General features: G+C 70.6%; 50 protein-coding genes. 15 read left to right on the top strand and 35 right to left on the bottom strand.

All coding sequences use genetic code 11. From position 1 onward, the window contains the following. Positions 1–137: 137 nt before the first annotated feature. Together VGC13_RS07235 and VGC13_RS07230 are read left to right on the top strand one after the other, a co-directional pair. Complete coding sequence (locus tag VGC13_RS07235) at positions 138–623, top strand: fasciclin domain-containing protein (protein WP_331124558.1); 486 nt, start codon at positions 138–140, stop codon at positions 621–623. Continuing rightward, the gene (locus VGC13_RS07230; protein ID WP_331124557.1) at positions 620–1,291 is read left to right on the top strand and encodes a L,D-transpeptidase; all 672 of its coding nucleotides are present in this window, start codon (positions 620–622) and stop codon (positions 1,289–1,291) included. Before VGC13_RS07235 ends, VGC13_RS07230 begins: the two co-directional genes overlap by 4 nt. A 324-nt stretch (positions 1,292–1,615) precedes the next feature. Here VGC13_RS07230 and nadA read toward each other — a convergent pair whose 3' ends face one another. From nadA to VGC13_RS07160, 14 genes are all read right to left on the bottom strand, one after another. After that, positions 1,616–2,692 (bottom strand): quinolinate synthase NadA, encoded by a 1,077-nt coding sequence (gene nadA / locus VGC13_RS07225; protein ID WP_331124556.1) that lies wholly within the window; start codon positions 2,690–2,692, stop codon positions 1,616–1,618. A 544-nt stretch (positions 2,693–3,236) separates the two neighbouring features. Continuing rightward, on the bottom strand, positions 3,237–3,608 hold the full coding sequence (gene erpA, locus VGC13_RS07220) for an iron-sulfur cluster insertion protein ErpA (protein WP_331124555.1): 372 nt from the start codon (positions 3,606–3,608) through the stop codon (positions 3,237–3,239). A gap of 153 nt (positions 3,609–3,761) precedes the next feature. Next, a complete protein-coding gene (locus VGC13_RS07215; protein ID WP_331124554.1) occupies positions 3,762–4,316 on the bottom strand; it encodes an HAD family hydrolase in 555 nt (184 codons plus the stop codon). Between the two features lie 15 nt (positions 4,317–4,331). Continuing rightward, positions 4,332–4,901: an NYN domain-containing protein gene (locus VGC13_RS07210; protein ID WP_331124553.1), complete on the bottom strand. Its 570-nt coding sequence runs from the start codon at positions 4,899–4,901 to the stop codon at positions 4,332–4,334. A 176-nt stretch (positions 4,902–5,077) separates the two neighbouring features. Further along, the gene (locus tag VGC13_RS07205) at positions 5,078–5,866 is read right to left on the bottom strand and encodes an enoyl-ACP reductase (protein WP_331124552.1); all 789 of its coding nucleotides are present in this window, start codon (positions 5,864–5,866) and stop codon (positions 5,078–5,080) included. Positions 5,867–6,117: 251 nt separating this feature from the next. Then, positions 6,118–7,434 carry an Ig-like domain-containing protein gene (locus VGC13_RS07200; RefSeq protein ID WP_331124551.1) on the bottom strand — a complete coding sequence of 439 codons (1,317 nt, stop codon included), beginning with the start codon at positions 7,432–7,434 and terminating at the stop codon, positions 6,118–6,120. After that, the gene (locus tag VGC13_RS07195; protein ID WP_331124550.1) at positions 7,431–10,145 is read right to left on the bottom strand and encodes a valine--tRNA ligase; all 2,715 of its coding nucleotides are present in this window, start codon (positions 10,143–10,145) and stop codon (positions 7,431–7,433) included. The genes VGC13_RS07200 and VGC13_RS07195 overlap by 4 nt, the downstream gene beginning before the upstream one ends. Positions 10,146–10,648: 503 nt before the next feature. After that, positions 10,649–11,341 carry a hypothetical protein gene (locus tag VGC13_RS07190; RefSeq protein WP_331124549.1) on the bottom strand — a complete coding sequence of 231 codons (693 nt, stop codon included), beginning with the start codon at positions 11,339–11,341 and terminating at the stop codon, positions 10,649–10,651. A 468-nt stretch (positions 11,342–11,809) separates the two neighbouring features. Beyond that, a complete protein-coding gene (locus VGC13_RS07185) occupies positions 11,810–12,163 on the bottom strand; it encodes a DUF6665 family protein (protein ID WP_331124548.1) in 354 nt (117 codons plus the stop codon). Between the two features lie 61 nt (positions 12,164–12,224). Further along, the gene (locus tag VGC13_RS07180; RefSeq protein ID WP_331124547.1) at positions 12,225–14,348 is read right to left on the bottom strand and encodes an acylase; all 2,124 of its coding nucleotides are present in this window, start codon (positions 14,346–14,348) and stop codon (positions 12,225–12,227) included. Positions 14,349–14,995: 647 nt separating this feature from the next. Further along, positions 14,996–15,745, bottom strand: a complete 750-nt coding sequence (purN, locus tag VGC13_RS07175) for a phosphoribosylglycinamide formyltransferase (protein ID WP_331124546.1) — start codon at positions 15,743–15,745, stop codon at positions 14,996–14,998. 423 nt (positions 15,746–16,168) lie between these two features. Continuing rightward, complete coding sequence (locus VGC13_RS07170; protein ID WP_331124545.1) at positions 16,169–16,777, bottom strand: hypothetical protein; 609 nt, start codon at positions 16,775–16,777, stop codon at positions 16,169–16,171. Continuing rightward, complete coding sequence (locus tag VGC13_RS07165; protein WP_331124544.1) at positions 16,774–17,448, bottom strand: MBL fold metallo-hydrolase; 675 nt, start codon at positions 17,446–17,448, stop codon at positions 16,774–16,776. The genes VGC13_RS07170 and VGC13_RS07165 overlap by 4 nt, the downstream gene beginning before the upstream one ends. Further along, positions 17,441–17,881 carry a peroxiredoxin gene (locus tag VGC13_RS07160; RefSeq protein ID WP_331124543.1) on the bottom strand — a complete coding sequence of 147 codons (441 nt, stop codon included), beginning with the start codon at positions 17,879–17,881 and terminating at the stop codon, positions 17,441–17,443. Before VGC13_RS07160 ends, VGC13_RS07165 begins: the two co-directional genes overlap by 8 nt. Positions 17,882–18,056: 175 nt before the next feature. On the opposite strand from VGC13_RS07160, the gene VGC13_RS07155 reads away from it, so the two are divergent. From VGC13_RS07155 to VGC13_RS07140, 4 genes are all read left to right on the top strand, one after another. Then, positions 18,057–18,413: a hypothetical protein gene (locus VGC13_RS07155; RefSeq protein WP_331124542.1), complete on the top strand. Its 357-nt coding sequence runs from the start codon at positions 18,057–18,059 to the stop codon at positions 18,411–18,413. A gap of 541 nt (positions 18,414–18,954) precedes the next feature. Continuing rightward, complete coding sequence (locus VGC13_RS07150) at positions 18,955–20,010, top strand: 6-bladed beta-propeller (RefSeq protein WP_331124541.1); 1,056 nt, start codon at positions 18,955–18,957, stop codon at positions 20,008–20,010. Positions 20,011–20,060: 50 nt separating this feature from the next. Continuing rightward, positions 20,061–20,495 carry a hypothetical protein gene (locus VGC13_RS07145; RefSeq protein WP_331124540.1) on the top strand — a complete coding sequence of 145 codons (435 nt, stop codon included), beginning with the start codon at positions 20,061–20,063 and terminating at the stop codon, positions 20,493–20,495. Between the two features lie 75 nt (positions 20,496–20,570). Then, positions 20,571–20,888 (top strand): hypothetical protein, encoded by a 318-nt coding sequence (locus VGC13_RS07140; protein WP_331124539.1) that lies wholly within the window; start codon positions 20,571–20,573, stop codon positions 20,886–20,888. A 574-nt stretch (positions 20,889–21,462) separates the two neighbouring features. Here the strand turns inward: VGC13_RS07140 and VGC13_RS07135 are convergent. The 9 genes from VGC13_RS07135 to VGC13_RS07095 all read right to left on the bottom strand — a co-directional run bounded on the left by VGC13_RS07135 (position 21,463) and on the right by VGC13_RS07095 (position 31,556). Further along, on the bottom strand, positions 21,463–23,661 hold the full coding sequence (locus VGC13_RS07135; protein ID WP_331124538.1) for a glutamine synthetase III: 2,199 nt from the start codon (positions 23,659–23,661) through the stop codon (positions 21,463–21,465). A gap of 33 nt (positions 23,662–23,694) precedes the next feature. Beyond that, entirely contained in the window at positions 23,695–24,219 is a 525-nt protein-coding gene (locus VGC13_RS07130) for an Lrp/AsnC family transcriptional regulator (RefSeq protein ID WP_331124537.1), read from the bottom strand. A 619-nt stretch (positions 24,220–24,838) separates the two neighbouring features. Further along, a complete protein-coding gene (locus tag VGC13_RS07125; RefSeq protein WP_331124536.1) occupies positions 24,839–25,840 on the bottom strand; it encodes an alpha/beta hydrolase in 1,002 nt (333 codons plus the stop codon). Between the two features lie 444 nt (positions 25,841–26,284). Next, entirely contained in the window at positions 26,285–27,265 is a 981-nt protein-coding gene (locus VGC13_RS07120) for a helix-turn-helix transcriptional regulator (RefSeq protein WP_331124535.1), read from the bottom strand. A 198-nt stretch (positions 27,266–27,463) separates the two neighbouring features. Beyond that, positions 27,464–28,309, bottom strand: coding sequence for a helix-turn-helix domain-containing protein (locus tag VGC13_RS07115; RefSeq protein ID WP_331124534.1), 846 nt, complete (start codon positions 28,307–28,309; stop codon positions 27,464–27,466). Positions 28,310–28,618: 309 nt separating this feature from the next. Next, a complete protein-coding gene (locus tag VGC13_RS07110; protein ID WP_331124533.1) occupies positions 28,619–29,179 on the bottom strand; it encodes a hypothetical protein in 561 nt (186 codons plus the stop codon). Between the two features lie 202 nt (positions 29,180–29,381). Further along, entirely contained in the window at positions 29,382–30,407 is a 1,026-nt protein-coding gene (locus VGC13_RS07105; protein WP_331124532.1) for an asparaginase, read from the bottom strand. Then, positions 30,400–31,167, bottom strand: a complete 768-nt coding sequence (locus tag VGC13_RS07100) for an SDR family NAD(P)-dependent oxidoreductase (RefSeq protein ID WP_331124531.1) — start codon at positions 31,165–31,167, stop codon at positions 30,400–30,402. The genes VGC13_RS07105 and VGC13_RS07100 overlap by 8 nt, the downstream gene beginning before the upstream one ends. After that, the gene (locus VGC13_RS07095; RefSeq protein WP_331124530.1) at positions 31,152–31,556 is read right to left on the bottom strand and encodes a ferritin-like domain-containing protein; all 405 of its coding nucleotides are present in this window, start codon (positions 31,554–31,556) and stop codon (positions 31,152–31,154) included. Before VGC13_RS07095 ends, VGC13_RS07100 begins: the two co-directional genes overlap by 16 nt. A 92-nt stretch (positions 31,557–31,648) precedes the next feature. Between VGC13_RS07095 and VGC13_RS07090 the strand changes: the two genes are divergently transcribed. From VGC13_RS07090 to VGC13_RS07080, 3 genes are all read left to right on the top strand, one after another. Then, a complete protein-coding gene (locus tag VGC13_RS07090; protein WP_331124529.1) occupies positions 31,649–31,885 on the top strand; it encodes a hypothetical protein in 237 nt (78 codons plus the stop codon). A gap of 180 nt (positions 31,886–32,065) precedes the next feature. Beyond that, on the top strand, positions 32,066–32,296 hold the full coding sequence (locus tag VGC13_RS07085; RefSeq protein ID WP_331124528.1) for a hypothetical protein: 231 nt from the start codon (positions 32,066–32,068) through the stop codon (positions 32,294–32,296). Next, positions 32,293–32,535 carry a hypothetical protein gene (locus tag VGC13_RS07080; protein WP_331124527.1) on the top strand — a complete coding sequence of 81 codons (243 nt, stop codon included), beginning with the start codon at positions 32,293–32,295 and terminating at the stop codon, positions 32,533–32,535. The genes VGC13_RS07085 and VGC13_RS07080 overlap by 4 nt, the downstream gene beginning before the upstream one ends. 151 nt (positions 32,536–32,686) lie before the next feature. Here the strand turns inward: VGC13_RS07080 and VGC13_RS07075 are convergent, their stop codons facing one another. Continuing rightward, the gene (locus tag VGC13_RS07075; protein WP_331124526.1) at positions 32,687–33,316 is read right to left on the bottom strand and encodes a hypothetical protein; all 630 of its coding nucleotides are present in this window, start codon (positions 33,314–33,316) and stop codon (positions 32,687–32,689) included. A 121-nt stretch (positions 33,317–33,437) separates the two neighbouring features. Here VGC13_RS07075 and VGC13_RS07070 point away from each other — a divergent pair, with 121 nt between their 5' ends. The 3 genes from VGC13_RS07070 (at position 33,438) to VGC13_RS07060 (ending at position 37,072) form a co-directional block, all read left to right on the top strand. Then, on the top strand, positions 33,438–34,415 hold the full coding sequence (locus VGC13_RS07070; protein ID WP_331124525.1) for an alpha/beta hydrolase: 978 nt from the start codon (positions 33,438–33,440) through the stop codon (positions 34,413–34,415). Positions 34,416–34,637: 222 nt separating this feature from the next. After that, the gene (locus tag VGC13_RS07065; protein ID WP_331124524.1) at positions 34,638–34,853 is read left to right on the top strand and encodes a hypothetical protein; all 216 of its coding nucleotides are present in this window, start codon (positions 34,638–34,640) and stop codon (positions 34,851–34,853) included. A 239-nt stretch (positions 34,854–35,092) separates the two neighbouring features. Further along, complete coding sequence (locus tag VGC13_RS07060) at positions 35,093–37,072, top strand: hypothetical protein (protein WP_331124523.1); 1,980 nt, start codon at positions 35,093–35,095, stop codon at positions 37,070–37,072. 22 nt (positions 37,073–37,094) lie between these two features. Here the strand turns inward: VGC13_RS07060 and VGC13_RS07055 are convergent, their stop codons facing one another. The 3 genes from VGC13_RS07055 to alaS all read right to left on the bottom strand — a co-directional run bounded on the left by VGC13_RS07055 (position 37,095) and on the right by alaS (position 40,483). Continuing rightward, positions 37,095–37,352: a hypothetical protein gene (locus VGC13_RS07055; protein ID WP_331124522.1), complete on the bottom strand. Its 258-nt coding sequence runs from the start codon at positions 37,350–37,352 to the stop codon at positions 37,095–37,097. Positions 37,353–37,520: 168 nt separating this feature from the next. Continuing rightward, the gene (locus tag VGC13_RS07050) at positions 37,521–37,841 is read right to left on the bottom strand and encodes a hypothetical protein (protein ID WP_331124521.1); all 321 of its coding nucleotides are present in this window, start codon (positions 37,839–37,841) and stop codon (positions 37,521–37,523) included. After that, complete coding sequence (gene alaS, locus VGC13_RS07045) at positions 37,838–40,483, bottom strand: alanine--tRNA ligase (RefSeq protein WP_331124520.1); 2,646 nt, start codon at positions 40,481–40,483, stop codon at positions 37,838–37,840. The genes VGC13_RS07050 and alaS overlap by 4 nt, the downstream gene beginning before the upstream one ends. 713 nt (positions 40,484–41,196) lie before the next feature. Here alaS and VGC13_RS07040 point away from each other — a divergent pair. Both VGC13_RS07040 and VGC13_RS07035 read left to right on the top strand, forming a co-directional pair. Then, the gene (locus VGC13_RS07040) at positions 41,197–42,630 is read left to right on the top strand and encodes a dicarboxylate/amino acid:cation symporter (RefSeq protein ID WP_331124519.1); all 1,434 of its coding nucleotides are present in this window, start codon (positions 41,197–41,199) and stop codon (positions 42,628–42,630) included. Positions 42,631–43,058: 428 nt separating this feature from the next. After that, positions 43,059–45,446, top strand: a complete 2,388-nt coding sequence (locus VGC13_RS07035; protein WP_331124518.1) for a penicillin acylase family protein — start codon at positions 43,059–43,061, stop codon at positions 45,444–45,446. A gap of 514 nt (positions 45,447–45,960) precedes the next feature. On the opposite strand, the gene VGC13_RS07030 is transcribed toward VGC13_RS07035, so the two are convergent. The 8 genes from VGC13_RS07030 to dacB form a co-directional block, all read right to left on the bottom strand. Further along, the gene (locus VGC13_RS07030; protein ID WP_331124517.1) at positions 45,961–46,887 is read right to left on the bottom strand and encodes an alpha/beta hydrolase; all 927 of its coding nucleotides are present in this window, start codon (positions 46,885–46,887) and stop codon (positions 45,961–45,963) included. Positions 46,888–47,354: 467 nt separating this feature from the next. Continuing rightward, positions 47,355–48,215: a metallophosphoesterase gene (locus VGC13_RS07025; RefSeq protein ID WP_331124573.1), complete on the bottom strand. Its 861-nt coding sequence runs from the start codon at positions 48,213–48,215 to the stop codon at positions 47,355–47,357. Positions 48,216–48,291: 76 nt separating this feature from the next. Beyond that, positions 48,292–49,125, bottom strand: a complete 834-nt coding sequence (lgt, locus tag VGC13_RS07020) for a prolipoprotein diacylglyceryl transferase (protein WP_331124516.1) — start codon at positions 49,123–49,125, stop codon at positions 48,292–48,294. 633 nt (positions 49,126–49,758) lie between these two features. Next, positions 49,759–50,559, bottom strand: a complete 801-nt coding sequence (locus VGC13_RS07015; protein ID WP_331124515.1) for a carboxypeptidase regulatory-like domain-containing protein — start codon at positions 50,557–50,559, stop codon at positions 49,759–49,761. 113 nt (positions 50,560–50,672) lie between these two features. After that, the gene (locus VGC13_RS07010; RefSeq protein WP_331124514.1) at positions 50,673–50,948 is read right to left on the bottom strand and encodes an Lrp/AsnC ligand binding domain-containing protein; all 276 of its coding nucleotides are present in this window, start codon (positions 50,946–50,948) and stop codon (positions 50,673–50,675) included. Beyond that, positions 50,948–53,032 (bottom strand): ABC transporter permease subunit/CPBP intramembrane protease, encoded by a 2,085-nt coding sequence (locus VGC13_RS07005; protein ID WP_331124513.1) that lies wholly within the window; start codon positions 53,030–53,032, stop codon positions 50,948–50,950. Before VGC13_RS07005 ends, VGC13_RS07010 begins: the two co-directional genes overlap by 1 nt. After that, positions 53,032–53,754 (bottom strand): ABC transporter ATP-binding protein, encoded by a 723-nt coding sequence (locus VGC13_RS07000; RefSeq protein ID WP_331124512.1) that lies wholly within the window; start codon positions 53,752–53,754, stop codon positions 53,032–53,034. The genes VGC13_RS07005 and VGC13_RS07000 overlap by 1 nt, the downstream gene beginning before the upstream one ends. Before the next feature lie 536 nt (positions 53,755–54,290). After that, positions 54,291–55,820 carry a D-alanyl-D-alanine carboxypeptidase/D-alanyl-D-alanine endopeptidase gene (dacB, locus tag VGC13_RS06995; RefSeq protein ID WP_331124511.1) on the bottom strand — a complete coding sequence of 510 codons (1,530 nt, stop codon included), beginning with the start codon at positions 55,818–55,820 and terminating at the stop codon, positions 54,291–54,293. A gap of 28 nt (positions 55,821–55,848) precedes the next feature. On the opposite strand from dacB, the gene VGC13_RS06990 reads away from it, so the two are divergent. Continuing rightward, positions 55,849–56,763 (top strand): GGDEF domain-containing response regulator, encoded by a 915-nt coding sequence (locus VGC13_RS06990; protein WP_331124510.1) that lies wholly within the window; start codon positions 55,849–55,851, stop codon positions 56,761–56,763. Positions 56,764–57,069 lie beyond the last annotated feature (306 nt).

Below are 57,069 nucleotides of genomic sequence, written 5' to 3'. Positions count from 1 at the left end.
GAGCGTCGTCCTGTGGAAGCGAATGACCCTGAACATTAGACAAACATTGTACAACGGTACGCCTCTTGCGCAGGGCGCGGCGCACCCGGAGCGCGGATGCGGACCGGGCGTGATACCCTCTGGACGGGAGCAACAGCATGAAGATCCGGGCGACAATCACCGCGCTGGCCGCGGCGGTCGCACTGGCGGCGCCGGCGGCCGCGCAGCAGAACATTGTACAGGTGGCGAGCGGCAACACCAACTTCGAAACGCTGGTGCAGGCGGTGCAGGCGGGCAACCTTGCGGGCGCGCTCAGCGGCGCCGGCCCCTTCACCGTCTTCGCGCCGACCGACGCGGCGTTCGACAAGCTGCCGGACGGGGCGCTGGACGGGTTGCTGGCCAACCAGTCGCAGCTGCGCAACGTGCTTACCTACCACGTGGTGCAGGGCGAGCTGACGGCGGCGGCGCTGCAGGGGCGCAGCTACGTGACGGCGCTGAACGGGGACCGCATCCCCGTGCGGGTGATGAACGGCATGGTGATGGTGGGCAACGCCACCGTGGTGCAGGCGGACGTGGACGCCAGCAACGGCGTGATCCACGCCATCGACGGCGTGCTCATGCCGCCCGAGGCGATGAACAAGTGAGGCTGGCTCTCGGGGCCGCCGCGCTGGTCCTGGCGGCGTCCCCCACCCCCGCCGGCGCGCAGCGGGGAAGCGCGCCGGTGGTGGTGGTTTCCGTGGCGGAGCGCATGCTCTGGCTGGTGGAGGACGGCGACACCGTGCTCGCCACGCCGGTGGCTGTGGGCTCGGGCGACACGCTGAGCCACCAGCGGCGCCGCTGGACCTTTCGCACCCCGCCGGGGGAACGGCGGGTGCTGCGCAAGGAGGCGGACCCGGTGTGGGTGCCGCCGCTCTGGCATTTCGTGGAGCGGGCGCGGGCGACGGGCCGCCCGCTGGTGGAGCTACGGGCGGGCCGGCCCCACCGCTTTCCCGACGGCAGCCGGGTTGAGGTGCGCTCCAACGTCGTGGGGCACCGCCTGGCGAACGGGGCGTGGATCCCGTGGGAGCCGGGACAGGAGGTGGTCATCCACGGCACCCTCTTCGTCCCGCCGCTGGGCACGGAGAACCGGCGGGTTCGCGGCGAGCTGGGCGCCTACAAGCTGGACCTGGGGGACGGCTACCTGCTGCACGGCACGCCTCACGAGGACTCATTCGGCAACGCGGTGACGCACGGCTGCATCCGCGTTCCCGACGAGGCCCTGCGCACGCTGTACGAGCGGGTGCCCGTCGGCGCGCGCGTGCTGATCCGCTGAGCCGGGTCAGCTCGGCGCGCCATCATCCGCCCGCACAAAAACGGCGGCACCCCTTCGCGAGGGTGCCGCCGCTTCTCATCCACCGGATCTCCCGGTCAGGCCGAATCCGCGAACAGAATGGGCTCACACAGAGTCAGCAGAGTGAGCAGAGTTTTCTCGTGCCGCGCGACGAGCCCTCGATCTCATCTGCTCGATCCTGACGTCCATGGCGGTGAAAGCCGGCCACCTGCCGGAGCGTTTACTCTGTTGACCCTGTTGACTCTGTGTGAGACTCGTCTTTGCCGGAGCCGGTGTGTAAGACAGCAACGCTTCCGATCTACGCGCTCACGCGCAGCCGCAGCCGGGCCTGCGCAGGCTCTGCAGCTCCAGCGCGGCCTGTTCGTCGGTCTGGCCCACCCAGCCGCCGGACAGCTCCAGCATGCGGCGCAGGGAGCGCTCGGCGCGGATGCGCACGTCCTCGTCAAGCACCAGCTCGTGCTGCCGGTGGTCCAGGCACCAGGCCAGCTTGGCCAGCGTGTTCACCTTCATGTTGCCGCAGATGGCCGCGCCCGACAGCGGCACCAGCGTCTTTTCCGGGAAGCGCGCCTTCATGCGGTCCACGATGCCGCGCTCCGTGCCGAAGATCACCTCGTCGTTCTGCTCGGCGATGTCCACCATCTTCGCCGTGGAGGCCACCACGTCGGCCTGGGCCAGCAGGTCGGCGCGGGCTTCGGGGTGAATGACGACCAGCGCGCGCGGATGCTTCTTCTTCGCGGCGGCAAGCTCGTCCATCACCAGGTCGTCGTGCACGTAGCAGTAGCCGTCCCAGGCCACGATGCTCCCCGGCTGCACCGCCCCGCCCTCGCGGCCGGCGATCACGTACGGACGTCCGCTCTTTTCGGCCGCGTACCGCGCCAGGTTGCGGTCGGGAACGAAGAGGATGGTACGGTCCGCGGGAATGGTGTTCACCACCTGCACCGCGTTGGCGCTGGTGCAGCAGATGTCGCTCTCGGCCTTGACCTCGGCGGTGGAGTTCACGTACGACACCACCACCGCGCCCGGGTACTGCGCCTTGAGCTTGCGCAGCGCGTCGCCGGTCACGAAGTCGGCCATGGGGCAGCCCGCGCGCAGGTCGGGCATCAGCACCTGCTTGTCGGGCGACAGGATCTTGGCCGTCTCGGCCATGAAGTGCACGCCGCAAAAGACGATGACGTCGGCGTCGGTGCGCGCGGCCTCCTGCGACAGCCCCAGCGAGTCGCCCAGGTAGTCGCTGACCTCCTGGATCTCCACGCGCTGGTAGTTGTGCCCCAGGATCACCGCGTTCAGCTCGGTCTTGCGGCGCCGGATGCGCTCGGCGAGCTCTTCGCGGGAAAGCCGCGCGTACTCCAGCGGCGAGCGCAGCGTATCGACGATCTGGATCAACGGCGGCCTCCGGCAGAGGGGGACGATTCTCAAGACGAGAATATCGCGAGATCGTGACGAAAAATCAAGTACAGAAGTTTCATACCTGATCTGGAGACGCTGTCATTCTGAAGGAGGCGCCGCGCAATGCTCTCCCTTGGGGTGGGCGCCTCCTCAGAATGACAGGCGTTTCCGTGATTTCGTTATACCAGACCAGACAAAACCTGTCATTCTGAGGGAGGCGCCGCGCAGTACCTTCCTTCTGCTCAGGAGCGTGGCGCCGACCGAAGAATCTTTGTCGGGAACGGCAGGATCTTTCCGTCACGATGTGTTCCCGGGCGATGCCCGGGGAAGGGTTCCGCGCGAGGGGGAGGGAGATTCTTCGGTCGCGCCACTGGCTCCGCGGTGTTCCCGAGCGCTCGGCGTGGCGCTCCCTCAGAATGACAGGCGTTTCCGCGGATTGGGCAATCAACAGGTACCAGGCGCCAAGCACGATCCTGCTGGACGCACAAAGGCCCGCGGGATGATCCCGCAGGCCTTCGACGTCACCGGACCGGCGCGTGCGTCAGACCGTGAACGAGCTTCCGCAGCCGCAGCCGCCGCTGGCGTTGGGATTGTTGAACGTGAATCCCGAGCCCTGGAAGGTCGACACGTAGTCGATCTCGGTGCCGTTCAGGTACTGCAGGCTGAAGGGGTCCACGAACATGCGGATGCCCTCGGCCTCAAGGATGATGTCGTCCTCGCCCGGCTCGTCCTCGATGTTCAGCCCGTACTGAAAGCCCGAGCAACCGCCCGGCAGTACGCCCACGCGAAGGCCGGCGCTCTCGGCGGCGCCCTGCTCCTCGATGTAGCGCCGCACCTCGGACGCGGCGGTGGGCGTAAGAAGCACGGGAACGGCCGGGGCTTCGGTCTGGGTGGTGGCGGTCTCTGCCTGCATGTTCTCCCCCGCTCTCAGGGTGTAAGCGCGGCGTGCGCGCAACTTGCTCTTGCCAAAGGACTTAGTACCCGTCCCCAACCTGCAGGTTTCGCGCCGGCCCACGGGCGGAAACAGGTGCTCCAGTCTCAAGATAATCAACCGCGCAAGGTCCGACTAGCTTTCCGTTTCCGACAGGATGAGATCGGCCGCCTGCGCAAGGGAGCGCACGGGTTTTACGAAGGGCATTCCCGCCGTGGCCTCGGCCTCCGTTTCGGGGCTGCAGACCAGGAATCCGCGTGCCCCGAAGCGCCCCGCCGCCTCCACGTCGCGGCGCCGGTCGCCCACCCACCACGAGCGCGCCAGGTCCAGCCCGTGCTCGCGCGCCGCGCGCAGGAACATCCCCGCCCCCGGCTTGCGGTCCCCGTCGGGCCCGCCGTCCCGCAGGTCCGGGCTGTGGTACTCCGCGTCCAGCCGCGCCCCGTGCCGCGCCAGCTCGTCCACCAGCCGCGCGTGCACAGCCGCGTACTGCGCCTCGGTGAAGTAGCCGCGCGCGATCCCCGACTGGTTGGTGGCCAGCACCGCGGCGAACCCCGCCGCGTTCAGCCGCGCCACCGCCTCGCCAGCCCCCGGCAGCAGCTCCACGCCCTCCGGGTCCGCCAGGTAGTGCCGGTCGAAGATCACCGTGCCGTCACGGTCCAGGAACACCGCCGGGCGAAGGGAGTGGGACATTCAGATGATCCTGTGCTAGCGGCACGTCCGAAGGAATTTCTCGTCCAGCAGGATCTGCTCGTCGCTCACCTGCCGCAAGCGGTCGGTATGCGCCTGCGCGGGAAAGTGGCACCAGATCACCTTGCGGCCGGTCGCCTGCACGGCCTCGACCGCATGAACGTAATCGGTATCCCCAGCAACCAGAATCGCCACGTCATACCGATCCGTGTGGGCGCCGACCGCCATGTCGATCGCGAGGTTCACGTCCGTCTCCTTCTCGACGTGGTGCCTGTGGGTGGTGACCTCTCCGCATTGGGGGCACCGGATGTTCTCGCGCCGCGGCTCGTTGCGGCCGAGCACGAGCTCGACAGCCCTCGCCTTCCGAAGCCGCTCGAAGAAACGCTGCTGCCTTGCATAGGTGTCGGACTGGTTACGAGGCAGCGGGGCGGTGTAGTAGCGCATTTTCACCAGAACGTACCCTCTGGCGAGTTGGCGGGCCAATGCCGGAAGGTCTACATCCGCGATGCCCGCGTTGAGCTGGGCGATGCGAAAGTTGGTGCCGTCGACAAAGATCTCCACGCGTGGCTTGCGCTGCGATTCGCTCATCGCTGCATCCGGCGAAAAGGATTGCGGGCAAAATAACGAGGGGTTGTGCACTCAGTGCACAACCCCCCGGAGTTGCGTACCCAGTACCCCGAAGGGAGTGGGCCCGTCCTTGTTCGCGCAGCGAAATCTACATCGCGGGCGTGGGCTGTCAAGCCCCTTTGGACGCTTTGTTCACTTCACCCCGCCGTGATGTTGAAGCCGGCGTCCACGTACATCGTCTCGCCGGTGATGCCGGTGGAGAGGTCCGAGGCCAGGAACAGGCAGGTGCGCCCCACCTCTTCCGTCTCCACGGTGCGCTTGAGGGGCGAGCGCTCGGCGGTGATGCGCATGAGGTCGCGGAAGTGCGCCACGCCGCGCGCCGCCAGCGTGTTGATGGCGCCCGCCGAGACGGCGTTCACGCGAATGCCGTGCTGCCCCAGGTCGACGGCCAGGTAGCGCACGCACGCCTCCAGCGACGCCTTGGCCACGCCCATCACGTTGTACCCCGGCACCGCCTTCTGCGACCCGTAGTACGTCATAGTGACGATGCTGCTGCCCTCGGCCATCAGCGGCTGCGCGGCACGGCTCAGCGCCACCAGCGAGTACGCGCTCACGTCCTGCGCCATCAGGAAGTCTTCGCGCTCCGTCTGGATGAAGGCGTTGGCCATGGCCGCCTTGGGCGCGAACGCCACCGAGTGCAGCAGAAAGTCCAGCCGCCCCCACTTCTCGCGCAGCGTGTCGAACACCGAGGCGATCTGCGCGTCGTCGCGCACGTCGAGGTCGTACAGCGGCACGTCGCCCATCTCGGCGACGGTGCGGGTGACGCGGTCGCGCATCACCTCGCCCTGGTAGGTAAAGGCGAGCTCCATCCCCGCGCTGCGCAGCGCCTGCGCGCACCCCCAGGCAATGGAGTTCTGGTTGGCGACGCCGACGACGAGGCCCTTCTTCCCCGCCAGCAGACCGGCGAGCGGCGAATTCTCGGACATGGCTTCCGTTGGCTGCGTTGGATTTTCAGTGAACCGCATTCTGATCGGCCCTACGGGCGGCTCCCCGCGACCCGCGCCGCCCCCCTCTCCCGGCCTCTCCCCACAGACCCGTGGGGAAGAGGAGAATTCGATCGCGCTCCGTCACGCCCGTTCAAGGGCCGGCAAGACTCGGAGCGAGGGAGAATCTACGTGCCTCCCTCTCCATCCGCCGTAACACACGGCGCCCGGGACGATCCGGAGGCGACCGGGCGTCAGCCTCCGCGCCGCACGCCCGGCGGTGCGGCCATCGCCCGTGCGCGGGGCTGGCCCGGCGCGGGGGGCGTCGGCACCGGGGTGGAGGGCGCGGGCGGCTGCGCGGCGGCATCCACCGCTTCCGCACCCGACGTGTCCGCCGCGGCGCTGTCCGCCGGGGTTTCGCGGCGCGGGGGCGCGGGCCTGGGCGTACGCAGCGGCACCTCGCCGCCGCCGACCAGGCCGTTCACGTTGCGGACGTCGCGCACGCGGACCGTATAGATGGTGTCCGGCAGCAGCGGCGCCGCGGGGCGCGCGAACAGCGCCTGCGCCGGCAGCGGACGGCGGGGCCGCAGCGAGTCCGCGCCCGCCGTGTCCCCCCGGACCGTGTCCCGCGGCGCCGGCCGGGCCGGCTGCGCCGCCGCGGGCGGCACCGAGTCGCCGCCCGCCGTGTCGCGCGCCTGCGGCGGCGCGCCGATGCGCACCTCGGCCAGGGCCACGGCCGCGCCGTCCGGCCCGATCACCAGCACCTGGTCCGCCGCCAGCGTCTGCTCCGGGTCCAGGTAGTCGTCGAAGCGGATCTCCACCCACCCGTCCGTGATCCGCGCCGAGCCGGGACGCGGCGGCGTGGTGTCGGGAAGGAGCACCGCCAGCTCCGCCGTGGGCGCCTGCCCCACGGTCAGCGTGACCGCGGCGGAGTCGCGCGGCTCGAAGGGGTCCGGCCGGCGGTTGCGGTTGTTGTCGCGGTACGCCGTCAGCCGGTACTCGCCCTCGGGGATCTGCAGGAAGGTGAAGCGGCCGGAGCTGTCGGCCTGGGTGGTGTAGACCAGCGAGTCCGCCAGCCGCCGCGCGTCCACCCGCGCCTGCACCGACGGCTCGCCGGTCAGCCGCTCCGTCACCGTGCCCCCCGCGCGCGTGTCGGGGATCGCCGGCCCGGTGCTGAACACCAGGCGCACGGCCTCCGTCGTCCGGTTGTTGAACCGGTCCTGCAGCCCCGCCGCCACCTCTACCTGGTAGATGATCCCCGGCCGCCAGCCGCGCCGCGGCTTGACGCGGATCTGCCGCCCCTCCTTGTCCAGCGCCACGGGGCCCAGGCGGGGGCTGAGCGTCACCGACTCCTCCACCCCCTCTTCCGAGAGCGGCTCGTCGTACTCGATGATGGCGGGCCCGATCCACCCCGGCACCACCGCGTTGGTGTCGGGGCGCATGGAAACCAGCACCGGGGCGATGCTGTCCACCGGGCCGCCGGTGGGCGCCTCGATGTGCGCGCACCCCGGCGCACCGAACATCGCCGCGCCGAGAAGCAGCGTTCCCAGCGCCGCCAGGGGACGGATCAAGCCGCGCCCTCCAGCGCCGCCAGCTTGTCGGCCAGCTTGGTGCGCTGCTCGCGGAACGAGGCCAGCTTGTCGCGTTCGTACGCCACCACGTTCTCCGGCGCGCGCGACACGAAGCTCTCGTTGGACAGCTTCTTTTCGCCGCCGGCGATCTGCCCGTCCAGCCGGCCCAGCTCGTCGCGCAGGCGGGCGCGCTCGCGGTCCAGGTCGATGACCCCCGCCAGCGGGATGAACAGCTCCGTCCCCGAGCGCAGCACCGCGCTGGCGCCCACCTCGCCGTTGCCGCTGCCGAACGACAATTCCTCGACCCGCGCCATGTCGCGCAGGGCGCGCAGGCTGGCCCGCAGCACCGCGTGCACCTCGTCCGTCCCCTGCACGCGCAGCGGCACCCGTGCCGCCGGCTGCACGCCGTACTCGCCGCGCAGCGTGCGCACGGCGCCGATCACCGCCTGCAGCTCGGCGATGGCGCGCTCGGCGGCCTCGTCCTCCCATTCCGGGCGCGGCTCGGGCCAGCGCGCCACGATCAGCGACGCCTCGGCGTCGGCCGCGCGCGGCAGCTTTTGCCACACCGCCTCGGTGATGAAGGGCATCACCGGGTGCAGCAGGCGCATGGCGCCATCCAGCGCCTGGGCCAGCGTGGCCATGGCCGCGCGGCGGCTCTCCGGGCCCATGTCGCCCCGCAGGCGGGGCTTCACCAGCTCCAGGTACCAGTCGGCCAGCTCGCCCCAGAAGAACTCGTAGCCGCGCAGCGCGCACTCCTGCAGGCGGAACTTCTCCAGCGCGTCCGTCACCTCGCGCGCCGCCCGCGACAGGCGCGACAGGATCCACCGGTCCATCGGCTCCAGGTGGTCCCGCACCTCGTCCACGGAAACGCGCGGCTCGTCGCCCAGGTTCATCAGGGCAAAGCGGCCGGCGTTCCACAGCTTGTTGGCGAAGTTGCGCCCCGGGCCGAACGCTTCTTCCAGGTTCTCGAAGTTCAGGTACTGGTCCGTGGCCGCGCCGCTGCCGCTGATCACGGTGTAGCGCATGGCATCGGCGCCAAACCGCTCCTTCACCACCAGCGGGTCGATGCCGTTGCCCAGCGACTTCGACATCTTCCTGCCGAGATGGTCCCGGACGGTGCCCGTCAGGTACACGTCGCGGAAGGGGATGGCGCCGCGGAACTCGATTCCCGCCATCACCATGCGCGCCACCCAGAAGAACAGGATCTCCGGCGCCGTCACCAGTGTGTGGCCGGGATAGAAGGCGCGCAGGTCGTCCGTCTCCGCCGGCCACCCCATGGTGCTGAACGGCCACAGCCACGAGCTGAACCAGGTGTCGAGCACGTCCGGGTCCTGCTCCAGCGCCGTGCCGCCGCACTTCGGGCAGCTGGTGGGATCTTCACGGGCGACGACCGTCTCCGCGCATCCCTCCGCCTGGCAGTACCAGACGGGAATGCGGTGGCCCCACCACAGCTGGCGGCTGATGCACCAGTCCCGGATGTTCTCCATCCAGTGCTCGTACACCTTGCCAAAGCGCTCCGGGTGAAAGCGCAGCTCGCCGTCCTTCCACGCCTGCAGCGCCGGCTGGGCCAGCGGCTTCATGCTGACGAACCACTGCTCGCTCAGCCGCGGCTCGACGACCGTGTCGCAGCGGTAGCAGTGCGGAACGGCGTGGGTGTGCTCCTCGGTCTTTTCAAGCAGCCCCAGCGCGTCGAACGCGGCGACCACGGCGCGGCGGGCCTCGGAGCGGTCCATCCCCCGGTACGCCTCGGGCACCTCGTCGTTCATCGACGCTTCGGGCGTCATGACGTTCAGCGCGGGAAGCCCCGTGCGCTGCGCGACGTCGAAGTCGTTGGGGTCGTGCGCGGGCGTCATCTTCACCGCGCCCGAGCCGAACTCCGGGTCCACGTACGTGTCGGCGACGATGGGAATGCGGCGGCCCGCCAGCGGCAGGTCGATCTCCGCGCCGACGATTCCCATGTAGCGCTCGTCCTCCGGGTGCACGGCCACGCCGGTGTCGCCCAGCATGGTCTCGGGGCGCGTGGTGGCGACCACGAGGTACGGGCGGCCGTCCGGCAGGCGCGGCAGGCCGGGCGCGTCCACGCCTTGGGCGAGCGGGTAGCGCAGGTGCCACAGCTTGCCGGGGTGCTCCGCCGGCTCCGCTTCTTCGTCGCTGAGCGCGGTAAGGCAGCGCGGGCACCAGTTGATGATGCGGTTGCCGCGGTAGACCAGCCCCTTTTCGTGCAGCCGGACAAAGACTTCGCGAACGGCGGTGGAGAGCTCGGGATCGAGCGTGAAGCGCGTGCGGCTCCAGTCAAGCGAGCAGCCGATGGCGCGCAGCTGCTCCAGGATCTTGCCGCCCGTCTCGTGCACGAACTCCCACACGCGCGCCACGAAGGCGTCGCGCCCCAGGTCGAAGCGCGTCTTGCCCTCTTTCGCGAGGATGCGCTCGACGACGTTCTGCGTGGCGATGCCGGCGTGGTCGGTGCCGGGCATCCACAGCGCCTCGCGACCCTGCATGCGCCGCCAGCGCACCAGCACGTCCTGGATGGTGTTGTTGAGCCCGTGCCCCATGTGCAGCACGGCCGTCACGTTGGGCGGGGGGATGACGATGACGTACGGCTCGCGGCCGCTGTCTGCGTCCGCGCGAAAGTACCCCTGCTCTTCCCACCAGCGGTAGAGCGGGTCTTCGTTTTCCTGCGGGCTGTACTGCGGCGGAAGCGGCTCTGCCATCCCTTTATCGTCTCCAGACTGGGCTTGATCCAGACGCGCGGAACCTACCCCAAGCTATCAGGGCGGTCAAGCCGTTTTCCGGACAGGCGCGGATTGGATGGATGGGGGATGATGACGGACTGCGGGCGGGATGCGGATCGTCGGCGGCGGAGGCAATCGATGGCGGCACAGAGGCAGACGTCGGTCTGCGGCCGCGGGGGTGCCCCTCCCCCGGCCCCTCCCCGTTCGTTCCTCACGGAGAGGGGAGAATTCGATCGCGCTCCGGATGCTCTCCCGTTACGGCCGTTGCCGAGGGCGGATCGGCACTACGGCTGGCATCGCACTGCGCCCGACGGAGCCCCTCCCCCGGCCCCTCTCCCCCGCTGCGCGGGAGAAAGGGGAGAATTCGATCCCGCTCCAGCCGGCTTACGGGTCGCGTCACCCTCCCCCGCGCATTTGCGGGGAGGGCCGGGTGGGGGAGCCGGCGGACGTAGTGCGATCCGTCCGAATCGCCCCTGTCCCGCTCAGCCGCCCGTGGCGAGGTCGCGCTCGGTCACGGGGACGTCGAAGCGGCCGTCTGTGATGACGATCGTGCTGGTCTCACCCGTCGTCCAGTCGGTGGATACGGCCGTTCCCTGGAAGGTGCCGGCGACACGTCCGTCATCCACCGACGTGATGGTGATGCTGCCGCTGCTGAACTCGTAGTAGCGCGCCTGGGTGCCGCCGCCCTCCACGCCGTTGTCCACGTCAAACACCAGGGTGATGAGCGGGCAGAACGGCCCGCCGCCGCGCCCACAGGTGCGGATGGGATACGTGCCCGTCTGCAGCGCGCCGGGGAACTGGATGTGGATCAGGTCGCTGAGCCCCGCCCGCCCGCGCGCCGTGCTCGTGATCGCGGTCCCAAACTCCTGCCGCGGCTCCGTCCCCAAGTAGTAGTGTGTGGCCGCGGCGAAGTCCGCCCCCATGGGCGTGGTGCCGGCTACCGAGTCCGGCTCGCCAAAGGCGAAGAAGCGGCCGCTCTCATCGCCGGAGTAGGTAAAGGAGAGGAAGCCGGCATCCTCGCGCCCCGGAGGGCTCTGCGGCAGGCCGTTGCGCGCCGGTGCGCCCGCCTGCGCGGCGCCAGCTTCCGAGGGACTCACCGGCTGCCGGTCGCAGGCGGAGAGGACAGCGAGCGAGAGCGCCAGCGCCGTGGCAAAGGTCCGAACGGGCATGGTCATGGAGCACCTTCCTGCTGTGCGTTCCGAGCATCGTGGCCCCGCTTTCGGGCGGCATCTGTTTCGCGAGAAACAGGCCAGACATCAACCCGGTGCGTATCATCCATCCCCACCCGCGCAGCATGGAAACGAAGCACCCTCGCCAGGGTGCTGGAGAGGGTGCGATCTGTCTTTCCAAGCACTGCGTGGAGACTGCTTTCGGAAAGGGTGCGGCCGAATCGGAGAATCACACAGGAGCTTGACTTCCTGAGGGAGCGCACCGCGTGTAACCCGAATCCACACAGCAGATTGCGCGCGACCGAAGGATCTACTCTCGGCCTGCAAGGGGTTGGCATTCGGGCGTGGATGCCAGTCCCCCGGTTATGCCGGCGAGATCCTTCGGTCGGCGCCAGAGCCCATCGTACCAGCGGGTGCGGAGCGGCGCCTCCCTCAGGAAGTCAATTGCTGGGATTACCGGTAGACCGTCATCCATCAGCCCCCGGCGGGGCGGCGGTTGAGGCCCATCCGCAGCCGCACCTCGCGGGGGACGCGCAACTCGCGCATCACCGCGTCGCTGTCGTTCATCCCCAGCACCTCGCGCTGGACAACGAAGTACCACAGCGCCTCGCCCGCCGCGCCCACGAGGGCGTCCCGCTCCGCCGGATCGGCGGGGGAGCCGGACGGCGCGGCGGCATCGAACGCGGCCAGCGCCTGCAGCGCGGCCTGCACCTTTCGTCCCAGCCGCGCCAGGACGCCCGCCTTTTCCTGCGCGATCTCGTACTGCAGCGCATCGATGTTGCCGTTGGCCGATGCGCCCACGAACTTTCGCGGAAACCTCAACGCCATTCCTGCACGTCCTTCCCTTCGGACCGGCGATGGTCATCCACCGCCGGTCAAGTTCATTCCATCACGGCGCACGCTCGATGGGCGTGCGCGACTCCAGGTTGGCCTCGACGTCCGCGCGGGTGCGCCAGGAGGGGCGCATCCGCTTTTCGGCGATCAGCCGCAGCTGGTCGCCGTTGTGCGGCGCGCCGGGCTGGCTGGCGTTGCCGTAGCTGAGCACCGCCACCGCGCGCGGCCCGGCGGGCGTGAACTCCACCGCCGCCACGTACGTGTCACCGAACACCGCCTCCGACGCGTCGCGGCCGGGCGCGTACGCGATCACGTGGAATACACCCAGCGGGTCGCCGGGTGCGCCGTTCCCCGGCAGCCCGCCGATGCGATTCAGCTGGCCCCAGGGCGCGTCCATCCCGCCCATCCGCCGGTTCATCAGGTCCGCCACCTGCTCCAGCGCCGCCACCGCCGCGGCGGGGTTCGCCAGCCCGTCCGGCGTGCGCACCGGGTCCGCCGCGCTCCACGGCCGCGCGTACCCGCGGCCGGTCTCCGGGATGGCTTCCAGCACGCGGTAGGCCCACAGCATGAACAGCATGGCGCCGCGGCTTTCCGGCTCGGCCGCGCGGTCCCAGCGCTCCAGCACGTCCGCGGCCTGCGCGGCCAGGGGCCGGCCGCTGGCGCGCGCCGCGGGGATCAGGTCGTCCAGGATGCGGTCCGCCAGCAGCATGTGGCTGTCGTGCCGCATCGCCAGCAGCTCGTCGAAGCTGATGCTGCTGTCGGAGGCCAGCATCTGCAGCGCGCGCTGCTCGCGCATCCCCACCCAGCGCGGCGCCAGGTAGGCGGGGTAGCGCGCCGTGTCCAGCGGCGTGGGGCGCGTGGCGAACCAGGGGGGCGAGTTGGAGTTCTGCACGAAGCCCGGCGCGGGGTCCAGCAGGCGCGGCAGGTCGTCGTAGCCGTGCACGCCGCGCCAGAGAGTGGCGCTGGTGTCGCCCTGGACGAAGCCCTGCGCCTGCGCGAACGACGTCTGCCCCCGCACGGGAACGCGGCCGTTGAAGACGTAGAGGATGTGCCCCGCGCGGTCCGCGTAGATCACGTTGAACATGGGGACCTGCAGCCGCCGCAGCGCATTCTCGAACTCCGCCAGCGAGCGGGCGCGCCCCATCTCCCACCACTGCCGAAGCGCGCCGTGCTGGTCGATCCCCTGCACCGCGATGGCCACCGCCGTCGTGTCGTCGGCCGAGACCACGGGCCCGTGCACGCTGCCGCGGATCACCAGCTCCTCCACCCGCAGCGTCCCGTCCGCCTGGCGGATGCGCATGCTGTCGACGCGCGTCTCGAACGGCCGCACCTGCCCGTCCATGCGGTAGCCGCCCTCCGCCAGCCGCAGGGTAAAGGCGTCGAACGCGTCGATGGTGTTGACCGTGTGCGACCATCCCAGCCGGTCGTTGAAGCCGATGGCGATCACCGGCAGCCCGATCAGCGTCACGCCGGACAGGTCCATCCCCGGTCCCACGAGGTGCGCCTCGGTAAAGCGCATCAGGTCCTCGTTCCACGGCAGGTGGGGATTGGCCAGCAGCATCGCGTTCCCCGACGCCGAGCGGCGCGGCGCGATGGCCCACGCGTTGGAGCCGGGCGCGGCGCCCGCCGGCATTCCGTTCATCCCGACGAGCGGTGGATTGCCCCCGGTGATGGCCAGGAAGGTGAACATCATCCGCTGCCCGTGCGCAAAGATGTCCGCGCCGGTGACCGGCAGCACCGCCCGCAGCGAGTCCGCGACGGCGTCCGGGTGGGCCTGCGCGTAGGCGTTGATGCCGGCCGCGAACGCGTCCAGGTAGCGCCGGAACTCCCCCTCCTGCGCCTCGTATCCCTCGCGTCCCGCCTCCGGAATGCCCATCGCGCGGACCAGGCGGTCGCTGTCGGCGTTCCGCGGCCCCCAGTACTCGGCGCCGCGGCCGCGGGCCAGCCCGTACAGCCGCAGGATGGCGTCGCCGTGCAGCTGCGCCTGCGCCCAGCCGTATCCCCATCCCACGTCTTCCACCGTGCGCCCGTAGACGTGCGGTACGCCCCACGTGTCCCACAGGATCTCGGACCGCTCGATCACCGGCCCCGGCTCCGGCCGCGGGCGGGCTCCCGCGGACGCACAGGCGGCGGACAGTGCAAGCGGAAGCAGGATGGATGTCAGGCGGAGGATGCGCACGTCGGTTCTCCGGGGATGGAGGATGGGGGGATTCTGTCAGGCACGTCCGCGTATGCAGACCGTGGTTTTGCCTCACACGGAGTTAACGGAGTCAACGGAGTCCGGCCCTCCGTTAACTCCGTTGACTCCGTGTGAGGCCCATCTTTACCAGGATTTGGGATGAGAAGATAAAGGTGTAGCGGAACGGCTTCAACATCTCGCGTCCGCGAGTCCTGCGCGCGGGACGGACTTCGAGGTTCGGACGGTAGATTCCTCAGTCGCGCGCAGGGTGCGGTGGACTCGTCAGGGTTCACCGCGGCGCTCCTTCGGAATGACAGATGTGAGTCCGGTCCAAGAAGTCGCCCATGCCGCTTGATCCACACAGGTGTGGAGAAGTCGACTTCGGAGGATGCGCTCAGACGCACGATCTCGACGTGGGGATACTGCGGAGGACCCCCAAATCCGCGGCATCCGCCGCCGCTCCGGACTTTTTAGACCGGACTCGAATCTGTCATTCCGAAGGAGGCGCCGCTCGACAACCCGCCCCTACCGAATACCCGGGCGCCGACTGAGGAATCTACCGTCGGAATTCTCATGGCCGGCCGTGGCGCGCGAGGCCGGCGGACGCAATCCGTGCAGGCGGATTTTGCGCCTTTCCAGCGGCGAATTCATTCGCTCCTGGAAACCGGCTCCGAAGGCTCGCCTCCATCCGCTTCACCCGCCGCGTGGGCCAGGCGCATGGTGCGGTGGATGGATGCGTCCGCGGGGGCCGGTGCCTCGACCAGGTCGAACGCGAGCGGCGCGTCCTCCCTTCGCGCCGCCGTGGCCGGCTCGCGGGCCAGCGCTTCCACGGCGAGGGGGAGGATGCGGTGCTCCACGGCCAGCACGCGCGCCGCCAGCGACTCCGGCGTGTCGCCGGGGAGCACGGGGACGGGCCACTGCGCGATGATGGCGCCCTCGTCGTACCGCTCGTCCACGAAGTGCACGGTGGCGCCGGAGACGCGCGCGCCCGATTCGATGACGGCACGGTGCACGCGCATCCCGTACATCCCGTGGCCCCCGAACGCGGGGAGGAGCGCGGGGTGGATGTTGATCATCCGCCCGTGATAGCCGCGCACCACCTCCGCCGGCACCAGCTGCAGCCATCCCGCCAGCACGACCAGGCCGATGCGGTGTGTCTGCAGCGCCTCGGCCAGCGCCTGCCCGAACGCCTCGGGCCCCAGCGCCCGCGCCTCCAGCGCGAGGGCGTGGATCCCCGCGCGCTCCGCCCGCTGCAGCGCGCCGATCCCCGGGCGCGAGCCCACCACCAGCTCCACGCGCGCGGGCGCCGACGGTTCCGCGTTGAAGCGGTCGATCAGCGCCTGCAGGTTGGTGCCCCCGCCGCTGGCGAGGACGGCGACGCGCACCGGTGTGCTCAAGCGTTCCGCGGGGTGGGCGGTGGAAAAGAGGGGCGAAGATAGACCCGCCGCCGGGGAGCGTCAACCGGATTCCGGGCCGATGGCGCGGGTTACAATCCGCCCCGACCGATTCATCGTCCGGACGGATTCACGATTATCCGCCTTGCCCGCCCAGCCCCGCGGGATGAGCGGGTGAACCCGCTGCTAGGACAGCGACAAGCCCCGTCTCGGCGCCGCTGACGCGTCACCGAACGGGGCTTCAACGGCTCGGGCCGGCTGGCCCCGCGGTTGTGCGGACGATTCGCCGTATGCAGGCGAAATCTTTCAGGCGACAGGCCGTCTGGTCTCATGCGGTTGAAGCCCGGTTTGGCGAGGAACGAGCCAAGACCGGGCTTCTCGCTTTCCCAGCGGCGGGTTTACCCGCTTACGCCAGGCCGGGCACGCCTACAGCCCGTCCACCGGCACCAGCGGCTCCAGCACCGCGAACAGCACGCGGCTCACGACGGTGAACAGGACGGACACCGTGCCGGACTTCAGCCCGTCGACCAGGTTGCTGTCCGGGTGCCAGAGCGTGGGCGCCATCGCCCCCGCGTACGTGCCGGCCAGGAACGGCTCCGAGATCACCCGGCGGCCGCTGGCGTCGCGGTCGGTAAACGTCTCCGTCAGTGCGTGGGCGGCGCGGTCCTCCGCGGTCACGCAGCCGTGGCACGGCTCTACGTCCGTCGATCGCCCCAGCACCGCCGCCAGCCCGTGCCGCACCGACGTGCCGATCACGTGGCCGCCCGCCCGCGACGCGATGCGCTGCGTGAGGGCATCCAGCCCCCCGCCCCACTCGTACGGCTCGGTGCGCGCGTGGTCGTACAGCCCCAGCGCCAGCGCGTTGGCCAGCGCCAGCGGATCCGCCAGCTCGTGCACGAAGCTGCGCACCGGGTCCCGCGCGGCGCTGTCCGCTGGCGCCGCGGCGGCGGACAGCGTGTCGGGCGCGGCGGCCTGCGCGCGGAGGCCGGCGGGGAGCAGGAGGAGCGCCGCGAGCAGGATCCGGCGTACGGTCACGCGAGCCCGCCGCCGCCGTAGACGCCCGTGACGAACGGGTTGCTGACGCGCTCGTGGCCCACCGTGGTATCCGGGCCGTGCCCCGTGTGCAGCGTGGTCTCGTCCGGCAGCGTGAGCACTTCGGAGCGGATGGAGCGCATCAGCGTGGCGAAGTCGCCGCCCGGCAGGTCCGTGCGCCCGATGGAGTTCGCGAAGATCACGTCGCCCACCAGCGCCACGCCGTCGCCCACCAGGATCACGTGCCCCGGCGCGTGCCCGGGCGCAAAGCGCACCTCCAGCGCGCACTCGCCAAAGCGCACCGCCTCGCCCGCCGCCAGCTCGCCGTCCACCGGCGGAAGCTTCTCGATCCGCATCCCGAACATCTGCGCCTGCATGGGCGCAATGGCGTACACCGGCTGGTCGGCGGGATGAAGCAGGATGGGAACGTCCAGCTCGCGCCTGACCAGCGGAATGCCTTCCACGTGGTCCACGTGGGCGTGCGTCAGCACGATCTTCTCGATGGTGACGCCCGCCGCGCGCGCCGCGCCGAGGGCGTCCCCGGCCGCCGCGCCCGGATCCACCAGGATGCCGGCGCCGGTGCGCGCGCACGCCACCAGGTACGTGTTCTGGGCGAATACGCCGCCGGTGAACGAGCGGACCGTCACCTCGCCCGCGCCGCGCGCCTCAGCCACCGAGCGCCCCCAGCACCTCGTCGGCGCCGTGCGTCCCCGGCTGCGCGTAGGCGATGCGGCCGTCGCGGTCGATGAGGTACGTGGCGCGCGACACGCCCTGCCCGCCCAGCACCCCGTACGCCGACGCGATCTCGGCGTTGTCGTCCACGATCAGGGGAAAGTCCAGCGAGTACTTGTCGCGGAACTCCGTGTGGCTTTCCAGGTTCCCCGGGTTCACCCCGAAGCGCGCCACGCCCGCCTCGGTGTACCGCGCGCCCTCGTCGCGCGCCAGGCACATCTGCCGGGTGCAGCCGGGGGTGTCGTCCATCGGATAGAACATCAGGAGCACGGACTGCGTGCCGCGAAAGTCCGGCAGCGAGATCCGCTCGCCGTCCGTGGTCTTCGCCGTGAACACCGGCGCCTCGCTCCCCACCGGCAAAAGCCCTTCAGCCATCTCTTCGCCTCCCTCGCCTGGTCTCTCGTACGACGCCGGACATCGATTTCCGTTCGGCCCAAGATGGCACCGGACGATGCCCTCTGGCAACGCGCGGGGCGGCACTCAACCTGCACGCGTGTTATGTTCTCTGCACGGGGGTGGTTTTCACGCGAATGTACACACGGATCGGCCCATGAACACGCAGGCGGAAGCGCTTCACGAGCGTACCGAGGTGCTGCTGGACGAATGGCGCGACTTCGTCCTGGAGTGTGAAGCCGGCTACGGCTGGAACGTGTACGAGTACCACAACGACCTGTCCGTCCGCGACCGGCTGGAAACCTGCCTGCACGAGATGGAGCCCGGCGACGCGGCGCAGGTGGCGGAGATCGACGACCGCTTCCGGGCGCTGCTGCAGCCGGGCGTGCAGGTGGGCCCGGAAGACGGCCCCTGGTGGCACCGCGGCGTCCTTCGCTACGCCGGCCCCGACATGGCCGCCGAGCTCAAGGACTGGTTCCGGGTGGATGTGGAGGTCCGCCAGCCGCAGACCTGACGCTCGACGCGCAGACATGAAACGGCAGCCCCCTCGATCGCGAGAGGCTGCCGTTTCGCGTTTCATCCCGCCATACCTTCGAATCTGCAACACAGCAGGTCCGGACGATCGCTGTCATTCTGCGGAAGGCGCCGCGCGGCGCTCTCTTTTGGCTGGAAAGCCTGGCGCCGACCGAAGAATTTCTACGCTGGGCGGCAGCGCTCTCCGACTACCCGGTGATCCGCTTCGCGGTGAACGACTCCGGGAAGGGTGGTGCCGCCGCGCCGCCAGCCATGTCGTCGCCCGGAATCAGGCGAAGGAGCGTGCTACGGGCTCCCGGCGCCCAGCCTCGCAATCCGTCTCGCACTCCGGGGTCAGTGCCGGTGCAGTAGAAGAATTGCAGCAGGCCCCCAGGGCCCGCGCGCCCTCCGCCGGCAGGCCGCGCGCGTTGAGCTGCACGAACATCTGCATGGGCCGGCGCATTTTGAGATTCTTGACTCGTAATGCCACGGCAGATAGTCTAGGATTGGCCGGTGCTGATCCCTCCTACGCCCGCGGACCGATGCCCCTCCTCCCGCTCTCCCGCCCCCCAGGCCCGATTTGGCGGCTTTTGGTGCTGATTGCGCTGCTCGCGCCGCTGCCGTCGTGCGCGCAGCGTGACGGCGTGGTGCGCGCGCAGGGGCCCGGAGCCCGGCTGGTGCTGACGGAAGTGCTGCGGCTGGGAAGCGCGTTCGGGGATGACGCGTTCGGGCGGGTCATGGACGTCGAACTGGGCCCCACGGGGCGCATCTACGTGGCTGACGATCTGAGATGGAACATCGTGGTGTTCGATGGCGCGGGACGGCTGCTGCGGCGGGTGGGGCGCCGCGGCCAGGGTCCGGGGGAGTTCCAGAGGCCGTGGAATCTCGCCGTTGACCGGAACGATTCGCTGTTCGTCTGGGATGGCGCGCTCGAGAGGATCTCCGTGTTCGGGCCGGACTTCCGCTTCGCCCGCAGCTTTCCCGCGCCGGGCCGGTGGACGGTGAGCGGGTTCTCGGTGCGTACGGACGGCACGCTGCTCGTCGGGGCATTCGCCTCTGGAGTTGCGGGAATGATCCACGTGCTGAACCGTGAGGGCCGCGTGCTGCGGAGCTTTGGTCCGTCAGCGGATGCGGCCGGAATTCCCGCGGGCTTTGCGTCCAGCCTGCTCGGCGGGAGCGTCGCTGAGAGCGACGAGGGAATCCTGTTTTCGCGGCGCAGTCCGTACGAGCTGGTTTTTCATGACCGTACGGGGCGGCGGCTGAGAAGCTGCCGGGGCGATGCGCGGTGGACTACGCCTCCGCAAACCGTAGTCCGGGTGGGGAACGGCCAGGAGGCGCTGGAGTGGCAGCGTTTTGTCCACTCGTCAGGCGCGATCTCACTGGGGGGCGGATACTACCTGAACGAGGTCCTGGACCCCGGTGGCGAATCCACCACTCTGGACCTGGTGCGTGCCGATTGTGCGCTGGCGCATCGCCGGGTGCACGACGGGGTGCTCGGTTTTCGAGATCGGCGCGGTGACCTGCTGGCCGCGCGGGTGGGTGGTGACGTTCCACAGGTGGCGCTCTTTCGTTACCGCATCGAACGGGCCGTGCGGTGATGCATGCCGGAATGCCCGTAAGCCGGACACTTCAACCAAAGAGGTGATGCATGAAGAGGATCGTAACGTGGAGTGCAACGTGTGCGGCGCTCGTGTTCTGGTCCGCCTTGGTGGCCGTGCCTCTGGCTGCGCAGTGCAAGGCTTGCACCAGTTCCAGCACCTGCGGCGTGTCGTCGGCTCGCGGAGGCTGCTTCACAGACTGCAACGGCGAGTCCTGCGCCTGCGGGGACCACAAGTGCCGGCCGGAGATCACGGCGGCTCCCGCGGGCCCGGAGGATCCCGCACGGTTCGCGGCGGGTGGCAGCGGCGGCGGCGAGCAGTGGGGTGATGCAGTCGCGTTCTTCGTGCGCGACTGCGACGGCTCGATTGAACTGTATGTCTACTCAGAGGATGGGATGCGGCCGATCGAGTCGCGGCTTCTGCTGCGTGAGCCCGAACCCGTGTCCACGGCACGCTTGGCGCTGGCGGATGGCGGCGGCGGCTGAAGCAGGTCCCGATCTCCATGCTTTGCGGCGCATGGACCGGCCACGCAAGAAGAAGTTCTCCACGAGCGTACCGAGGTGCTGCTGGACGATTGGCGCGACTTCGTCCTGGAGTGTGAAGCCGGCTACGGCTGGAACGTGTACGAGTACCACAACGACCTGTCCGTGCGCGACCGGCTGGAAACCTGCCTTCCCGAGATGGAGGCCGGTGACGCGGCGCAGGTGGCGGAGATCGACGGCCGGTTCCGCGCGCTGCTGCAGCCCGGCGTGCAGGTGGGCCCCGAAGACGTCCCCTGGTGGCACCGCGGCGTCCTGCGCTACGCCGGCCCCGGCATGGCTGCCGAGCTCAAGGACTGGTTCCGGGTGGATGTGGAGGTCCGCCAGCCGGCGGGCTGACCGCGATCCACCGCGCTGATCGACGAAACGGCAGCCTCTCATCGTGAGAAGCTGCCGTTCCGCATTCCACCAGCTCCCCGGCAAAACAGATTCTTATGCTTATCCCAGATCCTGAAAAAGAATAATCGTACAGAGGAACAGAGCCAGACAGAGAAAGCGAGCCGAAATATCATCTTGCTTCCTCTGTCTGACTCTGTTCCTCTGTACCCCATAAAGGTGTTGTTTTCCCGGATTCGGTATTCTGCAGAGGAAGCGGAGGAACAACCTCTGTGTGGATTCGGGATCACCCACTGCCCGCCTGCTCCGCTGGACGGGCATCCACCACGGCCATCTCACCCCATCAGCAACTCCTGTCACCGCCGGGAACGCGGCTCTCCGACGAACCACGAGCAACCCGAGAGTAGATTCCTCAGTCGGCGCCAGAGGATTCAGCGAGGGGACGGCTCCGCGTGGCGCCTCCTTCGGAATGACAGACTGGCGGGTCAGCCTGCATCCAGCGGATTCGAGGAAAGGCCGTCCCCCGCGAGGAGGACGGCCTTTCCGCATCCGACTTCTACGATCCGCCCGCCGCCCGCTACTTCACGAACAGCATGTCGCGGTAGGTGGGCAGCGGCCAGTAGTCGTCGGGGACCACCTTTTCCAGGCGGTCGGCGGCGCTGCGGACCTGGGCCATGGCCGGGATCACGTTGTCGCGCACGTGATAGGCCTTGCTGTGCACGTCCTCGCCGCCCAGCTCGGCGTTCTGCGCCACCAGCGCGTCCAGGGCGTCGCGCAGCTCGTCCACCAGCTCGTTGACGATCTGCACCGTGCGGGTAAGGCCGCGCGTCTCCACGCCCAGCGTGCGCGTGCGGTCCGCCGCCGCCACCAGGTCGTTCAGGTAGCGCACCGCCGCCGGCAGCACCATGGTGCCCGCCATGTCGGCCGTGGTCTCGCCCTCGATGTTCACCGTCTTGAAGTACTGGTCCAGCGCCACCTCGTGCCGGCTTTCCAGCTCGCGGTGCGTCAGCACGCCGTACTTCTCGAACAGCGCCCGGTTCTTTTCGCCCGGCAGCGTCTCGAGCGCGTCCAGCGTGGTGCGCAGGTTCAGCAGCCCGCGGCGCTCGGCCTCGTCCTGCCAGTCCTGGCTGTAGCCGTCGCCGTTGAAGACGATGCGCTTGACCCGCCGCACCTCGGCCGCGATCAGCCCCGACAGCGCGTCCTCGAAGCTGGCGCCGCCCGCCAGCTCGGCCTCGAGCGCCGTGGTCATCTCGTCCAGCGACTCGGCCATGATGGTGTTGAGCACCGTGGCCGCAAAGCTGACGGACTGCGACGAGCCCGGCGCCCGGAACTCGAACTTGTTGCCCGTGAAGGCGAACGGGCTGGTGCGGTTGCGGTCGCCCGCATGCTGCGGAAGGTTGGGCAGCACCGGCGAGCCCAGCCCCAGCAGGCCGCCCTGCTTGCTCTCGGTGGCCGTTCCCGCACGCTCGATCTGCTCAAGCACGTCCGTCAGCTGGTCGCCCAGGAAGACCGAGATGATGGCCGGCGGCGCCTCGTTGGCCCCCAGGCGGTGGTCGTTGCCCGCGTGCGCCACCGAGGCACGCAGCAGGTCCTGGTGCCGCTCGACCGCGCGCAGCACGGCCGTGCAGAAGAACAGGAACTGCATGTTGTCGTGCGGCGTGTCGCCCGGCTCCAGCAGGTTGGCGCTGTCGGTGCCCAGCGACCAGTTGAGGTGCTTGCCGCTGCCGTTGACGCCCGCGAAGGGCTTTTCGTGCAGCAGGCACGCCATCCCGTAGTTCCGCGCCACCTTGCGCAGCGTGATCATCATCAGCTGCTGGTGGTCCGCCGCCAGGTTGGCGTTCTCGTAGATGGGCGCCATCTCGAACTGCCCCGGCGCCACCTCGTTGTGCCGCGTCTTTACCGGCACGCCCAGCCTGTACAGCGTCCGCTCCACCTCCATCATGAAGGCCAGCACCCGGTCGGGAATGCTGCCGAAGTAGTGGTCCTCGAGCTCCTGCCCGCGCGGCGGCTTGGCGCCCAGCAGCGTGCGCCCCGTGGTCATCAGGTCGGGCCGGCGGTAGAAGAACTCCTGGTCGATCAGAAAGAACTCCTGCTCGGGCCCGCAGGTGGCCGTCACCCGCGAGTCCACGCCGAACAGCTTGAGCGCGCGGCTGGCCTGCCCGTCCAGCGCCGACATCGACCGCAGCAGCGGGATCTTGGTGTCGAGCGCCTCGCCCGTCCACGACGCGAACGCCGTGGGAATGCTCAGGTAGCACCCCGCGTTGGTCTCGACCACGAACGCCGGCGACGTGGGGTCCCACGCGGTGTAGCCGCGCGCCTCGAAGGTGGCGCGCAGGCCGCCCGAGGGGAACGACGAGGCGTCGGGCTCGCCCTGGATGAGCTCCTTGCCGTTGAACTCGGCCACGGCGCCGCCGCCCGCGTTGGGCGTGATGAAGCTGTCGTGCTTCTCGGCGGTGCTGCCGGTAAGGGGCTGGAACCAGTGCGTGTAGTGGCTGGCGCCCTTCTCCAGCGCCCACTCCTTCATGGCCAGCGCCACCACGTCGGCCATGGACGGGTCCAGCGGCTCGCCGTGGTCCATGGTGCGGCACAGCGCCTTGTACACCTGCTTGGGGAGCCGGGCGCGCATCTCGGCCAGGCCAAAGGTGTGCTGGCCGAACAGCGTCTCGATGTCCATCGACTCGGGGACCGCGCGGGCCCCCGCGGCGCCGCTGCGCGCGTCCCCGTCCCACCCCTTGGCGGCGGCCAGCGTGTCGAAACGGGCGGTGATCCTTGGCATGCGACCTCTGTACGGGTTTCTGGACGAAAAGGGTTACCGCTCCGGGGCGACCGCCGCCCCGTCCGTCGCTGCCGCGTCCGCCCCCGTGGGGCGCGGCCCCAGCGCCAGGGCGCTGGTTTCCTTCACCGTCGAAAGCACGATGCTGGTGGTGGTCCACTGCACGCCGGGCCACGCCTGGATCTCGGCCAGCAGCCCTTCGAGCGTGCTGGTGCTGTCGGTGCGGATCTTCAGCAGGTGGCTGCCCTGGCCGGTGACGCTGTGGCACTCCAGCACTTCGGGGTGGTGCGCCACGTGGGCCCGGAACTGCGGGTAGTGGTGCGACCCGTTGATCCCCACGAAGATGAACGCCGTGACGTCGCGCCCCACGCGGCGCGGGTCCACCAGCACGGTGAACTGCCGGATGATGCCGCGCTCCTCCAGCTTGCGCAGCCGCTCCGCCACCGCGGGCGACGAAAGCCCCACGGCCTGCGCCAGGTCGTGCTGCGAGGTGCGTCCGTGCTCCTGCAGCAGCTCCAGCAGGCGGATGTCGATGTCGTCCAGGCGCGCGGGTCCGGTCACTTTACTTTTTTAAGTCTCTGTCCGTCGTCGCGTAATTTTCGCAACAATAACAGGCGGTCGGCTCCCATGCAAGAGGCTTACCAACGGGAACGACCAATTCGTCGGATCAACGGAGGGATGGAAGGAGGGAGGCGCGACGAACGGGAGCGAGCTGGCGCCCAAGGGGCCCCCTCTCCCCCGGCCCCTCTCCCCCGCGGAGCGGGAGAAAGGGGAGAATTCGATCGTGCTGCGGAGGGTTCGCACTGCGCCAGCGGGGTGCCCCTCCCCCGGCCCCTCCCCGTTCGTTCCTCACGGAGAGGGGAGAATTCGATCGCGCTCCGGCCAGCAATCCCTTGGTCGCTTTCACTCACCCGCCACGTGGCAGGCACTCGCCCCTGCCCCCACAGCCGCCAGCCCGCGAAGGCGGACTTCGTGTGGTTGTTGCAGCGAATTCATTCGCCCTTGCCAGCCCTTGCCAGCCTTGCCAGCCCTTGCCAGCCTTTGCCGAGGGTCTGGACGCGCGAATCCCCGCCTCCGGACTGCGGAGGCGGGGATTCGGTCTATGTCCATGGCCCGGCGTGCGGGCTCCTCGGGTCGTGCCGCGTCCCCCGAACAGCGAGGGACGCTTGGGAGATGATGCCTACAGGTTGCCGCGGCGCAGGAAGGTGTTCACCGCGGTGAAGAACTCGGCCGGCTCCTCGAGCCAGGGGAAGTGGCCGGCTCCCTGGATTACCCGCAGCTCGCCGTTGGGCAGCGCCTGCGCGTACCCCGACGTGCTGGCGAAGGGGATGGGGTCGCCGGCGCCGTGGATCACCAGTGCGGGCGTCTGCACGCCGGACAGCATGGGCGCCAGGTTCCAGTCCGCGCCCAGCGACGCGCGTCCCGCGAACATGGTGAACGGCAGCAGGCTGGCGGCGGCCGGCGTCATGTCGCACCACGAGCCGCGCAGGTTGGCCACGTTGGCCGCGTCGTGGAAGTACGCGGGAAAGTAGATGGAGAACAGCTGCTCGCAGGTGGCCAGCGGGTCCGGCGACTGGCCGCTCAGCAGCAGGCCGATCAGCTCGCCCTGCTGCTGCAGCACCTGCGGCGAGGTGCGCAACTGGCGCTCGGCCTCGAACTGCGCGTCGTGCTGGGCCTGTAGCGGACCGGGGGTCACCAGCACCATCCGGTCGACGTTCTGCGGATGCGCGGCGGCGTAGAAGCCGGCCACCATCGCCCCCCACGAGTGCCCGATCAGCTGCAGCTTCCCGATCCCGAAATGCTGGCGCACCGCCTCCACGTCCGCCACGTGCCGATGGATGGAGAGCAGCGCCGGATCCGTGGTGAGCTGCGAGTACCCCGCGCCGCGCGCGTCGAAGAAGATGAGGGTGCGGCCGTGCGCCAGCGGGGCCAGGTCCTTGTCGAGATAGCTGATGGGCAGCCCCGGGCCGCCGGCCAGCACCACGGTGGTGTCGGGCCCGCCGCCGTAGACGCGGTAGAACAGCTGCATGCCGTCCGCGCCGGTCAGGTGGCCCTCGGCGGTCACAGGCGCGGTGTACGAGATGGCGGCCGGCGCGGTGCCGCGCGCCGAGGCGAGCGTCGGGGCTTCGTCGCACGCGGCGGCGGCAAGGGAAAGCAGCAGGGCGAAAGCGCGAATCTTCACGGAAGTGCTCCGGTCGTCGTGTGGATGATGTATGGGGTCAGCGCCGGGCGTCCACTCAACCGCGGCACGCTCCGGGACAAGGCAGGGACGGGACCAGCCGCGGCACGGCCGTGCCGAGCCGACGCAAATGCATTTTTGTCCAACGACTTGGCTGACAGCGGACGATCGAGCCGGAGAAGCCGCGTTCTGGGACGTACTCGTCCCACCTGGGGAATGGGAGCCTCCCAGCATTCCCGGCATCAGATTCTGACAAGCTCGCAAGCGGGTCACATGCACCATTGACGGAATGGAGGACTCGCGCAGACGCCGCCGAGGTGCTTGTTGCCGCACCTTCCGCCCCGCAAGAAGGCCATTCTCATGTGATGGATTATTCATACGGAGCGCGCCCCGCGGCTGCACACACCGCGGGGCGCTTCGTATGGTCACACACGTATGAGGATGATCTCAGTCAGGCGGCCCGGGGCGGGGCCGGGATTGCCCTGCGCCGCCCGGGGAAGGCAGAACGGCGGCTTCGCCACCGGACTCGGGGAGTGGAGCCATGGGCTGCAGAGTGAGCGCAACGCACTTCTCCAGGTACTCGTTCCTTTGCTGAGCGTCGGCCGCGACTGCACCCGCGACACCTCCGATCATCAGCGAGAAAATCCCGGTAAGCACCCAGACACCTGGATCATTCAGTGTGAGGCTCTCCGCAACCGAACCGCAGACGACCAGCATGGAGTACAGCACCGCCGCGGTGCGCACCTGCCACGCCAGGTACGGGTGATCCTTCGCGAAATTCCGCAGCGGACGGCCCGACACCAGAAGGGCCAGATAGCCGGCGAAGTACGCAAGGAAGGCCTCGAGCGGCAGGTTGAAGCCGTCATCGGCCCACCCGTAGTTCTCCATCAGCAGCAATCCCGCACCAAGCAGCCCCGCCGGCACGATTACACGCGCGAGCAGACGTGGCCAGAGAGACAGCTGCCCGGCGGACCGCCACCTGCGGATCAGCCAGTCCGCAATGCCTTCGGTATCAGAGCGGGGAGGCTCGGGCACGGGCGAACGCCAGAGGTCCGGGAGCGGCCGTGCACAACAGGCGGAACACTGCTCCACGTGCAGCGCGATCTCGGGACCCGGTGGATCGGAGAGGTGATTGCCGCGCCGCTCCGGCGGACGCTGCGCCAGCCTCTCCCGCACCCACGCGCAGGGATTCAGCCCCGCATCGGCCAGAGCACGGTCGCGGACGCCCATCTGGGCGTGCCACCGGATCCACCGCGCCTCCCGCGGCGAGGGAGCGACGGACCCGGCCTCCCACGCTTCCGCCTCCAGCGGAGTGACCCACAGCGCGTCGGCGAGCTCCTCCACGTTCCATCCGTTCGCCTGGCGCGCCGCACGTACCTCGTCCGGCCGCATCTCCGTGCCGGCCCCGCGGACAATCGCCTTCGCCATCAACCCTCCCGCCGTGAGTGATCCACCGCGACGCCTTGCCGCCTGCCGAGCGCCCGACGCTCTTCGTCACGCGCGTCGTCCTCCACCTCACCAGGGAAAAAGCTGCACACCCCGGCGGCCAGCAACGCGCAGATCCACAGCATCGGGTTGGGCAGGCTCGGCCCTGACACCGAGCCTACGGGAATCGCGGCGCTCGATTCAGTCCGCCGCCTCTGCGTGGCGCAGGTCGTCGGCCGCCGATGCGCCGATCGCCACGCCCATCAGCAAGCTCACCACGCCGGCAAAGATCCACGGCCCCACCGTGGTCAGGTCCCAGCTGCCCACCGTGCCCACGAGCAGGAGCGCCGGGAGGACGATGCCCGCGGCGAACAGCTGGCCGGCCAGGTGCGGGCGCCGCGTGGCCAGGGGCAGCAGCCGCCAGCCCAGGACCAGGATCCACAGGAGTCCCGCGCCGATGGCGAGCATCCCCAGAGGCGACACGCTGGCCTCGCCTCCCTTGCCCCAGCGCACCAGCCGGTAGAACAGGTACGCGGGAACCAGCCCCAGCAGCAATTCCGCCGTCACGAGCGGCAGGCGCAGCCAGGCGGGCAGCCGATCGATGCGGCGGCGCACCGAATCCATCCAGCCGCGCGGCCCGGGCTTCACCGGCGGCTCGGGCGCCGCGGGCATCTCCTTCAGCAGCATCTCCACCCGCATGCACTCCGCGCACTTCCGCGTGTGCTCCGCCACCTCGCGCTTGGCGCGCTGGCCGGCGAACAGCCCCTGCTCATCCATGCGCTCCAGGCGCGCCTGGTTGGCCCGCGTCCAGTCGCAGTCCGGGCGCGGCAGGCGCGCGGCGTACTGCGCCTGCTCGATCTGCCAGCGGATCAGCGCGGCCTGGTACGGGTCCACGGGCACGGCGCCCGCCTCCCACGCCGACACCTCCAGCGGGAGCACGCCCAGCTCTTCCGCGACCTGCGCCTGCGTCCACCCCGCCTCCTGGCGGATGGCGCGGACCTCGTCCGGCGCGACGGCGGGCCTGCGGCCACGAAGCCAGTCGATCATTGAGGATCTCCCGCGATTATGAAACGGAAGGCGCGGCCCCGGGGGAACAAACGCTCGCGATCACGCCCGGCAGCGCCATCAAGTGCGACGAATTACGGGATCGGTTTCGCACTCGCGGTCCCGGAGAATCCGCCCGGACGCGTCAATCCTCGTAGCGCCCCGCCTCCACCACGTTGCGGATGGCGTCGGCGTCGCCACTGTGCAGGCCGAGCGGGCGCACGCCACCGCAGCGCGGCACTGGAGGACGGCCGCCCCGCTCCGGCGAGCCGCGGCTGCAGCGGGTGCGAATGATGCGCGGCGGGCGCGGGATCAGCGCAGGCCAGCCTGCATGCTGGTGGTAAGGCGGCCGTTGGTGAACGTGGCCAGCAGCGTGGAGCCCAGCGCCTCGCCGGGCCACGAGATGGAGAGCGAAACCGTTCCCATCATGCTGGTAAAGCTCACCGGAACGCCACCGCCGCCCAGCGCGGCCATCACCTCGTCCACCGTCATCCCCTGGCGCAGTTGGCCGTGCATGGCCAGCGTCACCGGCTTTACCTGGTACGTGGGCTTGAGCGCCATCTGCGTGGCGCTGATCACCGCGTTGTTCTGAAAGGTCACGATGATGGCGCTCATGTCGTCGTTCGTCCACTGGTACGACACCGCGCTCATCCCCGCCGACTCCACGCGCGAGGTTTCCCGCCCCGGACGGCCGATCACGCGCACCACGTCATCCACCGTCATTCCCGGCCGGATGGCGACGAAGGCGTTGATGGTCGCGCCGAGCGAAGCCGGCTGCTGGGCGGCGGGGGCGGTGGCCGGCTGCTGGGCGGCCGCGGGCGTGGCGATGGCGGAGACAAGGGACAGGACGGCAACGTGCAGGAGGGTACGCATGGGGATGGTCCGGATGAGGATTGGAAAAAACAGGCCGCCGCACCTCGGGCGAGGGCGGACGGAAACGGGAGGTCCAGAAGACGCAGGCGGTTAAGATACAACCACTTGCATCATCCGTACAGCCCCACTGGATGCGGACTGGCGCGGAGGAAGAATCCGGAAGAATCGCGAATTGCTCGGTGCAGCCGTGACACGGCGGGGATCAGCCGTCGTAGCGCCCGGCCTCCACCACGTTGCGGATGGCTTCCACGTCGCCGCCGTGCACGCCGATGGCCAGCATGAGCTCGATGCGCGCCTGCTGGCCCGTCATGTGGTCGGCGAAGATGGCGCCCATCTCGCGCAGCTCGTGGCCGCCGCCGGGATAGGCGTAGGTGTCCAGCACCCGCCCCCGCAGCGAGCGCGAGGTAATGACCACCGGCCGCCCCGCCTGCGTCCACCGGCGCACGCCGGGAACCACGTCCGGCGGCACGTTGCCCCGCCCCAGCGCCTCGAGGACGATGCCGCGCGCGCCGGTGTCCAGGCTGGCCTCCAGCAGCCGCGCGTCCATCCCGGCCACGACCTTCACCAGGTCCACCGGCAGCGCGGGCGCGCCGGGCGCCAGCGTGGGCTTGCGGCGCGACTCGCGGTAAAAGAGCACGCGGCCCTTGTCGGTGACCCCCAGCGGCCCCCAGTTGGGCGAGCGAAAGGTGCCGGCGGCCTCGGTGTGCGTCTTGACCACCTCGGCGCCCTGCACGATCTCGTCGTCCATCACCACCATGGTGCCGCGGCCGCGCGACTCGGGCGCCACGGCCACCTCGATCCCCGCCATCAGGTTGGCCGGCCCGTCCCACGACAGCTCCGACGAGTTGCGCATGGCGCCCGTGATCACCACCGGCTTGCCATCCCCGATGGACCTGTCCAGCAGGTACGCCGTCTCCTCGATCGTATCCGTCCCATGCGTGACGACGACGCCCGCGTAGTCCTCCGCCAGCGCCTGGAGGATGGCGGCGCGCAGCTCCCACATCCGGCCGATGGTCATGTGCGGGCCCGGGAAGCGGCCGAACTCGCGCACCTCCACCCGCGCCACCTCCTCCACCCCCGGCAGCGTGGCCAGGATCTCGGCGCCGGTCAGCCGCGGGACGGCGCCGCCGCGCTCGGCGTCGCGCTGCATGCTGATGGTGCCGCCCGTCGCCAGCAGCAGCACCCGCGGCGGGGTTCCGCCCTCACCCGCGTTGCCATCCTCACCCACAGAGCACGCTCCCGCCGTTGACGTTCAGGATTTCGCCCGTCACGTGGCGCGCCAGGGCCGAGCAAAGGAACACGATGGGCCCCGCCACGTCCTCGGCGCTGGCGATGCGGCCCAGGGGGATGGCGCGCTCGATGGCCTCGCGCCCCTGCGCCATGGGCTGCTCCACCATCTCGGTGTCGATCCACCCCGGCGCCACGCAGTTCACCGTGACGTCGCGCGGCGCCAGCTCCACCGCGACGGACTTGGTGAACGAGATGAGCGCGCCCTTGCTGGCCGCGTAGTCCGCGTGGAAGGCCTCGCCGCGCTGCCCGGCGGTGGAGGAGACAATGACGATCTTTCCGCCGTCGCTCACGAAGCGCGCGGCCAGGCGCACGGTCTGAAAGACGGACGACAGGTTGGCGAGCATCGTGCGCTCCCACTGCGCGTCCGCCATCCCCGCCACCGGCACCTCGTCGGGGATCCAGATCCCCGCGTTGGCGACGAACAGGTCGATGCCGCCCAGCTCCACCAGGCAGCGCTCGAAGAGCATCTCGGCGCCCCAGGGGGTGGCCACGTCCGCCGCCTGGGCAAAGGCGCGCACCCCCAGCGCCCGCGCCTGCTCCACGGTCTGCGCCGCGTCGGCCTCGCGGCTGTGGTAGCCGATGCCCACGTCCACCCCCGCGCGCGCCAGCAGCAGCGCGGTGGCGCGCCCCACGCCGCGCGAGGCGCCGGTCACCAGCGCCCGCTTTCCCCGCAGCCCCAGCATCACGCCTGCGTCCACTTGCCCCCCAGGTCGGTCGCGTGGTGGCGCTCGGTGTCCAGGATCTCCTCCAGCAGCGCGCGCGTCCCGGCGTCCACCCCCTCCGCCTGAAGCAGCCGCTCGTAGCGCTCCACCTCGGCGTCCTCGCGCATGCTGGCGGCCGCCTCCCACCCGTCCATGCGCGCGGACGACGAGTCCGACGGCTGCAGCTCGGCCAGGCTGGCGCCCAGCTCCAGCAGGCGCGCGGTCAGGCGGCTTACGTGGTGCTGCTCGTCGGCGTGCAGCTCGTTGAAGCGCTCGCTCATCGCCTCGTCGGCGCGGTCCTCGGCCTCCGCCGCCAGCGTGCGGTAGAAGTGCGCCTGGTCCTTTTCGGCGGCGCGGGCCTCTTCCAGCTCTGTGATCAGGTCCATGGACGTGTGCGCTTGGTGGCGGTCCGGCGCTCTTGATCGGCGCGGGGAGACGCACAACTTAGCGTGTGATCCCCGCAACCCAAAAGAGCCCCATGAACCAGATGATTCCTAACGGCCATCCGCCCCGCTTCGCCGTCTGCGTGCGGAACGACGGGTACGAGCTGGACCTCGCGCTGCACAGGCGGTACGAAGTGCTCCCCGATCCGTCCGCCGAGCGGAGCGGGTGGATACGCGTCGTGGACGAGACGGGGGAGGATTATCTGTATCCGGCGAAGTACTTCCGGCCGTCCGGGAGTGCCGCGGATGCTGAGCGGCCGAATGAATCCTGATCGACTCCGCTACCTGTCGGGCCGCGGTCGGACAGCGGCTCCGGGAGCGGAAATGCGGGTCGGAAAGTGGGTCCGTGAGTTGGCGGATTGCGGTTAACGCCTGGAATGTCGAGTGCCTTACGTTGCGCCACGGCAACCCGACGCCCAATCGCAAACCATGATCGCGAGCCAGCCCCGCACATGTATGCTGAGGTCATCAGCGAGATTCGGAACATCGAAACGATCGCGCACGGCCACGGGATTCGTGACCTGGCACGCCTGAAGAAAGCATATGGCGGAAGACGCTGGCGCAAGCTCAAGGGCTTCGCTACCGTTAACTGGCGTGGGAGGCCTGTCCAGGCCGAGGTCCACTGGTATGAGTGCCACGGCGTTGGCAGGCATGAAATGCGGATGATCAGGATATTCGAATGATGCACGGAACCTCACCTTTGGCCCAGAGCCGGTTCGCCGTCTGCGTATGCAACGACGGCTATCCTGCCGCCCTGGAACTGCACAGGGCGTATCCCATGATCCCGGATGCCCAGGCGACACGGCACGGGCTCGTGCGCATCGTGGACGAATCCGGCGAAGCCTACCTGTACCCACAGGAGTTCTTCCATCCGGTGAATTTACCCGACGCCGCTCCGCAGGACCTGCTTCGCGCATCCTGATCCGCGCGTAGGAACACGCAGGAGCCGCACGGCATAATTGCCGTGCGGCTCTTTCTCTTCGTGCGCCGCAATTTCTACTGATTTGTACCGTGTTGGCGCGCCGGTGGCGCCCGTGGCGGTTTGGTGCGCAGGGAGCCGTGCCACTCCGACCTCACGCGCACCCCTCCACGTACTCCACGTGCGGCTTCTGGCCGGCGCGAAAGCGGAGCACCGCGCTGCCGTCCGTCTCGAAGACCAGCAGGTGGGTGGTGTCGGCGGCGGCGGCGGGGCGCACGACCAGGTAGTGGCCCTCCGTGTACTTGTGCGGCTGCACCTGCACGCGGCCCGGGTACAGCTGCTGGACCCGTGCCTCCGTGTCGCCGATGCGCGCGCCCTCCGCCGTGGGCGTGGCGCCCGAGGTCACCTCCAGGCGCACCACGCGCTGCCCCTGCACCATCATCATCACCCCCGCGGGAAGGCGGGCGGAGCGCGGGTGGTCGCAGCGGTCCGCCCCGGCCTCCATGCTGACGGGGTTCTCGCTCATCCGCAGGTCGCCGCCCAGCGCGGCGCGCGCCTCGTCCAGCGTCATCCCCACCCGCAGCGGGCCGATGCCGTCCATCCGCAACGCCCACGCGGTGTCGGGCCGCGCGGCGGGATCGGACGGGGGCGGCAGGACGGTCTCTTCGGCGGAGGGAAGCGCGGGGGCACCGTCTGCGGCGGCGGACCGGTCGTCATCGCCGCCGGAGCCGCAGGCGGCGCAGAGGGACAGGGCGGTCAGGAGCACGAGCGTGCGGATGGGCATCATCTTCCTGGAATCCGTTGTGTGAAGCCGCCGCCTACGGCGAAGGCACGGTGCCTGCGCGGCGGGAGGGCGTCTGCCGCCGTCCAGACGACGTGGCGGCTCGTCTCCACCCGGTGATTGCATGCAGCGCGCCCTCAGCCTTGCCCTGCTCGCCCTGGCGGCGTCGGGATCGTACCTGGATGCGCAGCGGTGCCCGGAGCGCGCCGTGCAGCACATCCGCCCCTCGCTGCGCCACGCGCCGCCCGACTTGGAGGGCACGTACCGCGCGCCGTTCGAGTTCGTCTGCGGCGCGCCGGCGACGATCCGCGTCCGCCGCGTGGGGGCGGAGCTCGTGGCCACCGTCGAGGCGGACGCGGACTGCCCGCAGGCGGGACGCACGCGCTGGAGCGGCCTGCCGCCCGTCCCCGGCCAGGCGGAGTTCCCCGTGCGCATCGCGCGGCCGGACGGGAGGATGGCGGACGGGACGGCGCGGCTGTCGGACCGCTGCGGCATCGAGGTGGGCACCGGGACCGGCCGCGCCAGCGCGTACTACCGCACCGACGCCGCCTGCGCGCCTGAGCCGCGGCCGGTCGTCGTCTTCGTCGGCGGGTTCGCGGACGGGCTGAACCGCAACGTGGTGCGCGTGTTCTGCGCCTACGACGCGGCGTGGGAGCACACGCGCAAGCTGTACTTTGCCTACGACGCCGACCGGGGCCGGATGATGCGCGCCATCCGGGACAGCGCGGATGGCGCGCCGGTCGTGCTGGTGGGCCACAGCTACGGCGGCGACACGGCGTACGAGCTGGCGGACTCGCTGGGCGCGCACGTGCACCTGCTGGTGACGCTGGATCCCGTCTCCCCGCGCCGCGAAGGGCAGACGGTGCCGCGGCCGAGAGAGGTGCGCCGGTGGATCAACGTGCGCGTGGGCTCCCGGCCGGGCCTCTCCAGCTGCGGCCTGGCGGGCGCGATCGGCGGCGCGTGGGGGCCGCAGCCCGCGGCGGACGCGGACCTGCGCTTTCCGCCGGATCCCGCGAAGGACGATCCCGACGACGACCACTGCAAGACGGAGGAGATGTTCCTGCTGCAGCCGGTACAGGCCGCGCTGGCGGAGATCCGCTGATCGCGGAAGCTCCCGCACATGGCGCCAGGATGTGGGGCAGACATGTCCCACCACCGCGTTCAACTCGTTTAGATTTCAGCGGAAACAGAGCTGTAATTCATTTATTTGCATCATTTTACGACAAGTAAATTGACGATTCAAGGGGATGCCGATAGGTTTGCTGCGGCCGTGCGACTCGCGCCCGGCCCACTGATATGAACTGCATGGACAAGGGTATATCCCATGAGCAAGCTTTCGCTGGAATCGCTGACCGTCGAGACCTTCGAGACCAACGGCGTCGGCGACCTTTCGTACGCGGCCGCGCTGAAGCCCAGCAAGAACTACTCGGAGTGCGTCACCTGCGGCATCGCCTGCACGTACGACTGCCCGGTGCCCAGCGCGCAGTACACCGACTGTGGCAGCTGCGGCATCGCCTGCACCGCCGTCGAGCCCTGCTGATCGCACGCGCGCGGACGCAGCACGCAGGTTGAAGGAAAAGGCGGGGTGGGCGCATCGGCGCCCGCCCCGCCACTCTTTTGCATCCCCGGATCCCACTGCCGCAACCGGCTCGGCGAGACGCGCACCGCCGCCGGGGGTTTCTTGCCGGGTGATCCCGGCGGGTGTATCTATCGGTCCCGCTGCCAGCCTTTTTTTGATTGCTCGCATCAAGTCACGATCCGGCTTTCCTGTCCACACCCATGACGGACTCAACCACGACGAGCGGCAGGCCCGCGGACGCGATCGAGACGCCGCGCCGGCGGGTGCACGCACCGCCCGCGGCGGCCGCTCGCGAGGGCGGCTGGATGCGGCTGCTGCGGGCCGCGGTCCTGGTGTGCCTGCCGGTGCTCGCCGCGCCGTGGATCAGCCGCGCGATCTTTCCCCGCCCGTCGTCGTTCAACTCGGACCTGGCCATCCCGGTGCTGATGATGCGCGCCCGGGAGTGGAGCCTGTTCGACGTATACTACTGGGGCCAGGACCGGCTGGGCGCGTGGCACGTGCTGCTGATGCGGGGGATTGGCCAGCTCCGTGGCCACCCGTTCGACTACGCGGCGCTGCACCTGGTGGGCACGGCCTGGGTGCTGGCGGCGGCCGTGGTGATGGTGCGCCTGGCGGGGGCCTGGGGGTGGGCGGCGGGGGGACTGATGGCCGCCGTCCTGGTGGGGAGCCGCGATTCGCGCTTCTGGCTGTTCGACGCCGCGCATCCCTACGCCTGGCAGATCACGGCGCTGATGCTGGCGTGGTGGGGGCTGCGGAGGCTGGCCGAGCGGCCGGCATCCGCTGGGCGGGGCCGGTGGATTCTGCGCGCCGCCACCGCGTTTGCCGCGTTCCTGGCGCACTGGATGTCGCCGCTGAGCGGGCCGCTGCTGATGATCGTCGCCGGCATCGAGGCCGTCCGCGGGCGGGTGCTGGACGCCGCGCCGGGCCGCTCGCTGCTCCGGCGGCTGGGGGAGGGAGGGATGGCCGTGGCCGCGGCCATGGTCGGCGAGCGGGTGCTGCGCGCCGCCTTCGACCAGTACTCCTACGCGCGGTACGGGGAGTACTTTCGCACCGGCCTGGTGCTGGACCGGGGCCACCTGGCGGACAACGCGCGGCGGGTGGCGAAGACGCTGGCCGAATCCGACTCCATGCCCCTGCTGCTGGTGGCGACGGCCGGGGCGTTCGCCGCCGTGGCCGTGCTCTGGCGGGCGCGCGGCGGGCGGGAGCCCGGGTGGCGGGTGGAGGGCGCGGCGCTGGTGCTGGCCTGCTGGGCGCTGGCGGCCGCCCAGCTGCCGGTGTTCGTGCTGGTGCGCCACGTACGCGTGAACCACTTCGCCGAGCGCTACTTTTCGCTCGTCTTCGTCTTCGGGGCGCTGGCGGGGCTGCTCACGCTGGCGGGCCTTGCCGCGAGCTTGCCCCCGTTGGCGCCCCGGCGGCGGCAGGTGCTGGCGGTGGCGGGCGCCGCGGGGCTGGTGGTGGGTGCGCTGCGGGTGCCGGCGGCGCAACCACCGCGTCCCAACGCAACGGTGAGGATGGCGGCCCGCCTGGAGGTGCGGGCGCCCGGCGCGCCACTGCTGGGCGGCTACTGGAACACGTACGTCCTGGCGGCGCTCCAGCAGCCCGAGACGATGCTGCACCCGGTTCCGTGCGAGGGGCGGATGGTGCGCACCCCCTGGTGGGCCGAGGAGCTGCCCCGGCACCGGTGGGTGGTGGTGGCGCACACGAACGAGTGCCTGGATGCCGGCCCGCCGGAATCCCCCGCGCCCTGGCTGTACCAGCACGGCGCGCTGCTCCGGCTGGCCCGTGCGCGCTGGGAGGGGGGCGGCGGCGTTACCGTCTCGCTGTACGAGAACGCCACCGCGCGCGCCGTGGCCCACCAGGTGGAGCCCGCGGTCGCCGGCTGGCGCTACTGCGACGCGGGCGCGGCGCTCCGGCTGCGCTTTCCCGCGCGCGGGGCGGCGCAGGTGATGGTCGCGCGGGTCGCCCGGTCGCCGGGCGCGGTGATGCTGGCGGCACCCGTCTTTGCGGACGGCAGGGTGGGACCGCCGGTGAAGATGAGTGAGACGGGCCGCCTGCACGGCGTGGAGCTGCGCGCGGACGGCGCGCCGCTGGTGGGCGCGCGCATCACCGTGCAGCGCACCATGCCGCTGCTGCCCAGGCAGACCTGCCTGGGGGCGAACAGCTTCGTGGTGGGGGAGTAAAGGCGGTCCGGTCCGCGCGGGGCTACAGCCGGCCCAGCGCGCGCAGCAGCATCATCAGCCCCAGCACCGCCGCCACCACGCCCAGACGCAGGCGGACCCCGCCCCGGACGCGCCGCGGCTCCGTCCCCGGCGTGAACCAGGCCCCGGCCGCCGTCAGCACGCCCAGCAGCATCAGCGTCAGCGGCGCCGCCCACTCCGGCTCCCGCCCCGAGAACCACACCAGCAACGCGGCCAGCGACGCGAACCAGATCAGGAAGATGATCGAGCCGCGGCTACTCATACGCGTCCGGTAAAGCAACGGCGAGGGTACAGAGGGGCAGAGAACAGCCAGAGGAACAGAGGACAACGGGTCTTCCTCTGCTCCTCTGGCTTTTGTCTGTTCCTCTGTACCTTCCCGCTTTTCGCGGATGAAATGACAGAGATCGTTCGTGCGGATCGGGTACCCTCGTCATCCCGCGCCCAGCCCCGCCAGCGCCCCCGCCGCGCCGATGCGCTCCGCCAGCGCGGACACGCCGTCCGGATCGGCCTGCGCCTGGGCCTCAAGCGCGTGCGTGATGAGCGCGTCCGCGGCCAATAGCGGCAGCGCATCCTCCCGCGGCGCGCCCGCGCCGCCCGCCAGCAGCCGCGCGTAGAGCGCCAGCGCGCCCTCCGCCAGCGCGTCCGCCACCGGGCGATCGGGATCGTCCGGGAGCGCGGCGAGCATGGCCTCCAGCAGCGCGGGCGGCGTGTCCGCCAGCCGCCCGCGCACCCACGCCTCCGCAGCCGTCACGCGGGCGCGCCGGCGCCAAGCAGCGGGCGCACCACGTCGGCCACCGCCGCCAGCGCCTCGGAGACGCGCGACGGGTCGCCCACGCCGGCCTGCGCCATGTGAGGCTTGCCGCCTCCCTTGCCGCCCACGATCGCCGCGACCTCACGAACCACGGCGTCGGCGCGGATGCCGCGCTGGATCAGGTCGTCCGTCACCACCGCCACCAGCATCGGCTTTTCGCCGTCCGTCGACGCCAGCACCGCGACGCCGCTCCCCAGCTTCTCGCGCAGGCGATCGCCCAGCGCCTTGGTCTCGTCCACGCTGCCGAAGGCGCCGGCGGACGCCACCACGCGCACCCCATCCACCGAAACCGCGGAATCCAGCAGCGTCTGCACCGCGTCGGCGCTGCCGCCGGCGCGCGCCTTTTCCAGCTGCTTCTGCAGCTCGCGCGTCTGCTCCACCACCTGCTGAATGCGCGGCAGCAGGTTTTCCTCCTTGGTCTTGAGGACGGCGGCGGCCTGGCGCAGCGTGGCCTCGTCGCGGCGGACGCGCTCGAACGCCGCACGCCCCGTCACCGCCTCGATACGCCGCACCCCCGCCGCCACGCCCGTCTCGGCGGCGATGCGGAAAAGGCCGATCTGCCCCGTGGTGCGCACGTGGGTGCCGCCGCACAGCTCCATCGACACGCCGGGGATCTCGATCACCCGCACCACGTCGCCGTACTTGTCGCTGAACAGCGCCATGGCGCCGCGGCCGATGGCGTCCTGGTAGCCCATCTCGAGCGTGCAGACGTCCTGGTTGGCCCAGATGGCCTCGTTCACCAGCCCCTCCACCTCGGCGATCTCGTCCGGGGTCATGGGCCCCGTGTGGGCGAAGTCGAAGCGCAGGCGGCCGGGCTCCACTACCGATCCCTGCTGGTGCACGTGGTCGCCCAGCACGCGGCGCAGGGCCGCGTGCAGCAGGTGCGTGGCCGTGTGGTTGCGCTCCGTGTCGCGCCGCACCGGCTCCTCCACCTCCGCCGTCACGGTGCCGGGGACGAAGTCGCCCTCCACCGCGCCCACCACGGCGATGCGGCCGGCGACCTTGCGCACCTCGGTGACCGCCAGCGTCCAGCCGTCGCCGCGCACGTGGCCGCGGTCGCTCACCTGGCCGCCGCTCTCGGCGTAGAACGGGTTCTCGCGCAGCTGCAGGGCAATGCGGCCGTCCTCCATCCGCCGGAACGCCAGCACGTCCGTCTCCAGCGCCGTGGCCCGGTAGGCCGCGTAGTCCTGCTCCGCGCCCTCCGCCTCGGGCACTTCCTCCCACCCCATGGCCAGCGCGTCCGCCTCCACGCCGATGCCGGCCTTCGCCCGGTCGGCGCGGCTGCGGGCGCGCTGCGCCTCGAGCGCCGCGTCGAAGCCCTCCAGGTCCACCTCGTAGCCGCGCTCGTGCGCCATCAGCTCCGTCAGGTCCACGGGAAAGCCGAAGGTGTCGTACAGCTTGAAGGCGTCCGCCCCCGCCACCGTCCCGGATCCGCCCACCGGCGCCAGCTGGTCGAACAGCTTGAGGCCCGCGTCGATGCGGTCCAGGAACGCCAGCTCCTCCCCCCGCACGTTGCGGGTAATGTACTCGCGGCGCGCCATCAGCTCCGGATACGCCACGCCCATCTGGTCGATGACGGTCTCCACGATCTCCACCAGCGTGGGCTCGCGGCGGCCCAGCAGCCAGGCGTGGCGCACCCCGCGGCGCAGGATGCGGCGCAGCACGTAGCCGCGGCCCGCGTTGGACGGGAACACGCCGTCCGCCAGCAGGAACGCCGCGGCGCGCGCGTGGTCCGCCAGCACGCGATACGAAACGCCCTGCGGCGTGTGGTAGTCGTACGGCACGCCCACCACCTCGACCGCGCGGGCGATGACGTCGGTGAACAGGTCCGTCTGGTAGTTGGTGTCCACGCCCTGCAGGATGCTGCACAGGCGCTCCAGCCCCATCCCCGTGTCGACGCACGGCGCCGGCAGCGGGTGCAGCTCGCCGTCCGCGTCGCGGTCGTACTGCATGAAGACCAGGTTCCAGAACTCCAGGATCTCGCCCTTCTCGGTAAGCTCCTCGAACTCCTCGCGCGTGACCGCCGTGCCGCGCGTGCCCTCCGGCCGCCGGTCGTAGTGGATCTCGGAGCAGGGGCCGCAGGGGCCCGTGTCGGCCATCTGCCAGAAGTTGTCCTTGTCGCCCAGGCCAAAGATGCGCTCGGGCCTGATGCCGGCGATCTCCAGCCACAGCCGCCTTGCCTCGTCGTCGGTGTGGTGAACGGTGACCCACAGCCGGTCGGGGTCGATGCCGTAGTCCACCGTCATCAGCTCCCAGGCAAAGCGGATGGCGTCGCGCTTGAAGTAGTCGCCGAACGAGAAGTTGCCCAGCATCTCGAAGAAGGTCTGGTGCCGGGCCGTGACCCCCACCGCCTCCAGGTCGTTGTGCTTGCCGCCCGCGCGCACCACCTTCTGGCTGGTGGCCGCGCGGCTGAAGGGCACCTGCTCCATCCCCAGGAACACCTTCTTGAACTGCACCATCCCCGCGTTGGTGAACAGCAGGGTGGGGTCGTCCTTGGGCACCAGGGTGGACGAGGGGCGCACGGCGTGGCCCTGCCGGGCAAAGTAGTCCAGGAACCGGGAGCGGATTTCGTCGGCGCGCATGTATCCGTCAGGTACGGGCTTGCGAAGGCGTGGAACTGGATAACATAACGCGCGGTGCGCGTGCGTCTCAAGGTGTGGCGGCGGTGATGGGGTGAACGGGGGGTGCGGCGCCGCCACGGGCTGAAGCCCGCGGCTGTAAATGCCATAAGCCCCGCCCTGGGCTCGCGGAGCTCGCCCGGCGGGGCTTCACCTGCTCGCGTGGGCAGGGTCCGAGTTGCGGCGAGCGGGCAGGTGCCGCGGGACTCCTTCGAGCGCGTCCACGGGTGAGGGTTGCGCGTGGACGGAGGATCACGAGCGGTTGAAGCCCCGTTCGGTGCCGCGTGAGCGGCGCCGAGACGGGGCTTATGGCCCTTCCAGCCGCGGGCTTTAGCCCGTGGCGGCTCGCGGAGCTCGCCCGGCGGGGGCTTCAACCCGCGTGCATTGCCCCGCCGGCATTGGCGAACAACCCGTGCATCGCCCCGCCCGCAACGGGCATCAACCCGCGTGCATCAACCCGCCAGTGTGGACCTATCGCGATGCCGCGGCGGTACATTCGCCGCCTCAATGCGTTGATGATGCGGATCGGCGAGCGCCGTCCGGCTTGCGCGGAGAGCGCGCGGGGGTGAATCTGTCACGCTTCACGCGCGGTGGATCAGGATTGATGGCGACGGCGGACGCGCGGCGGTGCGCCGGCACGCGGGGCGCTTTTTCCCGGAATCGACATACGCAGACGGATGGAAGACGAGACGAGAGGCACCCGGCGCCCGGCACCCGACGCCTTCGAGCGCGAGGTGGACACGGACCTGGACGACCGCACGGACGACAAGCCGAGCGGAATGCCGCTGCACACCAAGATCCTGATCGGGCTGGTGGCGGGCGCCGGGCTGGGCCTTGCCGCCAACGCCGTGATGGGCGCGGACGACCCCGCCCTGGCGTGGGTGGTGCGCAACCTTGCCCAGCCCATCGGCGGGCTGTTCGTGCGGCTGCTGCTGATGATCGTCATCCCCCTGGTCTTCTCCGCGCTCGTGGTGGGCGTCGCGGGAGTGGGGGACGTGCGCAAGCTGGGGCGCGTGGGGGCCAAGGCGTTCGGCTACACGTTGGTCGTCTCCGCCATCTCGGTGGTCATCGGCATCACGCTGGCCAACACCATCCGCCCGGGCGACCGCGTGTCGGCGACGACGGAGGCCGCGCTGAAGGCCCGCTACGGCGAGCAGGCGCAGGCGCGCGTGGAGGCCACCGTCGCCGACAAGCCCGCGGCGCCGACCCCGCGGCTCACCACAGTGGTGGAGACGCTGATCCCGGCCAATCCCATCCACGCCGTAGCGGGCCCCACGCCCAACCTGCTGCACCTGATGTTCTTCGCGCTGGCGCTGGGGGTGGCGTGCACCCTGGTGCGCGCGGCGGTGGTGGCGCCGTTCCTCAAGGTGATGGAGTCGCTCTTCGAGATCTCGGTAAAGCTCATCGAGATCATCATGAAGATGGCGCCCATCGCCGTGTTCGCCCTGCTGTTCGCCAACACGGCGGGGTTCGGGCTCGATCTTCTGGGCACGCTTGCGTGGTTCATGCTCACGGTGCTGCTGGGGCTCGCCATCCAGATGTTCGGCGTGTACTCGCTCTCCGTGAAGCTGCTGTCGAAGATCTCCCCGGTGGAGTTCTTCCGGCGGATCAAGACGGTGATGCTGACGGCGTTCAGCACCTCTTCCAGCAACGCCACGCTCCCCACGGCGCTGCGGGTGAGCGAGCAGAACCTGGGCGTGCCCCCGCAGATCAACTCGTTCGTGCTCACCGTGGGCGCCACGGCCAACCAGAACGGGACGGCGCTGTACGAGGGGGTCACGGTGCTGTTCCTGGCGCAGGTCGCGGGGGTTGACCTGTCGCTGGCGCAGCAGATCACGGTGGCGTACATGGCCATCATCGGCGGCATCGGCACGGCGGGGGTGCCGTCGGGGTCCATTCCGTTCATCATCGTGGTGCTGGCCGGCATCGGGGTGAACCCGGCGCTCATCGGCATCATCCTGGGCGTGGACCGCATCCTGGACATGTGCCGCACCACGCTGAACGTGGCCGGCGACATCACCATCGCCACCTACGTCGCGCGCTCCGAGGGCTATCCGCTGCTCGACGAGCCCGGCTCCGCGGCCATCCCGCGCGCGGCGGCGGTGGTGTAGGTCGTTGTGAACCGGGCCGCCACGGGTTGAGGCCGCCACCGGTTGAACCGCCACGGGCTAAAGCCCGTGGCTAGAAGGGCCATAAGCCCCGTCTCGGCGCCGCTCACGCGGCACCGAACGGGGCTTCAACCGCTCGTGATCCTCCATCCACGCGGCGTCCCTCCGCACGGACGCGATCGAACGGTCCGGCGGCACTTCGGCCTTCGCCCGCGCCTCGGATACCGCCCACGCGAGCAGGTGAAGCCCCGCCGGGCGAGCTCCGCGAGCCCAGGGCGGGGCTTATGGCATTTCTAGCCGCGGGCTTTAGCCCGTGGCGGCCCAGATGGCGAGCCCCCCGCCTTGACCGCACCCGCCCGCGCACCGCATTCTCCCCCATCATCCGCATCGCATCGCGCATCCGCCCCACCCGCCACGTCCGTCCGCATCCCATGCTCAGAAAGCTGCTCTACGTTCTCGCGGGGCTGTTCGCGTTGCTGCTGATCGCCGTTCTGGGCGGGCGGTGGTGGCTGGGGCGCTCGCAGCCGGACCCCTCGCGCGGGGCGGCGCTGGCGGGGCTGCGCGCGCCGGTCGAGGTGTGGCGCGACTCGCTGGCCGTGCCGCACGTGTGGGCCCGGAACGAGGAAGACCTGTTCCGCGCCATGGGCTACGTGCACGCGCAGGACCGCCTCTTTCAGATGGAGATGTTCCGGCGCGTGGCCGACGGGCGGCTGGCGGAGATCCTGGGCGCGGACCTGGTGGATACCGACAAGTTCCTGCGCACCGTGGGGATGGGGCGCAGCGCGGCGCAGAACGAGGCGCGGCTGGCCCCCGAGCACCGGCGGGCGCTGCAGGCGTACGCGGACGGCGTGAACGCGTGGATGCGCGGCCACGGCGGTCCGCTGCCGCCGGAGTTCGTCACCCTGCGCTTCAAGCCCGAGCCGTGGACCGTCCGCAACACCCTTTCCATCGCCAAGATCATGGCGTGGGACCTGGCGGACTGGGAGCTGGGGCTGAACCTGCAGCGCGCCGTGGACAACGTGGGCGCCGACCGGGCCCGCGAGCTCTTTCCCTTCTACCCCGACTCCGGCGTCACCATCCTGGGCGCCGACGCGCAGTGGCAGGGCCGCGGCGCGCCCCCGCGGCCGCTCTCCCCCGCCCCGTCCCCGCGCGTGGGCCAGGTTCCCCTCCCCGACGTGCCGAAGCTCGCGCTGGAGCTGCTGGAGACGGTGAGCGCGTCCAACGCCTCCAACTCGTGGGTCATCGGCGGATCGCGGACCAGGTCGGGAAAACCCATCCTCGCCAACGACATGCACCTGGGGCTGCGGGCGCCGTCCATCTGGTACCTGGCCGCGCTGCACGGCGGCGCCTTCAACGTGGCGGGGATGACACTCCCCGGCGTCCCCGTCGTCGTGGCCGGGCACAGCGACCGCGTGGCGTGGGGCTACACCAACGCCATGGTGGACGACGTCGACTTCTTCATCGAGCAGGTGGATTCAACCCACCCCGGCCGCTACCGCACCCCCGGCGGCTGGGCCGAGATGACCGTCCGCCCCGAGACCATCCAGGTAAAGGGCGGGCAGCCGATCGTGCACAACGTGCGGACGACGCGCCACGGGCCCGTGCTCAGCGACGCGGACGAGCGGGGCGGCAGCCGCGTGCTGGCCATGCAGTGGACGGCGTACGAGCCGTCGACGGAGGTGGTGGCGCTGCTGGGGATGAACACGGCACGCAACGCGGACGAGTTCACCACCGCGCTGCGCGGCTTCAACAACCCGCACCAGAACGTGGTCTTCGCCGACCGCGAGGGGCGGTTCGGGTACTGGATGGGGGGCCGCGTCCCCATCCGCCGCAGCGGCGACGGGGTGCTGCCGCAGCCGGGGTGGACGGGCGCGGCGGACTGGACGGGATGGCTCTCGTTCGACCAGCATCCGCACGTGCTGAACCCGGCGGACGGCTTCGTCGTCACCGCCAACAACCGGCAGGTGGGCGATGAGTATCCGCACCTCATCACCAGCAACTGGGCCGAGCCGTGGCGCGCCGCCCGCATCCGCCAGATGGTGGAGGCCGGCCGCGGGCTGACGGCGGCGGACGTGGCGCGCCAGCAGATGGACGTGCGCGACCTCTTCGCCCTGCGCCACCTCCCGCGCGCCGTGCGGGCCGCCGACGCCGCCGGCCTGGCGGACGCCGCCCGCGAGCTGCGCGCGTGGAACGGCGAGGCGCGGGTGGATTCGCGCGGCGCGGCGCTCTTCTACACCTGGTTCGACGAGCTGCGCACCCGCGTGGGTGCGGACGAATTCCGCGGCAAAAACGTGTACTTTCCGCGCACCACGCTGGACCGCATCCTGGCGCAGGGCGGCGGCACGTGGGTGGACGACGTGACGACGGCCCAGACGGAGACGCTGGACGGCCTCGCCGCCGACGCCATGCGCACCGCGGTGCAGGCGGTGGGCGCAAAGCGGTGGGGGGAGATGCACACCACCTCCATCGGCCACCCCATGGGCGTGGTGGCCGCGCTGGACCGCGCGTTCCAGCTGAACATCGGCCCCTTTCCCAACGCGGGATCGTACTACACGGTCAACGTGAGCGGATGGGGAAGCCGCAAGCCGCCGTTTGCCAACGCGTACGGCGCCAGCCAGCGCCACGTGGTCGACATGGCCGATCCGGACGGCGGCGGCGGGTTCGTGATCCCGACGGGCCAGAGCGGCATCCCTTTCAGCCGCCACTACCGCGACCAGACGCCCCTGTGGCGCGAAGGCCGCCTCTGGCGGATCCCGCTGGACCGCGGCAAGGCCGAAGCGCGCGCCGTCAGCCGGATGACGCTGCGACCCGGGGGGTGAAGGGGTGAAGGGGTGAAGGGGTGAACGGGAGGGATGAGCGCGAGAGGATGAGCGGATAAACCCGCTGCTGGAAAAGCGAGAAGCCCCGTCTCGACGACGCTGACGCGTCGCCGAACGGGGCTTCAACCGCTCGTGATCTTCCGGCCACGCGCAACCCTGACTTCCTGAGGGAGCTCCGCGCCGGACCTTCCTCTACACCAGACCCGGCGCGCGACCGAAGGACCTCGCCTGCACCACGACGGGCCATCCACGCGCCTCGGACCGTGCCCACGCGAGCAGGTGAAGCCCCGTTCGGTGAGCGCAGCGAACCGAGACGGGGCTTATCGCAGTCCCAGCAGCGGGTTTACCCGCTCATCTGGCCCCGCTCATCTGGCCCGGCTCATCTGGCCCGGCGCTCGCCTCGGCCGGCTCGGAGCCGGCTGAGGCGAGACGCGCCTGCGGCTACAATCCGCGAAGGCGGATTTCGCGCCTTTCCAGCGGCGAATTCATTCGCTCCTGGAAGGGGGTGCGCCGCTCAGTCCACCTTTACGAACTTCTCCAGCTCCTTCGCGAAATCCCGCGGATGCTCCCAGTGCGGCGCGTGGCCGGTTTCGGCGTAGACGGAGAGGGTGGCGTTGGGGATCGCCGCGATCAGCGCGTCCTGCTCCGCGCGGGGAAAGATGCCGTCGTGCTCGCCCCAGATCACCAGCGTCGGCGCGATGATCTCGTCCAGATCGGCCGCGTTGTCGGTGGCGATCAGGCCGTCCAGCACGTCCTTCCACACCTGCGCCGGCAGCTTCAGGCTCTCGCCCGTGGCGGTCTGCAGGAAGTCCTGCGGGACGGGCTGAAAGACGGTGCTCGCCTGGAACTCGTAGGCGAAGTCGTACGGAACGGGATCGGTGAGCGTCTGCACCACGTCGCGCAGGCCCAGGATCACCTCGTTGGCCGCCACCGTCCCGGACCCCACCAGCACCAGCTTCTTCACGCGCTCCGGATACCGGATCGCCACCGTCTGCGCGATGAAGCTGCCCATCGAGTGCCCCACCACCGTCGCCTGCTCGATGCCGAGCGCCTGCATGAACGCGTCGACGTCCGCCGCGAAGTCGCCGCCGGTGTAGCTGCCCGGACGGTCGCTGTCGCCGTGGCCGCGCTGGGTGATGGAGATGGCGCGGTACCTGGGCGCCAGCAGCGGCAGCACGCGGCTGTAGCTGAACCACGAGTCGGTGTAGCCGTGCAGCAGGATGATCGGCTCGCCGTCGGGCCGGCCCGTCTCGGCGTACTGCAGCCGCACGCCGCTGGGCAGCGTCACCTCGCGCAGCTGCACCTGGTGCGCGGCGGCGGGCGCAGCGTCCGCCAGCGCCGCCTCACGCGGCGCGGCGACCGGATTGGAATCGCACGCGGTGGCGGCAACGATCAGCATCGTGGGCAGCACGATGCGGTGGAACCTGTGGAGGATGTTCATGAGAGTGGTGTCGATAGGCTGGATTGCGAGCCCCGCCCGGAGATGGCGGCTGGCGTCGCAGCCTTAACGACTGAACCCGCGGATTTTATGACAGGGATTCTCGCAGACCGTGTGAAAAACGGCATCTCCTCTCGAACGACACCCCATCTGTCATTCCGAGGGAGCGCCCGCTCCACACCATCCGCCACGCAGAGGCCAGCGCGCGACCGAGGAATCTACCTTCGGAATTCTCGTAAACATTCGCCGCACCTCCACGCCCGCGGCCGCAATCCGTTGCGGACGCGCAGGTGCTCGGGACACCATCTATCGCCGGGCCGCCGAGTCCGCGAAGGCGGACTTTGCGATTTTCCAGCGGCGAATTCATTCGCTCCCGCGGGCGGACGAAAAGTTACCGGATTAGCATCGCAACGAGCATCATTCGCTCCCGGAACCCGCGGAACGCGCCGGAGCCGCCCGCATCGCCTGCATCACACCCACATCGTGAACACCGCCACCTCCGGCCGCGCGCCAAAGCGCACCGGCGCCACCGACGTGCCGATCCCGCGCGACACGTACAGCGGCACCTGGCCGGCATCGCGAAACCAGCCGCGCACGTAGCGCCCGCTCCCCCGCGGCAGCACGGGCGTCCAGCCGAAGACGTTCACCTGCCCGCCGTGGGTGTGGCCGCTCAGCATCAGCGTGGCGCCCTGGAACGAGGCGGACGGCGACGCCGGCCGCTTCAGCACCGAAGGCGCGGCGGCGTGCAGAAGCAGGTCGCGGTGCTCGGGGCAGTGCGCCAGCACCAGGTGCGCGTCGGCCTGTGACGGCCCGCCCAGCGCCTTCCCCGCGTCCGGCGTTCCGCCGATCAGGTCGTCCAGCCCCGTGAGCCGGATGGACCGCCCTCCCGCCCGGTGCACGGCGAAGTCGTTGACCAGCAGCCGGCAGCCGGCGGCGCGGTAGACGGCCGCGAGCGCGTCCAGGTCCACCCGGCCCCAGTGCTCCCAGTTGCCCAGGATGGCGTACTTGGGCGCAGCGCGGTCCAGCAGCGCCAGGAACGCCGCCAGATCGCGCAGCCCGTCCGCCCGGTCCACCGAGTCGCCCGTCAGCAGGATGAAGTCCGGCGCCAGCCGCCCGACCTCCGCCGCGATCCGCCGGTGCATCCCCCCGACCTCGTGAAGGTGCAGGTCCGTAAGCTGGACGAAGCGCACCGCGCGCTGGTCCGGCGAGGTGCGCGCGTTGGCCGCGTGGTGCGTGAACTCCACGCGCCGCGGCTCCACGATGGACGCGTCCGCCGCCAGCGCCGCCGCCGCGGAGCCCCCGGCGAGAGCGAGAAAGCGGCGGCGGTTCATCCGCACGGAAAAGCCGGCCGGCGGAGCGGGTCCGCCGGCCGGCTGATCGGGATGGGGCGCATCGCGCGTCCGCAGCTCAGGCGCGCGAGAACTTGGCCGGCACCCGCTCGCCGCGCTGCAGCGTGAACCAGAACGCCGCCGCCGTGGCGATCAGCAGCACGCTGATGAGCTGCGCCACCGAGAACATCCCCAGAAAGCGGTCGTCCTTGGCGCGGAAGATCTCGACGATGAACCGCTCCACTCCCGCCAGCGCCAGCCACGCAAAGAACAGCCGCCCCGGCGTGGCCGCCAGCCGCGGGCGCAGCTGGATGAGGATCGCCAGCACGATGAGCGTCATCCCCGTCTCGTACAGCTGCGTGGGATGCACCGCCAGCACCGTGCCGTCGGGGACGGACGCGGGCACGTCCACGCCAAAGGCGCGCAGGTTGCCGGCGGTGGAGGGCGGCGCGCCCTGCGGAAAGGCCACGGCCCAGGGCGCGTCGGTCGGGGCGCCGTAGTCGTCGCCGACCAGGAAGCAGCCCACGCGGCCGATGGCGTACCCCAGCGCCAGCCCGGGCGCCACGGCATCCGCATACTTCCAGATGGGCAGCTTGAGCTGCCACAGCCGGAACAGCACCGCCAGCGCCCCCCCGATGAACCCGCCGTACCACACCAGCCCCGACCGCGAGAGCAGCGCGCCCCAGGGGTTCGCCGCCGTTTCGCCAAAGTGCAGGAACAGGTAGTAGATCTTGGCCCCCAGGATGCCGCCGATGGCCGCCCACCCCGCCAGGTCCCACGCGTACTCGGGGTTCTCTCCCTGCCGCTTCAGGTTGCGCGCGACGAGCCACGCCGCCGCGAGAAACGACAGCGCGATGCTGGCGCCAAAGCTGGTGACCTGAAAGCCGCCGATCTCGAACAGGATGGGGAACATCGCGGGGGACGGGCTGTGGGGGACGTGCCGATGCCAGCGTGCGCCCGGAGGATGGGAACACCTGTCTCACATAAACTTACGCCGATTTCCCCCCGCGGTAAAGGCATGCGAGGGGAGATGAGTGCATCCGGCTGGTGGCGGTGCGAAGGAGATCGAACTGCGTCCGCCAGCGCCCCCCACCCCGGCCCTCCCCCGCAAACAGCGCGGGGGAGGGTGACGCGCCCGAAAGAGTTTTCGGAGCGGGATCGAAGTTCAACCTCCCCCAGCAGTTTGGGGGAGGGGCGAGCCTAAGCGAGCGGAGGGGGCGCCGGCGGACGCGCCCGACAGCCCGTCGAAGCGAAATCGAATGCTCCCCTCTCCCCGAGGAACGAGGGGGGAGGGGCCGGGGGCATAGGCGCTAACTTAAGCAATTTGAAGCGCTCGCAACCCTCACTTTGTGCAAAGGCGGTGGCGTAGATCACGCTCAAAACGCCATTGAGCGGCCAACACCCAAACACTTGGTGAGCTAAAGTTAACGCCTATTGGGGCCGGGGGAGGGGCCCGCCTCCGACGCAGCACGATCCCTTTCGTCGAGCCGAATCCCCTTCACCCCTTCACCCCTTCACCCCTTCACCCCTTCACCCGCTCACCCGCTCACCCTCGCTCCGAAAACCCCCGCCGCGTCCAGATCACGATCGTCCCGCACTGCACCCACCGCGTCGTGAACTCCGCCGGCGTGTCCGACTCGCCGCGGTACACCTCGATCCCCTCCACCTCTTCGGCGTTCACGTAGTCGTCGATGGGGTGGTCGCGGCCGCGCGCGCCGAACATCCCCGGCTCGTTGATCCGCATTCCGTCCACGAAGAACACCACGCTGCAGCGGTCGCCGCTGCTTCCCTGCGAGAACGATGACCCCGACCGCCCCATCCGCTGCGGCGCCGCGTTCAGGTTGGGGATGTTGCGCAGCATGTCGGTGACCCGCACCGGGTGCCGCGCCTCGATCTCCTCCCTCGTGATGAAGCGGCCGGCCCCGTTCTGCATCCGCGCGTAGTAGCCGCGCAGCACCGGGCTTACGTCGCGGGTGGAGCGCGACACCACCGTCACCGGCGCCAGCACCACGCTGGCCGCCGCCAGCCGCACCTCCAGCTCCACCACCGAGTCCGCCGACAGCGCCAGCGCCCCCACCACCTCGCGGTACCCCACGCGGCTGGCGCGCATGCGGTACGGCCCGGGGCTCACGTCGTGGAACGCAAAGCCGCCCGCGCTGTCCGTCTGCACCGCGCGCTGCCAGCGGCCGCGGTTGGCCGAGATCACCACCGTGCCCCGGGGGATGGGTCCGCCGCCGCCGGCGTCCAGCAGCGTGCCGCGCACCAGCGTCTGCGCGTCTGCCGGCGGAGACAAAAGGAGGGCGAGGGCCGCGGCGGCGGCCAGCAGGAGCACGCGTGGGGCGCGCATGAGGGGACCTCCCGGCGACGGGTGGCGGAGGGGACCGCGGCGGGCGGCGCTCCCCACAGGGGGAACGGCCCGCCCGGCGCGGTTCTGACGCGCCGCAAGCGGCGCGCCCGCGCTCAGTCGAACATGTCCCAGGCGCGCTCCAGGTCCTGCCGCGAGTACACGCGAAAGGCCGTGAGCGTGTTGGTGCGCTCGATTCCCTGCACCTGGGCGATCTCTTCGGTCACGATCTCGGCGATGCGGTCGTACTCCTTCACCCGCAGCACCGCGATCAGGTCCCAGTCGCCCGAGACGGAGTAGACCTCGGCCACGCCGCCGATCCCCGCGATGCGGCGGGCCAGGGCGGGAACGTCGCCGGGAACGGCGCGGATCAGCACGACGGCGGCAACCATCAGACTCCTCCCGTTCGGGGTACTTCGGTGGATGGTGCTTCGGTGGATGGTGCTTCGGTGGATGGTGCTTCGGCGGGCGGGCCCGCGCGCCGGGGCAGCAGCCACAATCCCGCGGCCAGCAGCAGCGCGCCCCCCGCCACCGTGGGCCAGGCCAGCTCTTCGTCCCGGAACGCCAGCTTCTGCAGCGCCGGCTGCCACAACAGCGCCACCACGAAGGCGTTGTTCAGCAGGTGCATCAGCATACTCGCGAAAATCGATCGCGAGTGCCAGACCACCCACCCCATCAGCAGGCCGATGAACGCCGTGGGCAAAAAGCGCAGCGCCGTCTCGAACGAAAGGTGAAAGGCGCCGAACACGGCCGCCGAGAGCGCCACCGCCGTCCATCCCCGCATCTCGCGCCCCAGCGACTGCAGCAGCACGCCGCGGAACACCAGCTCCTCGCACACCGCCGGCGTGAGCGCGGCGATGAAGAACAGCCAGAGGGCGCGCCGCGTGTCCGCCGCCGTCAGCATCTCCTGCAGCGGCATCAGGCTTTCCAGCCCGCCCTCGAACATCCGCATCTCCAGCCAGACGATCAGCCAGCCGACGGGAATGCCCCCCAGCGCGATCATCGCCGCCGCCAGCAGCGTCCGCGCCGACGGGGCGCGGATCGCCAGCGTCCTGCGCACGTCGTACGGCCCCAGCGCGGCGAAGGCGACGGCGGGGAGGGCCAGGAGCAGCCACTGCGAGGCGAGCAGCCCCCGCTCGCCCAGCGACCCCTGCAGCCGCGTCCCCAGGTGAAAGTACAGCAGGGCGATGCCGGCGATAAAGGCCATCGCCTCCGCGGGAAGGGGAATGCCGCGCTCCGCCGTCCGCCAGCCGCGCATCCGCTCCCCCCATCCCCCGCCCTTCACCGCCTGCCCCGACCCGCCGCCGAACAGCACCTCCTCGCGCCCGAACGCCCGCGCGGCGAACACCAGCGCCAGCGCCGCGTACCCGATCGTCGCCAGGACGGAGAGGATCGACGGAACCAGCGGCGGATCGCCCGTCATCAGCTCGCGGAAGAACATCGCGACTCCGACGACGGGGACCAGCGCCAGCGCGGGGGTAAAGTCGATCCCCGGCAGGGTGACGATGAACAGCGGCAGCGTGGCCCCCAGCTGCGCCGGCGTCAGCGCGTTCTGCGCCTCCTTGAAGGATTGCGCGCGCACCGCCAGCCCCAGGAAGACGGCGGCGAAGAGCACCGCCAGCGGCACCAGCGCCAGCAGCACCAGCAGCGCGGACCCGGCCGGCATGGTAAAGCGGATCTGCGCCGCCGTGCCGAAGCGAAAGATGCCGGACTGAAAGGTCAGCAGCATGCTGGCCAGGTTGGCCGCCGCCGCCGCCATCCCGATCAGCGCCACGGCGGCGAACTTCCCCGCCACGATCTCGTGCGCGGGGACGGGCGCGGTCAGCAGCGTTTCCAGCGTGCCGCGCTCCTTTTCCCCCGCCGCCAGGTCGATGGCGGGGTAGAAGGCGCCCAGCAGCGTCATCATCACCAAGATCAACGGCAGGAAGCGGCCCAGCGCGTATCCGCCCGCCTCCTCCGCCGTGGCCACGGACGAGTCCGCCACCGCCAGCGGCGTGGCGAAGGTCGGCGGCAGCCCGGCGCTTCGCAGTCGCACCGCGAGCAGCGTGTCGCTCCAGGCGTCCAGCCGCGCGTCCGCCAGCTCCTGCGCGCGCCGCGAGCGGTCGTCCGACGCATCGAAGAGGATGCGCGCGTGGCGCGAGCCGTCCGCCTGCGCCGGCGCCGCGGTGACGAGGACGGCGGCCTCCACCTTCCCTTCGCGCACCGCCGCCACCGTGGCGCTCTCGGCGCTGAAGACGCGGATGGCGCTGTCGCCGTCCATGAACCGCACCAGCGCGGGATCGGCCCCCGCGATCGCGACCTTCGCCGGCTCGGCGCTCAGCCGCTTCTGCCCGAAGATGGCCAGCTGCTGCACCAGCACCAGGATGGCCGGATACAGCAGCGTGGGCAGCACCAGCATCATGAACAGCGTGCGGCGGTCGCGGATGGTCTCGCGCAGCTCCTTCGCCAGCACCGTGCGCACCGTCGTCCAGCGCATCACGCCGCCCCCCGCGCGATGGTGAGGAAGGCGCGGGCCAGGTTGGGCTCGCCGCTGCGGGCCACGATCTCGTCCGCCGTCCCCTCCTCCACCAGCCGTCCGCCGGCCAGGATCCCCACGCGGTCCGCCAGCAGCTCCACCTCGCTCATGTGGTGGGTGCTGAAGAGGACGGCCCGTCCGCGGGTGCGCGCATCGGCCACGAAGTCGTAGATGGCCTGCCCGCTCAGCACGTCCAGCCCCAGCGTGGGCTCGTCCAGCACCAGCGCGGGCGGGTCGTGCACCGCCGCGCGGGCGATGCTCACCCGCTGCCGCTGCCCCGTGGACAGCCGCCCGCACAGCTGGTCCGCGAAGTCGCCGATGGCGAACCGCCGCACCGCATCCTCCACCCGCTCCTCCAGCTGGTCCTCCGCCACCCCCTGCAGCCGCGCGAAGTAGCGCAGCAGCTCGCGGGCGGTGAGGCGCGCGTACAGCCCCATCGACGCCGCGAGAAAGCCCAGCCGGCGCCGCACCTCCAGCGGATGCGTGCGCGCGTCGAATCCCCCGATGCGCGCCGTGCCGTCGGTGGGCGCCAGCAGCGTGGCCAGGCAGCGCAGCGCGGTGGTCTTCCCCGCCCCGTTGGCGCCCAGGAGCGCGTACACCTCTCCCGGCGCCACGCGCAGCGACAGCCCGCGCACCGCCGCGAACCCGCCGTAGGACTTGGAGAGGTTGTCGAACTCGATCAACGGAGGGGCGAGTGCGTGAGTGCGTGAGTGCGGAAGTGCGTCAGTGCGGGAGTGGGGATGCGCCGGAAAGATATGTCGCGCGGCGTCGGAGGGCGAGGCGGGGGACGGTGAACGGGTGAACGGGTGAACGGGTGAAGGGGTGGGCGGGTGGGCGGGTGGGCGGGTGAACGGGGTGAAGGGGTGAACGGGGAATGGTCGTGCCGAGGGCGATGTTCTCGCCCCCCGACCACGGGCTAAAGCCCGCGGCTGGAAATGCCATAAGCCCCGCCCTGGGCTCGCGGAGCTCGCCCGGCGGGGCTTCACCCGCTCGCGTGGGCGGCGTCCGAGGTGCGGCGAAGGGCGGAGGTGCCGGCGGAGCGGTTCGATCACGTCCACGGGCGAGGGTTGCGCGTGGACGGAGGATCACGAGCGGTTGAAGCCCCGTTCGGTGCCGCGTGAGCGGCGCCGAGACGGGGCTTATGGCCCTTCCAGCCGCGGGCTTTAGCCCGTGGCGTGGGGTCGCGCAACCGCGTAAGATCGCGTTCCCCTTCACCCCTTCACCCCGCCGCCGCGATCGCCCGCACCACGTCATCGATCCCCGCCTTCATCCGCGCGGACGGCTGGCCGCTTCCGTTGGCGATGATGCAGAAGATCACCTCGCGCCCGTCCGGCATGGTCACGAACCCGCTGAGCGAGTCCACGTTGCCGATGTACCCCGTCTTGGCCGCCACCCGCCCGCGCAGGTCCGTAAGCCGGCTGCGCAGCGAGCCGTCCTGCGCGCCCGACACCGGCAGCGCGCGGCGCACGACCGCCTGGCGCGGGGTACGGCGCACGTAGTCCAGCAGCCGCACCAGCGCCCGCGGCGTCACCAGGTTGCCCGAGGACAGGCCCGACCCGTCGCGCAGCACGAAGTCGGCCGAGTCGATCCCCACCACGTCCGTCAGGAACGCGCGCTCCACCGCCAGCCCCGCGCTCCAGCTTCCCTCGCCGCGCACCTCGCGCCCCAGCGTCTTCACCAGCAGCTCGGCGAACCAGTTCTGGCTGTTCATCAGCACCGGGCCAATGGCCTGCGGCAGCGGCGGCGACCGCCACTCCACCACCGGCGCCAGCCCGCCGATCGTCGACGACGCCGGGTCCGAGACGATGCGCACCGCGTCGCGCCCCACCTCGATCCCGCGGCGCTCCAGCACCTCGCGGAACACCGTGCCCGTCCACCGCGCCGGGTTGTCCACCGCGAACGACTCGCTGCTGGCGCCCGTGCCCAGCGGGATCTGCCCGTAGGCGCGCACGGCGCCAGGGCCCGGTCCGCGCTCCAGGTCGAACGTGTGCCGCCCGCCCGACGCAATGGTGCGCGACGCGTTCTGCAGCGTGTACGCGCCGCTGGCGGGCGAGCCCGTGATCCGCGCCGGCGCCCCGGCTACGGCGCCCGGCTCGATGCGGAAGTCGATGGAGTTGTCGTTGAACCCCAGCGCCCCCACCGGCGCCGCGTACCACCAGCGCAGGTCGTACGCCTCCCAGTCGCCGCGCACGTACTCGCCGTCCATCCAGCTCTCGTCCGCCACGATCCCCCCCGTGATGCGGCGGATGCCGTGCGCCCGCAGCGAGTCGGCCAGGCTGTCGAACACCGCGGTGCGGCTGGGAAAGTAGCGCGCGCTGATCATGGGGTCGCCGCGGCCGTAGAGCACCAGGTCGCCCTCCAGCGTGCCGTCGCGCACGGTGCCCGCCGCGTACAGGCCGGTGCGAAAGCGGTGCTCCGGGTCCAGGTGGTGCGCCGCCGCCGCGGAGACGATGAGCTTGAGGTTGCTGGCGGGGATGAACAGCCGCTCGGCGTTGCGCGCGTACAGCGTCTGGCCGGTGGATGCGTCGCGCACCTCGATGCCCCAGTGCGCCCGCGCCAGGTGCGGACGCGCCAGCACCGAGTCGATGCGGGCGGCCAGCCGCGAATTCGCGGGCGCGGAAGTGGCGTAGCTGCGTGAAGCTGCTACATTGCCCCCGCGCGGCGCCTGCGCCGAGAGCGGCACGATCGCCGCAAGGGCCAGCAGGGCGGCCCCGGCGCGGCGCGAATTCATCAGACGGAGAATGGGCACGGATGTCATCGGGGTGGGTGGGGACCGCATGAGCGAAATTCTTTTCGCGGACGACGACGACGAGCTGCGCCGGATGGTCGGCGACCTGCTTCGGCACGCCGGGCACTCGGTGCGCGTGGCCGAAAACGGCACCGTCGCGCTGGCCGAGGTGCGCCGCGCGGCGCCGGACCTGGTGATCCTGGACTACCGGATGGGCAACCCGGACGGCTTTACCGTCTGCCGCACCATCAAGGACGATCCGCGCGTGGCGCACGTCCCGGTCCTCATCCTGACCGGCGAGTCGCGCATCGAGGACCGGCTGGGCGGCTTCGAGGCCGGGGCCGACGACTACCTGGCCAAGCCCTTCGACGCGCGCGAGCTGCTGGCCCGCGTCACCGCCCTGCTGCGCCAGGCCCAGCGCGCGCTGGACCGCAACCCCACCACGGGACTTCCCGGCGGCGAGGCCATCCAGCGCGAGATCGAGCGGCGGCGGGTGGAGGCGGCGCCCTTTTCCGTGGTCTACTTCGATCTGGACGACTTCAAGCCCTTCGCCGACCGCTTTGGCTTCGCGGTGGCGGACGAGGCCATCCGCGAGGCCGGCCGCTCCATCGCCGCCACGGCCGAGGGGCGCAGCGACACCTTCGTGGGCCACGTGGGCGGCGACGACTTCGTCCTGGTGTGCCCCGCGGACGACGGGCGCGAGCAGGCCCGCATCGCCCGCGCGCGCTTTTCGCAGGCGCTTCCCAAACACGTGCCCGAGGACGCGGTGCGCGCGGGGGTGTACCGCGCCGCCGACCGCGCGGGGGTGGAGCGCGAGTTCAGCCTTACCCGCCTGTCCGCCGCCGTCATCCGCGTGGACCCGGCGCGCTGGACCAGCATGGAGCACCTGGGCGAGCGGGTCGCCGAAGCCAAGCACCGCGCCAAGGCCTCCGGCGCGGCCGGCATCGCCGAATCCGAGCTGTAGCCGGCGTACGCCCCACAATCTAATCGCCCCCGCGGGAGCCCCGAAAGCCGGGCCCCGCGGGGGCGATGTTTTTGCGCGCGAATCCGCAAAGGAGTACAGATACCAATCCGGCAAATGGTGTCATTCTGAGCCTGAGAGTGTGTTTAAGATCCCTGCGGTCGCGCTGGTCTGTCATTTCGAAGGAGGCGCCACACCGCACCATCGGCTCGCACGAAATCCGGCGCGCCGACTGAGAAATCTACTGTCTGCTGCTGGTGCCCCGCCGCACCGCTCCGGCACTGGCCCTGTCCGCCCGTGTCGTAGCCG

Origin of the sequence: Longimicrobium sp., from assembly GCF_036399255.1 — a bacterium.
In the GTDB taxonomy this organism is placed as follows: Bacteria; Gemmatimonadota; Gemmatimonadetes; order Longimicrobiales; family Longimicrobiaceae; genus Longimicrobium.
Note: the sequence above shows the minus strand (reverse complement) of the source record. Positions and strands in the feature narration are given on the sequence as shown.

What these genes read in the sequence shown, in the direction of transcription:
- VGC13_RS07235 (WP_331124558.1), top strand. Translation starts at nt 138, where the DNA reads ATGAAGATCCGGGCGACAATCACCGCGCTGGCCGCGGCGGTCGCACTG.
- erpA (WP_331124555.1), bottom strand. Translation starts at nt 3,608, where the DNA reads ATGCAGGCAGAGACCGCCACCACCCAGACCGAAGCCCCGGCCGTTCCC.
- VGC13_RS07215 (WP_331124554.1), bottom strand. Translation starts at nt 4,316, where the DNA reads ATGTCCCACTCCCTTCGCCCGGCGGTGTTCCTGGACCGTGACGGCACG.
- VGC13_RS07210 (WP_331124553.1), bottom strand. Translation starts at nt 4,901, where the DNA reads ATGAGCGAATCGCAGCGCAAGCCACGCGTGGAGATCTTTGTCGACGGC.
- VGC13_RS07205 (WP_331124552.1), bottom strand. Translation starts at nt 5,866, where the DNA reads ATGTCCGAGAATTCGCCGCTCGCCGGTCTGCTGGCGGGGAAGAAGGGC.
- VGC13_RS07195 (WP_331124550.1), bottom strand. Translation starts at nt 10,145, where the DNA reads ATGGCAGAGCCGCTTCCGCCGCAGTACAGCCCGCAGGAAAACGAAGAC.
- VGC13_RS07190 (WP_331124549.1), bottom strand. Translation starts at nt 11,341, where the DNA reads ATGACCATGCCCGTTCGGACCTTTGCCACGGCGCTGGCGCTCTCGCTC.
- VGC13_RS07185 (WP_331124548.1), bottom strand. Translation starts at nt 12,163, where the DNA reads ATGGCGTTGAGGTTTCCGCGAAAGTTCGTGGGCGCATCGGCCAACGGC.
- VGC13_RS07160 (WP_331124543.1), bottom strand. Translation starts at nt 17,881, where the DNA reads ATGGCTGAAGGGCTTTTGCCGGTGGGGAGCGAGGCGCCGGTGTTCACG.
- VGC13_RS07155 (WP_331124542.1), top strand. Translation starts at nt 18,057, where the DNA reads ATGAACACGCAGGCGGAAGCGCTTCACGAGCGTACCGAGGTGCTGCTG.
- VGC13_RS07150 (WP_331124541.1), top strand. Translation starts at nt 18,955, where the DNA reads ATGCCCCTCCTCCCGCTCTCCCGCCCCCCAGGCCCGATTTGGCGGCTT.
- VGC13_RS07145 (WP_331124540.1), top strand. Translation starts at nt 20,061, where the DNA reads ATGAAGAGGATCGTAACGTGGAGTGCAACGTGTGCGGCGCTCGTGTTC.
- VGC13_RS07135 (WP_331124538.1), bottom strand. Translation starts at nt 23,661, where the DNA reads ATGCCAAGGATCACCGCCCGTTTCGACACGCTGGCCGCCGCCAAGGGG.
- VGC13_RS07120 (WP_331124535.1), bottom strand. Translation starts at nt 27,265, where the DNA reads ATGGCGAAGGCGATTGTCCGCGGGGCCGGCACGGAGATGCGGCCGGAC.
- VGC13_RS07115 (WP_331124534.1), bottom strand. Translation starts at nt 28,309, where the DNA reads ATGATCGACTGGCTTCGTGGCCGCAGGCCCGCCGTCGCGCCGGACGAG.
- VGC13_RS07110 (WP_331124533.1), bottom strand. Translation starts at nt 29,179, where the DNA reads ATGCGTACCCTCCTGCACGTTGCCGTCCTGTCCCTTGTCTCCGCCATC.
- VGC13_RS07095 (WP_331124530.1), bottom strand. Translation starts at nt 31,556, where the DNA reads ATGGACCTGATCACAGAGCTGGAAGAGGCCCGCGCCGCCGAAAAGGAC.
- VGC13_RS07090 (WP_331124529.1), top strand. Translation starts at nt 31,649, where the DNA reads ATGAACCAGATGATTCCTAACGGCCATCCGCCCCGCTTCGCCGTCTGC.
- VGC13_RS07085 (WP_331124528.1), top strand. Translation starts at nt 32,066, where the DNA reads ATGTATGCTGAGGTCATCAGCGAGATTCGGAACATCGAAACGATCGCG.
- VGC13_RS07080 (WP_331124527.1), top strand. Translation starts at nt 32,293, where the DNA reads ATGATGCACGGAACCTCACCTTTGGCCCAGAGCCGGTTCGCCGTCTGC.
- VGC13_RS07075 (WP_331124526.1), bottom strand. Translation starts at nt 33,316, where the DNA reads ATGCCCATCCGCACGCTCGTGCTCCTGACCGCCCTGTCCCTCTGCGCC.
- VGC13_RS07070 (WP_331124525.1), top strand. Translation starts at nt 33,438, where the DNA reads ATGCAGCGCGCCCTCAGCCTTGCCCTGCTCGCCCTGGCGGCGTCGGGA.
- VGC13_RS07065 (WP_331124524.1), top strand. Translation starts at nt 34,638, where the DNA reads ATGAGCAAGCTTTCGCTGGAATCGCTGACCGTCGAGACCTTCGAGACC.
- VGC13_RS07060 (WP_331124523.1), top strand. Translation starts at nt 35,093, where the DNA reads ATGACGGACTCAACCACGACGAGCGGCAGGCCCGCGGACGCGATCGAG.
- VGC13_RS07055 (WP_331124522.1), bottom strand. Translation starts at nt 37,352, where the DNA reads ATGAGTAGCCGCGGCTCGATCATCTTCCTGATCTGGTTCGCGTCGCTG.
- alaS (WP_331124520.1), bottom strand. Translation starts at nt 40,483, where the DNA reads ATGCGCGCCGACGAAATCCGCTCCCGGTTCCTGGACTACTTTGCCCGG.
- VGC13_RS07040 (WP_331124519.1), top strand. Translation starts at nt 41,197, where the DNA reads ATGGAAGACGAGACGAGAGGCACCCGGCGCCCGGCACCCGACGCCTTC.
- VGC13_RS07035 (WP_331124518.1), top strand. Translation starts at nt 43,059, where the DNA reads ATGCTCAGAAAGCTGCTCTACGTTCTCGCGGGGCTGTTCGCGTTGCTG.
- VGC13_RS07030 (WP_331124517.1), bottom strand. Translation starts at nt 46,887, where the DNA reads ATGAACATCCTCCACAGGTTCCACCGCATCGTGCTGCCCACGATGCTG.
- VGC13_RS07025 (WP_331124573.1), bottom strand. Translation starts at nt 48,215, where the DNA reads ATGAACCGCCGCCGCTTTCTCGCTCTCGCCGGGGGCTCCGCGGCGGCG.
- lgt (WP_331124516.1), bottom strand. Translation starts at nt 49,125, where the DNA reads ATGTTCCCCATCCTGTTCGAGATCGGCGGCTTTCAGGTCACCAGCTTT.
- VGC13_RS07015 (WP_331124515.1), bottom strand. Translation starts at nt 50,559, where the DNA reads ATGCGCGCCCCACGCGTGCTCCTGCTGGCCGCCGCCGCGGCCCTCGCC.
- VGC13_RS07010 (WP_331124514.1), bottom strand. Translation starts at nt 50,948, where the DNA reads ATGGTTGCCGCCGTCGTGCTGATCCGCGCCGTTCCCGGCGACGTTCCC.
- VGC13_RS07005 (WP_331124513.1), bottom strand. Translation starts at nt 53,032, where the DNA reads ATGCGCTGGACGACGGTGCGCACGGTGCTGGCGAAGGAGCTGCGCGAG.
- VGC13_RS06990 (WP_331124510.1), top strand. Translation starts at nt 55,849, where the DNA reads ATGAGCGAAATTCTTTTCGCGGACGACGACGACGAGCTGCGCCGGATG.